Annotated in this window: 49 protein-coding genes and 1 pseudogene (1 of these 50 cut by a window edge); 29 read left to right on the top strand and 21 right to left on the bottom strand. The window is 70.9% G+C overall.

The features are described 5' to 3' along the window. Nucleotides 1–58 precede the first annotated feature (58 nt). The 5 genes from ACIPPM_RS21270 to ACIPPM_RS21250 form a co-directional block, all read right to left on the bottom strand. Entirely contained in the window at nt 59–1,111 is a 1,053-nt protein-coding gene (locus ACIPPM_RS21270) for a substrate-binding domain-containing protein (RefSeq protein ID WP_393592724.1), read from the bottom strand. Between the two features lie 17 nt (nt 1,112–1,128). Then, entirely contained in the window at nt 1,129–2,148 is a 1,020-nt protein-coding gene (locus ACIPPM_RS21265; protein ID WP_401450013.1) for an ABC transporter permease, read from the bottom strand. Next, nucleotides 2,145–3,662 carry a sugar ABC transporter ATP-binding protein gene (locus ACIPPM_RS21260; protein WP_401450011.1) on the bottom strand — a complete coding sequence of 506 codons (1,518 nt, stop codon included), beginning with the start codon at nt 3,660–3,662 and terminating at the stop codon, nt 2,145–2,147. The genes ACIPPM_RS21265 and ACIPPM_RS21260 overlap by 4 nt, the downstream gene beginning before the upstream one ends. Nucleotides 3,663–3,812: 150 nt before the next feature. Then, nucleotides 3,813–4,994, bottom strand: a complete 1,182-nt coding sequence (locus tag ACIPPM_RS21255; RefSeq protein ID WP_401450008.1) for an ROK family transcriptional regulator — start codon at nt 4,992–4,994, stop codon at nt 3,813–3,815. 145 nt (nt 4,995–5,139) lie between these two features. Then, a complete protein-coding gene (locus tag ACIPPM_RS21250) occupies nt 5,140–6,111 on the bottom strand; it encodes a multicopper oxidase domain-containing protein (RefSeq protein WP_401450160.1) in 972 nt (323 codons plus the stop codon). A 213-nt stretch (nt 6,112–6,324) separates the two neighbouring features. On the opposite strand from ACIPPM_RS21250, the gene ACIPPM_RS21245 reads away from it, so the two are divergent. From ACIPPM_RS21245 to ACIPPM_RS21235, 3 genes are all read left to right on the top strand, one after another. Further along, on the top strand, nt 6,325–8,802 hold the full coding sequence (locus ACIPPM_RS21245) for a ThuA domain-containing protein (RefSeq protein WP_401450006.1): 2,478 nt from the start codon (nt 6,325–6,327) through the stop codon (nt 8,800–8,802). Between the two features lie 50 nt (nt 8,803–8,852). Beyond that, nucleotides 8,853–11,000: an OmpL47-type beta-barrel domain-containing protein gene (locus tag ACIPPM_RS21240; protein ID WP_401450158.1), complete on the top strand. Its 2,148-nt coding sequence runs from the start codon at nt 8,853–8,855 to the stop codon at nt 10,998–11,000. Between the two features lie 273 nt (nt 11,001–11,273). After that, nucleotides 11,274–12,701, top strand: a complete 1,428-nt coding sequence (locus ACIPPM_RS21235) for an alkaline phosphatase family protein (protein WP_401450004.1) — start codon at nt 11,274–11,276, stop codon at nt 12,699–12,701. 36 nt (nt 12,702–12,737) lie between these two features. On the opposite strand, the gene ACIPPM_RS21230 is transcribed toward ACIPPM_RS21235, so the two are convergent. Together ACIPPM_RS21230 and ACIPPM_RS21225 are read right to left on the bottom strand one after the other, a co-directional pair. Further along, nucleotides 12,738–13,457, bottom strand: a complete 720-nt coding sequence (locus tag ACIPPM_RS21230; protein ID WP_401450002.1) for a hypothetical protein — start codon at nt 13,455–13,457, stop codon at nt 12,738–12,740. Nucleotides 13,458–13,504: 47 nt separating this feature from the next. Continuing rightward, nucleotides 13,505–14,758, bottom strand: coding sequence for an MFS transporter (locus ACIPPM_RS21225; protein WP_401449999.1), 1,254 nt, complete (start codon nt 14,756–14,758; stop codon nt 13,505–13,507). Nucleotides 14,759–14,831: 73 nt separating this feature from the next. Here ACIPPM_RS21225 and ACIPPM_RS21220 point away from each other — a divergent pair, with 73 nt between their 5' ends. Then, nucleotides 14,832–15,824: a GlxA family transcriptional regulator gene (locus ACIPPM_RS21220; RefSeq protein ID WP_401449997.1), complete on the top strand. Its 993-nt coding sequence runs from the start codon at nt 14,832–14,834 to the stop codon at nt 15,822–15,824. Here the strand turns inward: ACIPPM_RS21220 and ACIPPM_RS21215 are convergent. Then, on the bottom strand, nt 15,802–16,719 hold the full coding sequence (locus tag ACIPPM_RS21215; RefSeq protein ID WP_401449995.1) for an aminoglycoside phosphotransferase family protein: 918 nt from the start codon (nt 16,717–16,719) through the stop codon (nt 15,802–15,804). The genes ACIPPM_RS21220 and ACIPPM_RS21215 overlap by 23 nt on opposite strands. An 83-nt stretch (nt 16,720–16,802) precedes the next feature. On the opposite strand from ACIPPM_RS21215, the gene ACIPPM_RS21210 reads away from it, so the two are divergent. The 4 genes from ACIPPM_RS21210 (at nt 16,803) to ACIPPM_RS21195 (ending at nt 21,173) form a co-directional block, all read left to right on the top strand. Continuing rightward, on the top strand, nt 16,803–17,594 hold the full coding sequence (locus ACIPPM_RS21210; RefSeq protein WP_401449993.1) for a hypothetical protein: 792 nt from the start codon (nt 16,803–16,805) through the stop codon (nt 17,592–17,594). A 367-nt stretch (nt 17,595–17,961) separates the two neighbouring features. Further along, nucleotides 17,962–19,689 carry an ATP-binding cassette domain-containing protein gene (locus ACIPPM_RS21205; RefSeq protein ID WP_401450156.1) on the top strand — a complete coding sequence of 576 codons (1,728 nt, stop codon included), beginning with the start codon at nt 17,962–17,964 and terminating at the stop codon, nt 19,687–19,689. Between the two features lie 133 nt (nt 19,690–19,822). Beyond that, a complete protein-coding gene (locus ACIPPM_RS21200; RefSeq protein ID WP_401449991.1) occupies nt 19,823–20,839 on the top strand; it encodes a glutathione S-transferase family protein in 1,017 nt (338 codons plus the stop codon). 28 nt (nt 20,840–20,867) lie between these two features. Then, nucleotides 20,868–21,173, top strand: a complete 306-nt coding sequence (locus ACIPPM_RS21195; RefSeq protein ID WP_401449989.1) for a DUF4235 domain-containing protein — start codon at nt 20,868–20,870, stop codon at nt 21,171–21,173. A 63-nt stretch (nt 21,174–21,236) separates the two neighbouring features. Here the strand turns inward: ACIPPM_RS21195 and ACIPPM_RS21190 are convergent, their stop codons facing one another. Further along, nucleotides 21,237–21,629: a VOC family protein gene (locus ACIPPM_RS21190; protein ID WP_401449987.1), complete on the bottom strand. Its 393-nt coding sequence runs from the start codon at nt 21,627–21,629 to the stop codon at nt 21,237–21,239. A 75-nt stretch (nt 21,630–21,704) separates the two neighbouring features. Continuing rightward, entirely contained in the window at nt 21,705–22,664 is a 960-nt protein-coding gene (locus ACIPPM_RS21185; RefSeq protein WP_401449984.1) for a Dyp-type peroxidase, read from the bottom strand. Between the two features lie 343 nt (nt 22,665–23,007). Here ACIPPM_RS21185 and ACIPPM_RS21180 point away from each other — a divergent pair, with 343 nt between their 5' ends. The 7 genes from ACIPPM_RS21180 to ACIPPM_RS21150 all read left to right on the top strand — a co-directional run bounded on the left by ACIPPM_RS21180 (nt 23,008) and on the right by ACIPPM_RS21150 (nt 32,946). Next, nucleotides 23,008–25,602, top strand: coding sequence for a Pls/PosA family non-ribosomal peptide synthetase (locus ACIPPM_RS21180; protein WP_401449983.1), 2,595 nt, complete (start codon nt 23,008–23,010; stop codon nt 25,600–25,602). 11 nt (nt 25,603–25,613) lie between these two features. After that, nucleotides 25,614–28,841 carry an amino acid adenylation domain-containing protein gene (locus ACIPPM_RS21175; RefSeq protein WP_401449981.1) on the top strand — a complete coding sequence of 1,076 codons (3,228 nt, stop codon included), beginning with the start codon at nt 25,614–25,616 and terminating at the stop codon, nt 28,839–28,841. A 43-nt stretch (nt 28,842–28,884) separates the two neighbouring features. Next, nucleotides 28,885–29,889, top strand: a complete 1,005-nt coding sequence (locus tag ACIPPM_RS21170; protein ID WP_401449978.1) for a TauD/TfdA family dioxygenase — start codon at nt 28,885–28,887, stop codon at nt 29,887–29,889. Then, nucleotides 29,886–30,953 (top strand): 2,3-diaminopropionate biosynthesis protein SbnB, encoded by a 1,068-nt coding sequence (sbnB, locus tag ACIPPM_RS21165; protein ID WP_401449976.1) that lies wholly within the window; start codon nt 29,886–29,888, stop codon nt 30,951–30,953. Before ACIPPM_RS21170 ends, sbnB begins: the two co-directional genes overlap by 4 nt. 35 nt (nt 30,954–30,988) lie before the next feature. Beyond that, nucleotides 30,989–32,017, top strand: a complete 1,029-nt coding sequence (sbnA, locus tag ACIPPM_RS21160; protein ID WP_401449974.1) for a 2,3-diaminopropionate biosynthesis protein SbnA — start codon at nt 30,989–30,991, stop codon at nt 32,015–32,017. 132 nt (nt 32,018–32,149) lie between these two features. Continuing rightward, nucleotides 32,150–32,566 carry a phage holin family protein gene (locus ACIPPM_RS21155; protein WP_401449971.1) on the top strand — a complete coding sequence of 139 codons (417 nt, stop codon included), beginning with the start codon at nt 32,150–32,152 and terminating at the stop codon, nt 32,564–32,566. Further along, complete coding sequence (locus ACIPPM_RS21150) at nt 32,563–32,946, top strand: DUF3618 domain-containing protein (protein ID WP_401449969.1); 384 nt, start codon at nt 32,563–32,565, stop codon at nt 32,944–32,946. Before ACIPPM_RS21155 ends, ACIPPM_RS21150 begins: the two co-directional genes overlap by 4 nt. A 73-nt stretch (nt 32,947–33,019) precedes the next feature. Here the strand turns inward: ACIPPM_RS21150 and ACIPPM_RS21145 are convergent, their stop codons facing one another. Beyond that, the gene (locus tag ACIPPM_RS21145; protein ID WP_401449966.1) at nt 33,020–33,721 is read right to left on the bottom strand and encodes an SDR family oxidoreductase; all 702 of its coding nucleotides are present in this window, start codon (nt 33,719–33,721) and stop codon (nt 33,020–33,022) included. Nucleotides 33,722–33,852: 131 nt separating this feature from the next. Here ACIPPM_RS21145 and ACIPPM_RS21140 point away from each other — a divergent pair, with 131 nt between their 5' ends. Further along, the gene (locus tag ACIPPM_RS21140) at nt 33,853–34,257 is read left to right on the top strand and encodes an ATP-binding protein (RefSeq protein ID WP_401449964.1); all 405 of its coding nucleotides are present in this window, start codon (nt 33,853–33,855) and stop codon (nt 34,255–34,257) included. Nucleotides 34,258–34,264: 7 nt separating this feature from the next. Here the strand turns inward: ACIPPM_RS21140 and ACIPPM_RS21135 are convergent, their stop codons facing one another. Together ACIPPM_RS21135 and ACIPPM_RS21130 are read right to left on the bottom strand one after the other, a co-directional pair. Then, nucleotides 34,265–35,677, bottom strand: coding sequence for a sugar porter family MFS transporter (locus tag ACIPPM_RS21135; protein ID WP_401449962.1), 1,413 nt, complete (start codon nt 35,675–35,677; stop codon nt 34,265–34,267). 94 nt (nt 35,678–35,771) lie between these two features. Further along, nucleotides 35,772–36,386 (bottom strand): hypothetical protein, encoded by a 615-nt coding sequence (locus tag ACIPPM_RS21130; protein ID WP_401449960.1) that lies wholly within the window; start codon nt 36,384–36,386, stop codon nt 35,772–35,774. Nucleotides 36,387–36,760: 374 nt separating this feature from the next. Between ACIPPM_RS21130 and ACIPPM_RS21125 the strand changes: the two genes are divergently transcribed. Then, nucleotides 36,761–37,207 carry a hypothetical protein gene (locus ACIPPM_RS21125; protein WP_401449957.1) on the top strand — a complete coding sequence of 149 codons (447 nt, stop codon included), beginning with the start codon at nt 36,761–36,763 and terminating at the stop codon, nt 37,205–37,207. A gap of 68 nt (nt 37,208–37,275) precedes the next feature. Here the strand turns inward: ACIPPM_RS21125 and ACIPPM_RS21120 are convergent, their stop codons facing one another. The 3 genes and pseudogenes from ACIPPM_RS21120 to ACIPPM_RS21110 form a co-directional block, all read right to left on the bottom strand. Next, on the bottom strand, nt 37,276–38,487 hold the full coding sequence (locus tag ACIPPM_RS21120) for a beta-1,3-glucanase family protein (protein ID WP_401449954.1): 1,212 nt from the start codon (nt 38,485–38,487) through the stop codon (nt 37,276–37,278). 101 nt (nt 38,488–38,588) lie between these two features. Beyond that, a pseudogene (locus tag ACIPPM_RS21115) lies at nt 38,589–39,458 on the bottom strand (family 16 glycosylhydrolase); the annotation flags it as partial. Between the two features lie 440 nt (nt 39,459–39,898). After that, nucleotides 39,899–41,377 carry an MFS transporter gene (locus tag ACIPPM_RS21110; protein WP_401450153.1) on the bottom strand — a complete coding sequence of 493 codons (1,479 nt, stop codon included), beginning with the start codon at nt 41,375–41,377 and terminating at the stop codon, nt 39,899–39,901. A gap of 336 nt (nt 41,378–41,713) precedes the next feature. On the opposite strand from ACIPPM_RS21110, the gene mgrA reads away from it, so the two are divergent. The 6 genes from mgrA (at nt 41,714) to ACIPPM_RS21080 (ending at nt 46,243) form a co-directional block, all read left to right on the top strand. Further along, a complete protein-coding gene (mgrA, locus tag ACIPPM_RS21105) occupies nt 41,714–42,760 on the top strand; it encodes an L-glyceraldehyde 3-phosphate reductase (protein ID WP_401449951.1) in 1,047 nt (348 codons plus the stop codon). 123 nt (nt 42,761–42,883) lie between these two features. Beyond that, the gene (locus tag ACIPPM_RS21100) at nt 42,884–43,369 is read left to right on the top strand and encodes a cation:proton antiporter regulatory subunit (RefSeq protein WP_401449949.1); all 486 of its coding nucleotides are present in this window, start codon (nt 42,884–42,886) and stop codon (nt 43,367–43,369) included. A 5-nt stretch (nt 43,370–43,374) separates the two neighbouring features. Continuing rightward, a complete protein-coding gene (locus ACIPPM_RS21095) occupies nt 43,375–44,610 on the top strand; it encodes a cation:proton antiporter (protein WP_401449947.1) in 1,236 nt (411 codons plus the stop codon). Between the two features lie 60 nt (nt 44,611–44,670). Further along, nucleotides 44,671–45,309: a DedA family protein gene (locus ACIPPM_RS21090; RefSeq protein ID WP_401449945.1), complete on the top strand. Its 639-nt coding sequence runs from the start codon at nt 44,671–44,673 to the stop codon at nt 45,307–45,309. Nucleotides 45,310–45,394: 85 nt separating this feature from the next. Further along, nucleotides 45,395–45,568 carry a CsbD family protein gene (locus tag ACIPPM_RS21085; RefSeq protein WP_388997755.1) on the top strand — a complete coding sequence of 58 codons (174 nt, stop codon included), beginning with the start codon at nt 45,395–45,397 and terminating at the stop codon, nt 45,566–45,568. Nucleotides 45,569–45,823: 255 nt separating this feature from the next. Continuing rightward, on the top strand, nt 45,824–46,243 hold the full coding sequence (locus ACIPPM_RS21080; RefSeq protein WP_401449943.1) for an ATP-binding protein: 420 nt from the start codon (nt 45,824–45,826) through the stop codon (nt 46,241–46,243). Between the two features lie 10 nt (nt 46,244–46,253). On the opposite strand, the gene ACIPPM_RS21075 is transcribed toward ACIPPM_RS21080, so the two are convergent. The 4 genes from ACIPPM_RS21075 to ACIPPM_RS21060 form a co-directional block, all read right to left on the bottom strand. Beyond that, a complete protein-coding gene (locus ACIPPM_RS21075; protein ID WP_401449941.1) occupies nt 46,254–47,279 on the bottom strand; it encodes an MASE1 domain-containing protein in 1,026 nt (341 codons plus the stop codon). Between the two features lie 48 nt (nt 47,280–47,327). After that, nucleotides 47,328–48,185, bottom strand: a complete 858-nt coding sequence (locus ACIPPM_RS21070; RefSeq protein ID WP_401449936.1) for a PP2C family protein-serine/threonine phosphatase — start codon at nt 48,183–48,185, stop codon at nt 47,328–47,330. A 115-nt stretch (nt 48,186–48,300) separates the two neighbouring features. After that, nucleotides 48,301–48,621 carry a hypothetical protein gene (locus tag ACIPPM_RS21065; protein ID WP_393592783.1) on the bottom strand — a complete coding sequence of 107 codons (321 nt, stop codon included), beginning with the start codon at nt 48,619–48,621 and terminating at the stop codon, nt 48,301–48,303. 60 nt (nt 48,622–48,681) lie between these two features. Beyond that, a complete protein-coding gene (locus ACIPPM_RS21060) occupies nt 48,682–49,890 on the bottom strand; it encodes a hypothetical protein (RefSeq protein WP_401449933.1) in 1,209 nt (402 codons plus the stop codon). 173 nt (nt 49,891–50,063) lie between these two features. Between ACIPPM_RS21060 and ACIPPM_RS21055 the strand changes: the two genes are divergently transcribed. Both ACIPPM_RS21055 and ACIPPM_RS21050 read left to right on the top strand, forming a co-directional pair. Next, the gene (locus ACIPPM_RS21055) at nt 50,064–51,518 is read left to right on the top strand and encodes a glyceraldehyde-3-phosphate dehydrogenase (protein WP_401449931.1); all 1,455 of its coding nucleotides are present in this window, start codon (nt 50,064–50,066) and stop codon (nt 51,516–51,518) included. Nucleotides 51,519–51,672: 154 nt separating this feature from the next. After that, the gene (locus ACIPPM_RS21050) at nt 51,673–52,065 is read left to right on the top strand and encodes a hypothetical protein (protein ID WP_401449928.1); all 393 of its coding nucleotides are present in this window, start codon (nt 51,673–51,675) and stop codon (nt 52,063–52,065) included. Between the two features lie 352 nt (nt 52,066–52,417). On the opposite strand, the gene ACIPPM_RS21045 is transcribed toward ACIPPM_RS21050, so the two are convergent. Continuing rightward, nucleotides 52,418–53,353, bottom strand: a complete 936-nt coding sequence (locus tag ACIPPM_RS21045; protein WP_401449925.1) for a LysR family transcriptional regulator — start codon at nt 53,351–53,353, stop codon at nt 52,418–52,420. A gap of 140 nt (nt 53,354–53,493) precedes the next feature. Here ACIPPM_RS21045 and ACIPPM_RS21040 point away from each other — a divergent pair, with 140 nt between their 5' ends. From ACIPPM_RS21040 to ACIPPM_RS21025, 4 genes are all read left to right on the top strand, one after another. Continuing rightward, complete coding sequence (locus ACIPPM_RS21040) at nt 53,494–54,738, top strand: MFS transporter (protein WP_401449923.1); 1,245 nt, start codon at nt 53,494–53,496, stop codon at nt 54,736–54,738. Between the two features lie 42 nt (nt 54,739–54,780). Then, on the top strand, nt 54,781–55,173 hold the full coding sequence (locus tag ACIPPM_RS21035) for a cysteine hydrolase (RefSeq protein WP_401449920.1): 393 nt from the start codon (nt 54,781–54,783) through the stop codon (nt 55,171–55,173). Nucleotides 55,174–55,291: 118 nt separating this feature from the next. Beyond that, nucleotides 55,292–55,894 (top strand): TetR/AcrR family transcriptional regulator, encoded by a 603-nt coding sequence (locus ACIPPM_RS21030; protein ID WP_401449918.1) that lies wholly within the window; start codon nt 55,292–55,294, stop codon nt 55,892–55,894. Beyond that, nucleotides 55,891–56,665: the 5' portion of a GDSL-type esterase/lipase family protein gene (locus ACIPPM_RS21025; RefSeq protein WP_401449915.1), read on the top strand. Its footprint extends 404 nt past the window's final position; only the first 775 of its 1,179 coding nucleotides appear in the window; its start codon is at nt 55,891–55,893; its stop codon lies off the right edge, out of view. Before ACIPPM_RS21030 ends, ACIPPM_RS21025 begins: the two co-directional genes overlap by 4 nt.

The following is a 56,665-nucleotide window of genomic DNA, read 5'->3' as shown; positions in this document are numbered from 1 at the left end:
TGGGTCCTCTCCTCGTCCTCGTACGGGGTGGCGCCGTGCGGGTGGGGCGGAGGTCCGGTCACCGGAAGCCGGTGGGCATGTACCGGTCGACGTTGTCCTTGTCGACGACGGCGGAGTAGAGCGTGACGGACGCCGGGATCTCGTACTCGGCCATGCCGCCGACGCCCTTGCCCTGGCCGAGGGCGCGGGCGAGGTCGATGGCGGAGGCGGACATGGTCGGCGGGTAGAGGACGGTCGCCTTCAGCACGCCGTCGTCCCGCTTGATGGCCTGGAACGCGGAGAGCGCACCGGCGCCGCCGACCATGAGGAAGCCGTCCCGGCCCGCCTGCTCCACGGCGCGCAGCGCGCCCACGCCCTGGTCGTCGTCGTGGTTCCACAGGGCGTCGAACTTGCGCTGCGCCTGCAGGAGTTGGGCCATCTTGGCCTGGCCGGACTCGACGGTGAAGTCGGCCGCCTGGCGGGCCACCTTGCGGATGTTGGGGTAGTTCTTCAGGGCGTCGTCGAAGCCCTTGGTGCGCTGCTTGGTCAGCTCCAGGTTGTCCAGCCCGGCCAGTTCCACGACGCGGGCGTCCGGGGTGTCCTTGAGCTTCTCGCCGATGTAGTGCCCGGCGTTGAGGCCCATGCCGTAGTTGTCGCCGCCGATCCAGCAGCGGTACGCCTGGGGGGTGTTGAAGACCCGGTCGAGGTTGACGACCGGGATGCCGGCGCGCATCGCCTTCAGGCCGACCTGGGTGAGGGCCTTGCCGTCGGCGGGCAGCACGACCAGGACGTCGACCTTCTTGTTGATGAGGGTCTCGATCTGGCCGATCTGGGCGGCGGTGTCGTTGGAGCCCTCGGTGATCTCCAGGGTGACGTCGGAGTAGGTGCGGGCGCGCCGCTCGGCGTTGTCGTTGATGGCGTTGAGCCAGCCGTGGTCGGCCTGCGGGCCCGCGAAGCCGATGGTGACGTGCTTGCCGGGCTTGTCGTCGGCGGGCTTGTCCTCGGCTGCGGTCTTCTCGTCCTTGGGCTCGTTGCTGGTGCATCCGGCGAGGAAGGCCCCGGCGCCGACGGCGGCGGTGCCGAAGAGAAGCCCTCTGCGGCTGGTCAGGGGTGTCGGTGCGGTCGGTCGCATGGCGGTGAACCCTTTCCTCAGGTGGTGCTCGCGGTGCGGCGCTGGACCAGTACGGCGGCGACGATGATCGCGCCCTTGGCGATCTGCTGGACGTCGCTCTGCAGGTTGTTCAGGGCGAAGATGTCGGTGATCGTGGTGAAGATCAGCACGCCCAGCACGGAGCCGGTGATGGTGCCCCGGCCGCCGCTGAGCAGGGTGCCGCCGATGATGGCGGCGGCGATGGCGTCGAGTTCGTAGAGGTTGCCGTTGGTGTTCTGGCCCGATCCGGCCAGGATGATCAGCAGGAACGCCGCGATGCCGCAGCACAGTCCGGACAGCAGGTAGAGGTAGAGGCGCTGGCGGCGTACGTCGATCCCGGCGAGGCGGGCCGCCTCCGCGTTGCCGCCGACGGCGACGGTGCGGCGGCCGAAGGTGGTGCGGTTCAGGACGAGCCAGCCGATGACGGTGACCAGGCCGAAGACCAGGACCAGCGGCGGGACGCCGAGCACGTAGGCGTCGCGTTCGCCGAGGCTCAGCACCGAGTCGATGGTGACGATCTGGGTGCGTCCGTCGGTGATCTGGAGGGCGAGCCCGCGCGCCGAGGCGAGCATGGCGAGCGTGGCGATGAACGGGACCATGCCGCCGTAGGCGACGAGCAGGCCGTTGACGAGGCCGCAGCCCACGCCGACGGCGACCGCCGCGAAGAGGATGCCCGCGAACCCGTACTCCTGGGTCGCCACCGTGGTGGCCCAGACCGAGGCGAGGGCTACGATCGCGCCGACGGAGAGGTCGATGCCGCCGGAGGTGATGACGAAGGTCATGCCGACGGTGACGACACCGATCACGGACGCCTGGGTGAGGACGAGTTGGAGGTTGCGGGTGTCGAGGAACTCGTCCGGCTTGGTGATCCCGCCGATCAGGATCAGGACGGCGAGGACGCCGAGCAGGGAGAGGGTGCGAAGGTCGGCGCGGCCCGCGAGCGTGCGCCAGGCGTGGGGCGGGTCGGCCGCGGGTGCCTTGCCGCTGTCGTACCGGGGCGGGGAGACGGGCTGCGTCATGACGCCGGGCTTCCTTCCATGACGAGGTCGAGTACGCGGTGCTCGTCGAGTTCGCGGGCGGGTGCCTCGTGCACGACGTGGCCCTCCCGCAGCACCAGGACACGGTCGGCGAGGCCGAGGACCTCGGGCACCTCGCTGGAGACCAGCAGCACGGCGAGGCCCTCGTCGGCGAGGCGGCGGACCACGGCGTACAGCTCGGCGCGGGCGCCGACGTCGACGCCCCGGGTGGGTTCGTCGAGCAGCAGCACCCGGCAGCCGCGCAGCAGCCAGCGGGCCAGGACGGCCTTCTGCTGGTTGCCGCCGGAGAGGGTGCGGACGGGGACGGCGGGGTTGTCGGGGCGCAGCGACAGCTCGCGGGTCGCGGCGCGGGCGGCGCCCAGCTCGGCGCGCCGGTCGATCCAGCCGCCGCGTGAGAAGCGGGAGAGGGTGGACACCGAGACGTTGCGGGTGACGGACTCCAGCAGGAGCAGGGCCTGCGCCTTGCGTTCCTCGGGTGCCAGCCCGATCCCGGCGCGCACGGCGGCCCGTACGCTGCCGGTCCGGATCGGCCGACCGCCGACGAGCACGTGCCCGGCGTCGGGTTTACGGGCGCCGTAGACCGTCTCCAGGATCTCGGAGCGGCCGGAGCCCACGAGTCCTGCGATGCCGACGATCTCGCCCGGCCGCACCACGAGGTCGAGTGGGTCGAACTCACCGCTCCGGGCGAGGCCCCTGACCTCCAACACCGTTTCCTGGGGCGGGGGTTCGGCCGGGCGCGGCGGGAAGACGTACTCGACGTCGCGGCCTGTCATCAGGGTGACGACCTCGCGGGTCGGGGTGGTCTTCGCGGGCAGTCCGCGGGCCACCGCCCGGCCGTCCTTCAGTACGGTCACGCGGTCGCCGATGCGGCGGATCTCGTCCAGCCGGTGCGAGATGTAGACGACGGCGACGCCCTCGGCGGTGAGTGAGGTGACCACGCGGAAGAGGTTGTCGACCTCGTCGGGGTCGAGCGCGGCGGACGGCTCGTCCATCACGATGAGCCGTACGTCGTGCGACAACGCCCGTGCCATGGAGACGATCTGCTGCTGTGCGGCGGACAACTCCCCTACCAGGCGTCCTGGTTCGATCTCGGAGTGCCCGAGTCGGCGCAGCAGGGCGGCCGTCGTGGTGCGTGCCGTACGCCGCCGTACGACGAATCCGGCCCTGGTGGGCTCATGGCCCAGGTGGATGTTCTCGGCGACCGACAGGTGCTCCACCAGGTCGAGTTCCTGGTAGATGGTGGCGATGCCGAGGCGCATCGCGGCCATCGGTGAGCGGAGGGTGACGGGTTCGCCGCGCCAGTGGATGGTCCCGGTGTCGGGCTGGTGGGCACCGGCCAGGACCTTGATGAGGGTGGACTTGCCCGCGCCGTTCTGGCCGAGCAGGCAGTGGACCTCGCCCTGCTGGACGTCGAGGTCGACACCGTCGAGGGCCCGGACGCCGGGGAACGCCTTGGTGATGCCGGTCATGCTGAGCAGTGGTGGTTCTGGTGCCATGTGTTCCCCCTCGGCGGGCGTGCGGGCCTGTTTCAGGGCGGTTCGCCTGTGGGACGGGCGGACCGGGGCAGAGCAGAGTGGTGCGGGCGGTGCTGTTTCCGTCGCGCTGTTCCTACGGGCCGTCCGGCGGGATGCTGCCGGGCGGCGCGGTCAGGCCGGGGAGAACAGGTGGTCGCTGATGAGGCGGGCGCCGCCGATGACTCCGGCCGTCTGGCCCAGCTCGCCGAGCACGATGGGCAGGTTGCCGGTCGCGAGCGGCAGCGACTGGCGGTAGACCTGGGTGCGGATCGCGGCGAGCAGGGTGTGGCCGAGGCCGGTCACCCCGCCGCCGATCACCACGAGTCCGGGGTTGAAGAAGCTGACCAGGCCCGCGATGACCTGGCCGGTGCGGGTGCCGCCCTCCCGGATGAGGTCGAGCGCGACGGTGTCGCCCGCGGCGGCCGCGGCGGCGATGTCGACGGCGCTCAGGGTGCCGTGCGTCTCCAGTCGGGAGGCGAGTTCGGCGGAGAGTCCCTGGGTGGCCGCCTCCAAGGCGTCGCGGGCGAGCGCGGCGCCGCTGAAGTGGGCCTCCAGGCAGCCGCGGTTGCCGCAGGCGCAGGCACGGCCGTCGGGTACGGCCTGAATATGCCCGATGTCGCCCGCGCTGCCCGTGGCCCCCCGGTACACCTCGCCGCCCACGACGATGCCGCAGCCGATGCCGGTGCCGATCTTGACGCAGAGGAAGTCGCCGACGGAGCGGGCGACCCCGGCGTGCTGCTCCCCCATCGCCATCAGGTTGACGTCGTTGTCGGCCATGACGGGGCAGCCGAGTTCCTGGCTGAGCGCCTCCCGCACGGGGAAGCCGTCCCAGCCCGGCATGATCGGCGGCGCGACCGGCACCCCCTCCGGGAAGCGGACGGGGCCCGGTACGCCGATCCCGGCGCCGTCGAACCCCTCCGCGAGCCCGGAGGAGCGGAGCTTGGCCGCCATGGCCAGGACGTGCTCGAAGACCGCGACCGGTCCCTCGCGGACGTCCAGGGGTTGGTTGAGGTGGCCCAGCACTTCCAGTTCGGCGTTGGTGACGGCGACGTCGACCGAGGTCGCGCCGATGTCGATGCCGAGAAAGCGCAGGTTGGGGGCGAGCCGGAGGTTGTGGGAGCGGCGCCCGCCGCGCGAGGCGGCGAGTCCGTCGGCCACGATCAGCCCGGTCTGCAGGAGCCGGTCCACCTCCACGGCCAGCTTGGACCGGGACAGTTCGACCTGGTCGCCCAGCTGAGCTCGGGAGTTGGGGCCCTCGTCGCGCAACAGGCGGAGCAGCCGGGCCTGGTGGGCGTTGGCGGGTCGTGCCGTCATGCGTCTCACGCATCCCTCCTCGCCTCGGTACCGGACGTCCGTCGCGCTCTTTCGGGGGGAACGTAGCAGCGGCTGCCGGGAGTGGGAAGAAGTAGCGCGGGAATTCGTACCCACTTTCTCCACTCACAGGACAAAGACCCGGGCCTCAGTGGGCGTGGTGCGCGGCGGTGTGGTGGCCCGTGTGGCCGGGAACGGTGCCGTCGGGCTTGGCCACCAGGAACAGACCGGCCATGCCCATGTCGGAGTGGCTCTGGACATGACAGTGGTACATCCAGGCGCCCGCGCCGACGTGCTCGCCCGCGATGACCTGGAAACCGAAGGAGTCGGCCGGGCCGGTGATCTTGTTGTCGACGACACGGCTGGGGTCGTCGGGGCCGGTCAGCAGCCCGGTGCGGTTGTCGGCCCAGCGATGACCGTGCATATGGAAGGTGTGGTAGTACTCGCCGTGCGTGATCATGATGATCTCGACGCGGTCGCCCACCGTGGCCTCGAAGTCGGGAGTCTCCCCCGCTGTCCTGTTGTTGATCGTCATGTCGTTGAAGACGATCGTGAACTGCTTGTCCGGCAGGATGTCGCCCTTGCGGCGCACGACGACCGGCCCGTACAGGCCCTTGCGGATGCCGCCGGTTCCGTGGTCGGTGCCCACGACGTGGTCGTGGTAGTGCCAATAACCGGCGCTGCCCGCCTGCCAGGTGCCGTCCTTGCGGCGGCCCGGTGCGTGGGTGCGCCAGGTGTAGGTGCGGGTGCCGCCCGGCTCCACGTGACTGTTCGTCATCCGGGTGCCGTCGTTGGCGATGTCGTAGTCGACGCCGTGGACGTGGAGGCTGGCGTCGGCGTCGGTGAGGTTCTCGAACTCGATGTGCAGGGTGTCGCCCTCGACCAGCTCGATGAGCGGTCCCGGCACGGTCGCCTTGCCCTTCTCCAGGCCGTAGCCGAGCTGGCCGCCCGGCAGTTTCTCGGCGTAGAGCTTGAGATGGCGCACCTGCCCGCCGGCCGGAGCCGTGGGCGGGGAGGGGTCCGCCGCGGAGGGGGCGGAGGCGACCGACAGCGTTGCCGTGCCGGTGGCGGCGACCACACCGCCGGCCAGCAGTCGTCGTCCGAAGGTCCTTCTGTCCAGAGCCATACCGGTCTCTCCAGTGCTGTGAGGAGTGCTGTGAGGAGACGGGCGGGGAGCGGGAGTCCCCGTGGGGACGGCCACGGTAGAGCCGCGATCCCCGTTTATCCACACCCAGGACAAAGTTGGTGAGATTCCGTCCGTTGCTATTGGCGGGTCATTGAAAGGCGTCTAGCTTCTGGCGCTGTTGCTGAGACCACGGAGGGTGGGTGACCCATGAAGAGCGCACCACATCACCGGTCGAGATCCCGGCGGGCAGCGGCGTCGGCCCTGGCGGCCGGAGCCCTGGCGGCATCCCTGCTGAGCGGCGGCACCGCCGCCACGGCCAGTCCGTACCCGGAGCCGAAGGCGTCGGCGCTGCCGTCACCGCCGGGTGGCAAGAACGTGAAAGTGCTCGTCTTCCACGCCTCGGCGACCGAGGAGTCACCGACCGTCGACGCGGGCATCGAGGCCGTCGAGTCCATCGGTCTGACCGGTCCCGCCGATCAGCGCTTCAAGACCGTGGCGACGGACGACGCCTCGGTCTTCACCGACGACAAGCGGCTGGGCACCTTCAACGCCGTGGTCTTCCTGACCGGCGGCGGGGACGTCCTCGATCCCGAGCAGGAGGCCGGTCTCGAGGCGTATCTGAAGGCCGGCGGCGGCTTCCTCGGCATCCATGACGCGGCCCGCACGGAGCCGTACTCCGACTGGTTCACCGGCCTGATCGGCGCCCGTCCGGCGAGCTCCAGCCCGGCCGCCGTGCAGCGGGCCACCGTCGAGATCCCCGACCGGAGTCATCCGGCCACGAAGGACCTGCCGCTGGAGTGGAAGCGGCCCGACCAGTGGTTCAACTGGGCGAGCAACCCGACCGGCAAGGTGCACACCGTCGCCAAGGTCCGCGAGAGCAGCTACCGGCCGGGGACCGGCGCCAACGGGGTGGACCACCCGGTGTCCTGGTGCCGGGACTACTCCGGCGGCCGGTCGTTCTACACCGGGATGGGCGGCACGGTCGAGTCGTTCGCGGAGACCGACTTCCGCGACCATCTGCGGGGCGCCCTGCTGTGGACCACCCGGCTGTCGCGCGCCGACTGCAAGGCGACCATCGACGCCAACTACTCGGCGGTGCGCGTCACCCAGCCGAACCAGCCCGGTCAGCAGGACCAGATCGGCGAGCCGCACGGCATGGTCGTGGCGCCCGACGGACGGGTGCTGTACATCGGCCGGGGCGGCGGGGTGAACGGCGCCCCGGTCGTCACCGACTGGAACAACCCCGACATCGGCAAGGGTGTCGGCCAGATCCACATCTACGACCCCGCGACGAAGAAGGTGACCCTCGCGGGCGCCCTGACCGTCTTCGGCAACAAGGGCGGCGGCGACGAACTCATCAAGGTCGAGGAAGGGTTGCTCGGCATCGAGCTGGACCCCGGCTTCGAGTCCAACGGCTGGGTGTACCTGCACTACACCCCGCACTCCGGCCTGGACCGCGACAAGCAGGTGGCCGAACGCCGCGTCTCCCGCTTCACGCTGGACCGCGCCACGAACAAGCTCGACCTGGCCTCGGAGAAGGTCCTGCTGAAGTGGCCGGTCCAGGTGCACAGTTGCTGCCACGCGGGCGGCGGGATGGCCTGGGACTCCAAGGGCAACCTGTACATCGCCACCGGTGACAACAACTCGTCCGGGTTCAGCGACGGTTACTCCGGCAACAACCCGCAGCCCAACTACGAGGGTTTGTCGTTCGCCGACGCGCGCCGCACCGCGGGCAACACCCACAACCTCAACGGCAAGATCCTGCGCGTCCACCCGGAGCCGGACGGCACGTACACCCTGCCCGAGGGCAACCTCTTCACCGGCAAGGAGCAGGACGAGGGCGGCGGCAAGACGCGTGGCGAGATCTATGTGATGGGCGTACGGAACCCGGCGCGGATCTCCGTCGACAAGCAGACCGACATCCTCTACGCGGGCTGGGTCGGCCCCGACGCGGGCGCGCCGAGCACCACCTGGGGACCGGCGAAGTACGACACGTTCGCCGCGATCACCAAGGCGGGCAACCACGGCTGGCCGTTCTGCATGGGCAACAAGCAGCCCTACCGCGACCGCAACCTGCCGGACCCGACGAAGCCGCTGGGCTGGTACGACTGCAACGCGCCGAAGAACGAGTCCCCCAACAACGACGGCCTGGTGAACCTGCCGCCCGTCACCGGCAACACCATCTGGTACTCCCCGCAAGGAGGCGCCCCCGACTTCCCGCGCGACGCGGCGGGCGTGCCCAGCTACAAGAACGAGGAGGCCACCTACCTGCTGCCGTGGCTCAAGGGCGGCGGCCAGGCCACCATGGACGGCCCGGTCTACCGCTACGACGCGGCGACGGCGGGCCCGAACGCCTGGCCGAGGTACTGGGACGGCAAGTGGTTCGTCGGTGACTTCTACGACGCGGACAACCCGCGCCACGCGGTGCTCACCGACCCGAAGACGGTCGGCAAGGGCGGCCTGCCGGTCACGGCGGAGTCGCTGAAGAAGATCATCCCGGTCGGGCAGGGCGGTATCCGCAACCTGATGGACTGGAAGTTCGCGCCGGACGGTTCGCTCTACGTCCTCGACTACGGCCGCGGCTTCTTCACCTCCGACTCCCAGTCCGCGCTGTGGCGCGTGACGTACACCGGCGGCGAGGCGACTCCCGCCGCGAAGGATCTGGCCAGGAAGGCGGCACAGTGAGACATCGACCTCTCCGCCTGTACACCGCGCTGCTGGGCGCGCTGCTGCTGATGCTGGGGCTCACCTCGACGACCGCGTACGGACGCGACCGTGACCGGGCGGCGGCGGCCGCGCAGACGCTGACGTGGACGACGAGTTCGCGCACCGATCAGTACGCGAGTTTCCCGACGACGGCGGTGGCCGGTGCGGCGACCCTCGTCTTCGAGAACAGCACCGCGACCGGCAATGACATCGGCATGCCGCACACGCTGACCTTCGACGTGTCGGACCCCGAGTACAACCACGACGTACCGGTGAACATCCTGGCCAACCCCGGCGACGACAGCGGCGGCAAGCACTCGGTCAACGTGACGCTGACGCCCGGCCGGTACCGCTACTTCTGCAGCATTCCCGGTCACAGCCAGATGCAGGGCATCCTGACGGTGACCGAGCCCGGCGGCGAGGACACCACGGCGCCGACGGCCTCGGCGAAGGTCGACGGGCAGCGGAACGCCGACGGCGCCTACGTCGGCTCGGCCAAGGTCACGGTGTCCGCGACGGACGACGCGTCCGGCGTGAAGTCGATCGAGTACGCGGTCGGCGCGGACGGCCCGTGGCAGGCGTACACCGCGCCGGTGGTCGTCGACCAGGTCGGCTCGCACACCGTGCGCTACCGCGCGACCGACCAGGCGGGCAACGTGGCCGCCGAGAAGTCCGTGACCTTCAGCGTGGTCGCCCCGCCGACGGACGACACCACCGCCCCGGAGACCTCCGCGACAGTGAGCGGCGAGAAGGACGCCAACGGCGACTACCTGACGATGGCCACGGTCACCGTGACCGCCTCCGACACCGGGTCGGGCGTCAACACCATCGAGTACGCGGTCGGCGCGGACGGTGCCTGGAAGGCGTACACCGCTCCGGTGATGGTGCACGAGGTCGGGTCGCACACCGTGCGCTACCGGGCCACCGACAAGGCGGGGAACGCGGCCGCCGAGAAGTCCGTGGCCTTCAAGGTCGTCGCCCCGCCCGCCGAGGACACGACCCCGCCCGAGACCTCGGCGACCCTCGACGGCACCAGGAACGCGAACGGCGCGTACGTCACGAGCGCCAAGGTCACCGTCAACGCCTCGGACTCCGCGTCCGGGGTGGCCCGGGTCGAGTACTCCCTCGACGGCGGCCCGTACCTGGCGTACTCGGCCGCCGTGGTCGTGGACCGGCTCGGCTTCCACACGGTGGCGTACCGGGCGACGGACAAGGCGGGGAACACCTCCGCGGCCAAGAGCGTCACCTTCACCGTCGCGCAGGGCGGCGGCGTCCCGGCGCCGAACTGCCCCGAGTACGACGAGCGGCTCACCGTCATCGTGGGCACCGTCGACACCGGTGTGCCGAACCGGCTGACCCGCAGCCGGTGTACGATCAACGAGCTGATCGAGGACGAGAAGGACTGGTCGTCGCAGGCGCTGTTCCTCAAGCACGTCGACGGCGTGCTGGACCGGCTCCTCGCGGACTCGGTCATCGATCAGCGCGAGTTCGACAAGATCACCAAGGCCGCCAAGCAGTCGAAGATCGGCAAGCCCGGCCAGACCACCGGGTACCGCGACCTGTTCGACGGCACCCCGGCGTCTTTGGCCAAGTGGGAGCAGGTCGGTGGCGGCAAGTTCGCGCTGACCGGCGACGGCGCCATCACCAGCAGCACGACCGTGCCGGGCATGGGCATGCTGTGGTTCCCGGAGCGGAAGTACGGCGACTTCTCGCTGAAGCTCCGGTTCCGCGACGACGCGCCGGGCACGGGCAACGCCAACGGCGGTGTCTTCATCCGGTTCCCGAACGTCCACAACCACCCCGAGGAGTCCCGCCCCGAGTGGGTCGCCATCAACTACGGGCACGAGATCCAGATCCTCGACAGCCCCACCGGCGACATGTACAAGACGGGCTCGGTCTACGGCTTCGACCGGGTGGGCCTGGGCGGCGCGGGGGTCACCCCGAAGGGCACCTGGAACGACTACGAGATCCGCGCGGAGGGCCAGCACTTCACGATCCTGCGCAACGGTGTCGTCATCAACGAGTTCGACAACGTCGGCGGCCAGGTCTTCACCCCGCCCCGCGCGGGTGACCCCGGCACCGATGGCCGACGCTACGCGACGGGCTACATCGGGCTCCAGGTGCACAGCACGTCGGACGTGATCTCGTACCGCGACATCCGGATCAAGGAGTTGTAGGCGACGGGACCGTGGGGCTCTCACCGCTTCGGCGGTGGGGGCCCTTCCCGTCTCCCCGCCCCTCTCCCCTGAACGCGCGGCAACCCCCGTGCAACGTACAGGCATTGAGGGTCATGGACTGTTCAAGCCGTTCCCGCGCGTTGGCCACTTGTTCACCGCCCACCCCTGACGCGTCCTGCCGGGAGGGGCGGAGAGTGAGCGGCGGCCCGGCTTCCGCCGGGTGGAACCGACACTCCACCGGAGCGCGTTCCGCGCGCTCGAGAAGGGACGACCATGGCCGAGTTGACCCGTCGTAGAGTCCTGGGATCGACCGCCGGCGTGATGGGTGGCGCCGCGGCCCTGTCCCTGCTTCCACCGAGCGTCCAGAAAGCCGTCGCCGCCGAGCCGCCCAAGGGCGGTTCGCTGCGCGACATCGAGCATGTCGTCCTGCTGATGCAGGAGAACCGGTCGTTCGACCACTACTTCGGCACGCTCTCCGGAGTACGCGGCTTCGCCGACCCGCACGCGCTGAAGCTGGACACCGGGCGCAGCGTCTTCTACCAGCCCGACGCGGTGAACCCCAAGGGCTATCTGCTGCCCTTCCACCTCGACACTCACTCCTCCAGCGCCCAGGCCATCCCCTCCACCAGCCACGCCTGGTCCGTGCAGCACCAGGCGTGGAACAACGGCAGGATGGACCAGTGGCTGCCCGCCCACCGCGCGGCCGACGGCGTAAACGGCCCCTATGTGATGGGCTATTACACGCGCGAGGACATCCCGTTCCAGTTCGCGCTCGCGGAGACGTTCACGATCTGCGACAACTACTTCTGCTCGGTGTTCGGGCCGACCTGGCCCAACCGGCTGATGTGGATGACCGGTTCGATCGACCCCGGCGGCACGAAGGGCGGCCCGGTCATCAAGAACGCGGCGCCCAAGCCGTACCAGTGGACCACCTACGCCGAGCGGCTCCAGGCGGCCGGGGTCAGCTGGAAGGTGTACCAGCAGGACGACGACTACGGCTGCAACATGCTGGAGCAGTTCGCCGCGTTCAAGAACGCCGCCCCCGGCTCCGAGCTGTACGAGCGCGGGGTGCGTCCGCAGCCCGAGGGCACCTTCGAGGACGACGCCCGCAACGACCGGCTCCCGGCCGTGTCCTGGATCATGCCGACCAGCTTCCAGTCGGAGCACCCGGACTATCTCCCGGCGGCGGGCGCGGACTTCGTCGCGTCGAAGATCGAGGCGATCGCGTCCAACCCGAAGGTGTGGCGCAAGACCGCGTTCATCCTCAACTACGACGAGAACGACGGCCTGTTCGACCATGTGCCGCCGCCGGTGCCGGCCGCGGGGACGCCGGACGAGTTCGTGCAGGGGTTGCCCATCGGGGGTGGCTTCCGGGTTCCGGCGATCGTCATCTCGCCCTGGACCGTCGGTGGTTGGGTCGCTTCGGAAGCCTTCGACCACACCTCGGCGCTGCGGTTCCTGGAGCAGTTCACCGGGGTGGCGGAGCCCAACATCAGCGACTGGCGCCGCGACACCTTCGGTGACCTCACCAGCGCCTTCCGGTTCCGCTCCGGCCGCCCGCGCCCGCCGCGCCTGCCGGACGACACGGCGGAGCAGCTGGAGAAGGCGAAGGAGGAGGTGGCCACGCTGCCGAAGCCGACGCTGCCCGGAGCGGACCAGACCTTCCCGCGCCAGGAGCACGGGCGCCGACCGCACGTGTGAGCCGTCCGGGCCGGTGCCGTTCGCGGCACCGGCCCGTCAGTGCACCGGGTCGCCCGCCGCCACGCGGTGCGTCTCCAGCTCGCCGTCGGCCAGCAACTCCTCGATCAGCGCCTCGCCGCCGCCCACATAGGTGCTGACCAGGTCCACGTCCCCGCCCAGACACCAGGCGCGGTCCCGCGGCCACCACAGGTCGGGCAGCTCGGCGAACTCGTCCCACGCCACCGGCGACACGGCGTAGGAGAGGGGCCCTTCGAGGAGCACCTCGTCCCGGTACGGGGTCTCGAAGGTGGGGAAGCGGGAGAAGTCCCACCGCCCGTACCCGTCCCACAGGCCGAACCAGCACTGGTCGGCGGTACGGGTGTGCCGGGCCAGGACGGGGATCAGCGCCTCGGCGATGTCGGGCGGAGTCGGCCCCTCCGCCGGGTACTCGTCCCAGACTCCGGGCAATCCGTACTCCGCGCCGTACCGGTCCCGACCGGTCACCTCACGCCAGTCGGCGTTCGGCGTCATCGTCCGCCCATGTGCGGCGGCCACGTCCCGCCACCGCACCGGCCGCTCGTCCAGCCAGGCCGGATGCAGGACCCTGACGTACGCGTCGAACCCGGGCGCCACGACACCGGCCACCGTGCGGGAGTGGTCACGGCCCTCGAAGCGCTCGCCGAGCCAGCGGGCGGGCGCCAGGTCGGTGGACCGTACGCGCAGACGTCCGTACAGGTCCGGGGCGGGGTTCTGGCGCATCGTGGGGTAGTCGTCCATCGGCGGCAGTCTGCCCCACCGGGGCGGTCAGTGCCCCACCGAGGCGGTCATTGCTCGACCGCCAGGGACAGCAGGGCCGCTGCCGCGCAGGCCGCCGCGAGGGCGAGCCACACCGGGTCGTACGTGCCGAACGCGTCGCGGGCCGCCCCGGCGAGGAAAGCGGCCAGGGCGGCGCCGAGTTGGTGGGCGGCGTTGGTCCAGCCGAAGACGATGGCGCTGTCCTCGCCCCAGTGCAGGCGGCACAGGGCGGTGGTCGGAGGGACGGTGGCCAGGTCCAGGAGACCGAAGAGGACCACGAAGGCCAGCATCGGCGCCCGCACGGTGGCCGTCATGATCAGGGGGAGGACGAGCAGCAGCAGCCCGCGCAGGGTGAAGAAGACGGCGAGGAGCCTGCGGGCGTCCCCGCGGTCGGTGAGCCGACCGGAGGCGACCGTCCCGGCCACGTTGAACACCCCGATGCCCGCGAGCAGCGTCGACGCGGTGGTCACGGGCATGCCGTGGTCGTGGGCGGCCGGGGCGAAGTGGCTCCACATGATGCCGTTGGTGGACGCCCCGCAGACGGCGAACGCCCCCGCCAGCAGCCAGAACGGTGCCGTCCGCGCGGCATCCCTCAGCACCGTCAGCGTGCGCCGGGCCGCACCGGGCACCGGCGCGGGCCTGGCCACGAACACCGCACTTCCGTAGGGGCGTTGGCCGAGGTCGGCGGGGTGGTCGCGCAGCACGAGCGCCACCAGCGGGACCACCGCGAGCGCGGCGAGCGTGAGGGTGCCGAGCGCGGGGCGCCAGCGGTGGTGGTCGATGATCCAGGACAGTCCGGGCAGGAACACCATCTGGCCCAGCACGCTCGCCGAGGACAGCAGGCCCGTGACCAGGCCCTGGTGCCGGGCGAACCAGCGGTCGGTCACCGCCGCGCCGAGCGTCATCGACAGCGCCCCCGTACCCGCCCCGACCAGGAGCCCCCAGAGCAGGGTGAACTGCCACGCGGCCGTCATCATGGTCGTCAGCCCCGCCCCCGCGGCGACCGTCAGCAGGGCGGCCGCAACCACGCGCCGTACCCCGAACCGGTCCGACAGCGCCGCCGCGTAGGGGGCGGTGAGGCCGTAGAGGACCATGTTCACCGACACCGCCCACCCGATGGAGCCGCGTGACCAGCCGAAGTCGTGGCGCAGCGGGCCCTGGAGGATGCCGGGCAGCGTGGAACAGGCGCCCGCGACGACGATCGCGGTGCCGGTGACGGCCGCGACCCACCAGGCGCGGTGACCGGTGACGGACTGACGGGGAACTCGGATCGCCTCGCTCATGGTGATCCATGCTTCGTCGTGCGCGACCGCCCTCACCACTGGCCGCCTGGACAGCGAGTGAAAGAATCCGGTCATGGAGGGTGCGAAGCGACACCATGTGGTCGTCCTGGTGCGTGCGGGACTGATTCCGATGGAACTCGGCATCGTGCACCGGCTGTTCACCACCGCCACCGATCCCGAGGGGCGGCCGTTGTACACGGTGCGTACGTGTGCGACCGTGCCGGGCGTGGTGGCGACCGACACGGACATCGGCGTCCACGTCCCGCACGGCCCGGAGATCCTCCGGGACGCGGACACCGTCGTCGTCCCGGCCGCCGTCGAGGACTACCGGCCGCAGCGGCGGGGGCGGCTCGACCCCGAGGTACGGCGGGCGCTCGCCCTCGTGCCCGGCGGGGCGCGGCTCGCGTCGATCTGCACCGGGGCGTTCGTGCTGGCCGCCGCCGGGCATCTCGACGGTCGGCGGGCCACCACGCACTGGAAGTCCTGCGCCGAGCTGGCCGCCCTGTATCCGGACACCGACGTCGACCCCGACGTGCTGTACACCGACGACGACGGGGTGCTGACCTCCGCCGGGGTGGCCGCCGGGGTCGACCTGTGCCTGCACATGATCCGCGCCGACCACGGGGTGGAGGTGGCCAACGCGGTCGCCCGCGACACCGTCGTCCCGCCGCACCGGGAGGGCGGGCAGGCGCAGTACATCGAACGGCCGGTGCCCCGGGAGTCCGGCCCCTCCCCCACCGCGGCCGCCCGCGCCTACGCCCTGGAGCACCTCGGCGAGCCGCTCACCCTGGACGACCTCGCCCGGCGGGCCGGTGTCAGCGTGCGCACGCTCAGCCGCCGCTTCCGGCAGGAGACCGGTGCGACGCCGATGCGCTGGCTGGCCGAGCGGCGTCTCGACCATGCGCGGCGCCTCCTCGAACGCACCGACCACCCGGTGGACCGGGTCGCGGCCGACGCGGGGTACGGCACCGGCACGGCGATGCGGCTGCACTTCCGGGAGGCGCTCGGCGTGTCACCCCGCGCCTACCGGAACACCTTCCGCGTCAGGACCGGACCGACGCCGTGAGCCGCCGCAGTGCCGCCTGCCCCGGCGGCCCCCACGTCGGCTTGCCGCCGGGGCGGCCCTGGTCGCCCGCGTGGCCGATGTGGATGCCGGAGAGGGCGCGGAGCACCGCCCAGCCGCGGGCACGGCGCAGCGTCGCGGGGTCCGGGGCCGGGTGGTAGGCGGCGTGGAAGCGGTCGATGGCGCCGTCCGGGAGGAGCAGCCAGGCGGAGGCCAGGTCGAAGGCGGGGTCTCCGGCGAAGAGGTCGCCGAAGTCGATGACACCGCAGAAGGTGCCGTCGGTGGTGAGGATGTTGGCGGGGTGCAGGTCGCCGTGGAGCCAAAGCCGGGGGCCGGTCCGGCCGGGCGCGGCCGCCGCGTCCTCCCAGACCGCGCGGACGGCGTCCGGGTCGTGGACGAGGCCCAGTTCGGCGGCCCGGGCGAGCGCGCCGGTGAAGCCTTCGGCGGTGTCGGCCAGGCGGCCCCCTCGGTCCCGGCCCACCGGTGCCTCGTCGGGGGCGCGGCGGTGAAAGGCGGTCAGGAAGGCGGCCAGGGTGTCGGCCGCCTCCTCTGGGCGGGTCGCGGGGGCGCGGTCGGCGGGCTCGCCCGGTACCCAGGTGGTGACGAGCCAGGGGCGCGGGAAGCGTGCGGAGGGTTCACCGAGGCGCTGCGGGACGGGGATCGGCAGGGGCAGCCCCTCCGCGAGGAGCGGCAGCCAGGTGTGCTCCTTGCGCAGCAGCGCGTCCGCCGACTCCGTCGCCCAGGGCATGCGGACGGCGAGGTCGTCGCCGAGCCGCCACACCTGGTTGTCCCAGCCGAGCGCGCCCAGCTTCAGGGGGCGGTCCGCCAGGTCGGGGTACTGCTCGCGCAGCAGATCCCGGATCAGGTCCGCCGTGATGTCCGTCCCGGTGACTGTCATGGGGAGCAACGTAGCGGCAACGGCTTAGGCCGGATGCCGGTCCGGGATGCGTGCCCTGCCGGTCGCGCCGGAAGATTCTGATCATGCGGAACTCCTCTGACACTCCGTCCTGTCCCCGATACGCGCGGCGCGGTGGTGCCCGGCACGCCATATCCGCGGCCGTCGTCTGCGGTGCCCTGCTGGCGGTGACCACGGCCTGCGCGGACACCGGCGGCAAGGCCCGCTCCGGTGGCGCGGCGGGCAACGGCAACCCGGCCGTGTCCGGCTCCTCCCGCCCGGCGACCGGGACCGGCGTCCCCGGCGTCGGGGAGCGGATGGGCCGGCAGATCCCGGCCGACACCCGGCAGCTGGTGGTCGTGTACGGCGACGACCGGGACTCCGCCGAGGGCCTGGCCGTGCTGTACGAGAAGCAGGGCGCCCAGTGGAAGCAGTCCGCGAGCTGGCCCTCGCACAACGGCCGCCGGGGCTGGACGACGGACCATCAGCTCGACGACGAGCGCAGTCCCGTCGGCGTCTTCTCCCTCACCGACGCCGGAGGCACCCTGCGCAGTCCGGGCACCAAGCTGCCGTACTGGTACGACGACAACGCCTACGCGGCCTCGGTGGCGGACCCGGACGACGAGGCGCACGCGCACGACTTCGACTACGTCATCGCCATCAACTACAACCGGCTCAAGGGCGCCCCGCCCTACGACTGGAACCGCCCCGAGGGCGTGGAGAAGGGCGGCGGCATCTGGCTGCACCTGGACCACGGTGACGGCACGTCGGCCTGCGTGACCGTCCCGGAGGCAGGCATCAAGACCCTCCTGGGCACGCTCGACCCCGCCGACCACCCCATGGTGGTGATGGGCGACCGCGCACGCCTCAAGGGCTGAGCGGAACCCATCCGTCACACGCGTATCGGCCGTGGCGATTCGGCCAGGGCCGGGCCGAGGCCCGGCGCGGTGAGTCCTACGACGTGTTTCCGGGGCTCCCGGAACGACGCCCCTCGATGCGGACTCCGCTGCGGCCGAAACACGTGTGTTCGATAAAGGTCTCCCTCTCGTTGACTCCGGTGCCGCACCTTCACCGGCTTCCACGACCTGAGGAGACGCGCAGTTGAGCACCTCCACCCGTACCGTCCCACCGCCCGCACCGGCGGAGATCAACTACTCCGGGCACTACTCCGTCAACCCGCTGGGCGAGGCGAGCTTCCGCAGCCTGTGCGCCCAACTCCCGCGTGTGCTGGGCCGGATCACGGCCATGGCCTGGGCGATCGACCGCCGCGCCGTCCTGCTGCTCCTCGCCTGCCAGGTGGCGACCGGTGTGTCGGCCGCCGTCCTGCTCACCGCCACGGCCCGGGCGATGACCCCGCTGCTCGGTGCGGGCGCGATGGCGGACCGGCTGCGCGCGGCCCTCCCCGCCCTGGTCGTCGTCGCCTGCGCGAGCGCCGTCGCCCGGACCGCGCTGGCCGTCGCCCGCTACGCCGAGCGCCGGATCACTCCCCGGCTGATGACCGCCACGGACACCACCCTGGTCGAGGCCGTCTGCCGGGTGGAGGCGGCCGCCTGCGCGGTGGACGGCTTCTCGGACCGGCAGGAAGCCGCCGAGATGGGCGTGACGCGGACGCAGGTCATGGTGATGGACGCCCAGCGCTTCACGTCGGCCCTGATCAGGATGGTCACCGCGGGCACCGTCGTCACCGTGCTCAACCCGCTGGTGCTGCCGCTGCTCCTGCTGGCCGTCGCCCCGGCCGCCGTCGGCGCCGTCCTCACCGCGCGGGTGGACTACGACATCCACTACGCCAACATCGCGGACCGCAACGTCCGGGGCATGACCCGCTGGTGGGCGACGACCCCGAAGTACGGCGACGAGGTCCGCGCCAACGGCATGACCGACTACCTCCTGTACTGGTACCGGGCCCTGTCCGAGCGGGTCGACCGGCGCACCCTCGCCGCCGCTCCGAGGACGCTGCGGATCGCGCTGTCCTCCTCCTTCGCCGGGGGCGTGTTCCTCACCGCGACCTGGGGGATGCTCGCCTGGCTGGCCGTCACCGGCCGGGTCGCGCCGGCCGTCGCCGCCACCGCCGTGGTCGCGGTGCAGACCACGCTGTCCGCGCTGTCCCAGCTGGTCATGGAGGGCGCGGCGGTCTTCCACACCAGCCTCTACCTCGGTGACATGCAGGCGTTCTTCGACCACGCCGCCGAGCGGGCCCCGAGGCGCGGAGGGGCGGTCGTCGAGGAACCGGTGGCGGAGATCCGGCTGGAGGAGGTCAGCTACCGGTATCCGGGCAAGGACCGGGCCGCCGTGGACGGGGTCTCCCTGGCGCTGCGGCGCGGCGACATCCTGGCGGTCGTGGGGGTGAACGGCTCCGGCAAGAGCACCCTGACCCGGCTGATCACCGGCATCTACCTGGCGGACAAGGGCCGGGTGGTGTGGAACGGCACCGATCTCGCGACCGCCGATCCGGCGACCGTCTGGGACAACACCGGTCTGGTGCCGCAGATCTTCGCGCAGTGGCCGCTCCGGGTCCGGGAGAACGTCACCCTCGGCCAGCCCCGCAGCCATGACGACGGCCCGGTGTGGGACGCGGTGGAGGCCGTCGGTATGCGGGACTCGGTGGCGGAGCTGCCCGCCGGGCTGGACACGCTGCTCGCCCGTGAGATCTTCGGCGGCACCGAGCTGTCCGGGGGCCAGTGGCAGCGGCTCGCGTGTTCCCGCGCGCTGTACCGCCGTCCGCCGCTGCTGATCCTGGACGAGCCCACGTCCCAGATGGACCCGCACGGCGAGCACGCCATCTTCGAGCACATCAAGGCGATCTCCGCCGACCGGATCACCATCGTCATCACCCACCGCCTGGAGAACACCCGGATCGCGGACCGGATCGTCGTCATGGACCAGGGCCGGATCACCGAGCAGGGCACGTACGACGATCTCGTGCACGCGGGCGGCACCTTCGCCGACCTGCTGCGGGTGTCCCAGGACCGCTGAGCGCTCCGGCGCGGGTCCCCGCCCGAAAAGGGGGAACGCGTCAGGCGGAACGGAACGGGCCCGTCGCGCCGGAGCGGGCGGCGGGCCCGGCAGGGAACAGCGCGCGGTGCCAGCCGTGCGACGAGGAGGCGACATGGGTGGCGACGGCAACAGCGCCTTGGGCCACAAGAAGTTCAAGCGGTCCCGGAGCCATTTCGCGGACCGGATCACCGCCGACGGACGGGACGGCTGGCCGGTGGAGTCCGGGCGGTACCGGCTGGTGGTCTCTCGGGCCTGCCCGTGGGCCAGCCGGGCGGTGATCTCGCGCCGTCTGCTCGGGCTGGAGCGGGCGCTGCCCATGGCGGTCACCGACCCGGTCCAGGACGACCGGAGCTGGCGGTTCACCCTGGACCCCGGCGGCCGGGACCCGGTGCTCGGCATCCGGTACCTGGCCGAGGCGTACGAGAAGCGGGAGCCGGGGGCGCCCGGCGGGGTGAGCGTGCCCGCGATCGTGGACGTGCCCAGCGGCGAACTGGTCACCAACGACTACCAGCAGCTCACCCTCGACCTCGCGACGGAGTGGACCGAATTCCACCGCGAGGGCGCCCCGGACCTCTACCCCGAGCACCTCCGGGACGAGATCGACGAGGTGATGGCGGAGGTCTACGAGGACGTCAACAACGGGGTGTACCGGGCCGGGTTCGCCTCGGACCAGGAGGAGTACGAGCAGGCGTGCGCCGGGGTGTTCCGGCGGCTGGAGTCGCTGGCCGAACGGCTGGCGGGACAGCGCTATCTGGTCGGGGACACCATCACCGAGGCGGACATCCGGCTGTTCACCACGCTGGTCCGCTTCGACCCGGTCTACCACGGGCACTTCAAGTGCAATCTGTGGAAGCTGACGGAGAACCCGGTGCTGTGGGCGTACGCGCGGGACCTGTTCCAGACGCCGGGGTTCGGGGACACGGTCGACTTCGACCACATCAAGCGGCACTACTACCAGGTGCACTCCGGTATCAATCCGACCGGGATCGTGCCGCTCGGCCCCGACCTCTCCGGCTGGCTGAGCCCGCACCACCGCGAGGAGTTGGGCGGCCAGCCGTTCGGCGACGGCACCCCGCCGGGGCCCGTGGCGCCGCACGAGCGGGTGGGACCACGAGGTCTGCCTGCATGAGGACGGCCTGACGAGGAAGAAGCACGACATGGCGAAGAACAAGACCAAGAAAAAACTCGCGCTCACCTACAAGCCGGTCGGCTTCGCGATGAGCTGGGCAGGCGGCGCGCTGGCCGGACTGGCCTTCCGCAAGGCGTGGATGGCCATACGGCACGAGGAGGACGCCCCCGACGCCCTGGACCGCGACCGCGGCTGGGGCGAGGTGCTGCTCGCGGCGGCCGTGCAGGGCGCGATCTTCGCGGTCGTGCGCAGCGCCGTGGACCGTACCGGGGCCAAGGCCATCGAGCGGACGACGGGCGTGTGGCCGGTGGCCGACAAGGGCGGCCGGGACTGAGCACACGAAGACCGGGGGTGGCGGGCCGATTCGATGCCCGCCACCCCCGGTCTTCGTGCGTGGTCAGCCCTGCTTGGGTGAGGTCGGCGGGGCCAGCCGCACGGTGAAGGAGTGGCCCGACGGGTCGGAGTAGCCGCGCTCCTCGTCCGGGCCCACCGCGTCCCGGGTCTCGATGGGACGGCCGCCGAGCGAGATGATGCGCCGCTCGACCGCGTCCAGGTCGTCCACCATGAACTCGACATGGGCCTGGAGGGAGTTCTCCGGGCGGGGCCAGCTCGGGGGCGTGGCGTTCACATCGCGGCGGAAGGCGATGCGGAAGCCGTCCGCACCCCGGATCTGCACCAGGTTGGCGGAGGCGAGGGTCTGTTCGCCGTCCAGCAACTCCTGGTAGAACGCGGCCAGTTTCTCCGGTTCGGCACAGTCGAGCACCACCACGCCCGCTTTGACCAGCGTCATGCTTCCTCCCAGAAAGTCGCCTCACCCCTGCGACTGTCCAGGCCCACCGGATTCAGTCCGTGGACCTCGCGCGGCTCAGTCCGCGAGGTCGACGAGGAACTTCCGGGCGGGGCAGAAGAAGGTGACTCCGGTGACCGCCCTTGAGTAGTCGAGGATGCGGTCGTGCAGGGGCGGCGGGTCGCCGATGAACATGCGCTCCAGCATCTTCTCGGTGACCCACAGGTGCCGGGAGTAGCCGATGAAGTAGGTGCCGTACTCGCCCTTTCCCGGGGTGGCGAAGGGCATGTTGTCGCGGAGGATGTCGTGCTCGCCCTCGGCGTCCTGGATGGTGCACAGGGTCTTGTGGGACTTCTGGCCCTCGGTCGCGTCGGGGAGTTCGATGTTGTCGAACTTGGTGCGTCCCATGATCTGTTCCTGCGTCTCGGTGGTCTGGGCGCGCCAGTCCTTGAGGTCGTGCAGGTACTTCTGGATGACGACGTAGCTGCCGCCCGCGTACGCCGGGTCCTCCTCGCCGACCAGAGTGGCCGCCGGCAGGGAGAGGCCGATCGGGTTGGCGGTGCCGTCCACGAATTCCAGGAGGTCGCGGCCGTTGTAGTAACGGAATCCGGTGACATCGTCCACGGCGGTCACGGAATCACCGAATGCCTCAAGGAGGATCTTCTCGAATTCGACGACCAGGTCCACCGAATCGGCGCGGATATGGTAAAGGAGATCACCTTCGGTCGCGACCGCGGTGTGCTGGGCGCCGCGGATCTCCTGGAAGGGCTTGAGTTCCTTCGGCATCGGTTTCCGGGTCAGCGGTTCCCAGGCGTGGTGCGAGATTCCGAGATTGCAGGTGAAGATCCCGGTGTTCACCTGGATCTTGATGTCCTTGACCAGGTCCTCGATGCTCGCCACCACCGACCGCGCCTTGTCCATGGCCTCTTCGCCGTCATTGATGGTCAGCACCAGGAACGCGGCCGCGGCGGTCATCGGCGCGTCGATGTACTGCGGCTCGGTCTTCAGATCGTGCTTGGCGACGGCGGTGTAATCCATGGCCTCTCCCGGTGAGCGGCCTGCGGCGTACGCAGGCAGGGCAATGCGTGACGACGGAATCCGGCCAGTCCAGCATCCGACACCGCGAGGCGCTCCGCCACCGGCGCCGGGGACACAGAGGTCCGCCAAACAGGTGATCCCGGATGTGCCGCTCACCTGCGGCTGCCCAGAAACCACGGGCCTGCCGGGGTCTTTCCGGCTCGCGGGTTGATCGATTCGAAGTGGCAGCCTGACGGCGGCGGGCCGAAACTGAAGCGGCAGTTCGTGATCAGAGAAGAGCACGTGGCCGAAAAGCGATCCAGACGTTCTCAGCGATCGATCCAGACGTTCTCCAGGAGATCACATGGTGGAACAGTCCTCGGACGTCCATATAGAAGGAACGGACGAGCACACCCTCGTCGAGCCGCGCGGTGCGGGCCCGGCGGTGGGGCAGACCGAAGCGCGGCTGGCTGATGCGCTGGCCGATGTCATGGGTGTGGAGAACGTTCCGGCCGACGCGCACTTCTTCGACGGCCTCGGTGCCAATTCCCTGGTCATGGCGCAGTTCTGCGCACGGGTCCGGAAGCGGGAGGATCTCCCGTCCCCGTCCATGAAGGACATCTACCGGTATCCCACGATCAGCGCCCTGGCGGCGGCTCTCGCGGAGTCCGCCCCGGCTCCGGCCGATTCCCCGGCCTCTCTCTCCCCCGCCGCGCTCGTGCTGCCGCCGGAACCGGTGACCCGCGCGAGCACGCTTTCCCACACGCTGTGCGGCACGGCCCAGTTGCTGATCTTCCTGGGATATTCACTGGTCGCCGGTTTCGCCACGGCGGGCGGATACGAATGGGTCGCCGACGGTTCCGGTGTGGTGGACGTCTATCTGCGGTCCCTGCTGTTCGGCGGCATCGGATTCGTGGTCCTGTGCGCTTTTCCCGTCGTCGCCAAATGGCTGCTCGTCGGGCGCTGGAAACCCGGTGAATTCCCTGTGTGGGGCCTCTCCTACCTGCGCTTCTGGGTCGTCAAGGCGCTGCTGCACGCGAACCCGATGATCCTCTTCATCGGCAACCCCCTGTACGTGTTCTATCTGCGGGCGCTGGGCGCGCGGATCGGCAAGGGGGTGACGATCCTCTCCCACTCCGTACCGGTCTGCACGGACCTGCTGACGATCGGTTCCGGCACGGTCATCCGCAAGGACTCGTTCTTCCTCGGCTACCGGGCGCACGCCGGGCGTATCCAGACCGGCCGGATCAGCCTCGGCCGGGACGTGTACATCGGGGAGAAGACCGTCCTGGACATCGACACCTCGATGGGGGACGGCGCCCAGCTCGGCCACTCCTCGTCGCTGCACACCGGCCAGGCCGTCCCGGACGGCGAGCACCGGCACGGCTCCCCCGCGCAGCCGACCGACGTGGACTATCTGCGGGTCGCGCCCGCCCGGTGCGGCACCGCCCGCCGGATCTGGTTCGGACTCGGCTCGCTGCTCCAGTTGTTCCTGCTGTACATCCCGCTGGGCGTGGGCGGCCTGTACATCCTGTTCAACGCGGTGCCCGCGGTCCGCAGACGGCTCGACCCCGAGACGGCGCTGCCCCTGACGGAGCTGACGACCGACGCGGTGGTCCTCTCCCTGATCCTGTTCACCGGCTTCGTGGTCCTGGGCCTCGCCCTGCTGTGCACCCTGCCCCGCCTGCTGGACCTGGTGGTCCCGCCGGACCGGGTGTTCCCGCTCTACGGATTCCGGTACGCGGTCCACCGGGCGACGGCACGGATGACGAACATCAAGTTCTTCGCCTGGCTCTTCGGGGACAGCTCGTACATCGTCAACTACCTGCGCGGCATCGGGTACGACCTCTCCCACGTCGAGCAGACCGGGTCGAACTTCGGCACCGAGGTGCAGCACGAGAGCCCGCTGCACGTCACGGTGGGCAGCGGGACGATGGTGGCCGACGGGCTCTCCGTGATCAACGCGGACTACTCGGCCACGTCGTTCCGGGTGTCCCGGGCGACGATCGGGGCGCGCAACTTCCTGGGCAACAACATCGCCTACCCCATCGGCGGCCGGACCGGCGACAACTGCCTGCTGGCGACGAAGGTGATGGTGCCGCTCGACGGGGAGATCCGCGAGGGCGTCGGGCTGCTCGGCTCGCCGTGCTTCGAGATCCCCAGGTCGGTGGAGCGGGACGCCCGGTTCGACGACCTCAGGACCGGGGAGACGCTGCACCGGCGGCTCTCCGCGAAGAATCGTTTCAACCTGCGCTCGATGGCCTTCATGCTCTTCGTGCGCTGGCTGCACGTCCTCGTGCTCACCATGCTGGCGCTGGCCACGGTGGAGCTGTACGGCGTGCTCGGGCACGTGGTGATCGCGACCTACATGGCGCTGACGCTGGCTCTGTCGACGCTCTACTACGTGCTGCTGGAGCGCTGCCTCACCCGCTTCCGCCGCCTGCGCCCCATGCTGTGCTCCATCTACGACCCGGCGTTCTGGGCGCAGGAGCGCCTGTGGAAGGTGCCGGACCGGCATCTGAACATCTACAACGGCACCCCCTTCAAGGCCCTCGTCTGGCGCCTGATGGGTGTCCGCGTCGGCCGCAGGGTGTTCGACGACGGCTGCTACATGACGGACCGCACGCTCGCCGTCATCGGTGACGACTGCACCCTGAACGCCGGGAGCAAGGTCCAGTGCCACTCGCAGGAGGACGGCACCTTCAAGTCCGACACCAGCACGCTCGGTGCGGGCTGCACCCTGGGCGTCGGCTCGCACGTGCACTACGGCGTGACGATGGGCGACGGCGCGCGGCTGGCGCCGGACTCATTCCTCATGAAGGGCGAGGAGGTCCCCGCGCACGCGCGCTGGGGCGGCAACCCCGCCGTGGAGATGCCGGAGGCCGCGGTCCTGCCCGCCGGTACCGGCCGCAGGACCCCACCGTCCGTCGACAGCGCCGCCGCGGCGTCCGTGAATTGAGGGAGCATCCGATGGGAACGCGTGTGCAGGCGGACCGGGAGTTCTGGAGCGGCGTGCTGACCGCCGGCGGATTCACCGCGGTACCGCGCTGGGCCGAGGTGCCGGTCGCCGGTACCGCCGAGCACGAGGTGCCGGTGCCCGGGTCCGTGGGCGAGTCGGTACGACGGCTCGGGGTTCCGGCGGACGCGCTGCTGCTGGCCGCCCACGCCAAGGTGCTGTCCGTCCTCTCCGGCGAGCAGGACGTGGTGACGGGGTACGCGGCGGACGCGGACGGCGAGCCCCTGCCCTGCCGCCTCACCGTCTCCCCCGGCACCTGGCGCGAACTGCTCGCGGAGGCCCGGCGCGCGCACGAACAGGTGCTGGAGCACCGGGACTTCCCCCTGGCGGACCTGCGGCGCGAACTGGGCGTGACGGAACCGTCGTACGAGGTGGTGTGCGGTCCCCCGGAGCCGCTGGCCGGTGACCACGTCCTGCGGGTGCACTGGTCCGAGGACGAAGGGCGCCTGGTGCTGAGTTACCGGACGGACGTCCTGGACACCGCGAGCGCGGACCGGATCGCCGGGTACCACCTGCGGGCGTTGGAGCTGATGGCGGCCGACCCCGCCGCGGAGCACATGGCTCGGAGCCTGCTGTCGGACCAGGAGCGGCAGGAGCAGCTGGAGGGCCTGGCCGGTCCCGCGCGGGAGCTGCCGGACGCGAGGGCGCACGAACTGTTCGAACAGCGCGTACGGCAGCACCCGGACGCGGTGGCGGCGGTGCACGGCGGCCGGGAGTGGACGTACGGCGAGCTGAACAGCCGGGCCAACCGGCTGGCGCGGGCGCTGGTGGCGCGCGGGGTGGGCCGCGAGGACGTGGTGGCCGTGGTCACCGAGCGAAATCTCGACTGGCCGGCCGCGACGCTGGCCGTGTTCAAGGCGGGCGGCGTCTACCTGCCGATCGAGCCGCACTTCCCGCCCGGCCGTATCGCCGCGACCCTCTCCCGGGCCGGGTGCCGACTGGTGCTGACCGAGTCGGGCAGCACCGGCACGCTCGACCAGGCGCTGGCCGACGTGCCCGGCACCGAGCGGCTGCTGATCGGGGACGCGTACGCGGAGGGCCACGCCGACGACGACCTCGGGGTCGCGGTGGACGCCGGGCAGTTGGCCTACATCTACTTCACCTCCGGCTCCACCGGCGAGCCGAAGGGGGCGATGTGCGAGCACGCGGGGATGCTCAACCATCTCTTCGCCAAGATCGACGACCTGGGGGTCGGCGAGGGCGGGGTGGTGGCGCAGACGGCACCGCAGTGCTTCGACATCTCGCTGTGGCAGCTGATCTCCGGGCTGCTGGTGGGCGGGCGGACGCTGCTGGTGGAGCAGGACGTGCTGATGGACGTGGAGCGGTTCGCCGACACGCTGGTGGGCGGCCGGGTCGGCGTCGCCCAGCTCGTGCCCTCCTATCTGGAGGTCCTGGTCTCCTACCTGGAGCGGCATCCGCGCGACTTCCCGGACCTGCGCTTCGTGTCCGTGACCGGTGAGGCGCTCAAACCGGAGCTGACGCAGCGCTGGTTCGCCGTGCAGCCCGGCATCAGGCTGGTCAACGCCTATGGCCTGACCGAGACGTCGGACGACACCAACCACGAGATCATCGACGGGGCGTGCGAGCGCGTCCTGCTGGGGCGTGCGGTGAACAACGTGCGCGTCCTGGTCGTGGACGAGCGCCTCGAACTGGTGCCGCTGGGCGCGCCGGGGCTGATCGCCTTCTCCGGGGTCTGTGTGGGCCGGGGGTACGTCAATGATCCCGAGCGGACGCGTGAGGCGTACCGGGAGGACCCGTTCCGGCCGGGTGAGCGGCTGTACCTGGGCGGTGACTGGGGGCGCTGGCATCCCGGCGGCAAGCTGGAGTTCCTGGGGCGCCGGGACAACCAGGTCAAGATCCGGGGCTTCCGCATCGAGATCGGCGAGATCGAGAACACCCTGCTGCGGGTCCCCGGGGTGCGGGACGGCGCGGTCGTCGTGGCCGAACGGGGCGGACAGGGCAAGCAGTTGGCCGCCTTCTACGCGGGGCGCGAGCTGCCCGTGGAGGTGCTGCGCGAGGCGCTCGGTGCCGGACTGCCGGAGTACATGGTGCCCGCCCACTTCCACTGGCGGTCGGCGCTGCCGCTGACGGCCAACGGCAAGATCGACCGGAAGGCGCTCACCGCGCTGACCGAGCGGGCCACCCCCGCGGCGGCGGACGGCGCCGGGGACCGGGCGCCGCGTACTCCGGCCGAGCGGAGGCTCGCGGCCGCCTGGGCGGTGCTGCTCGGCGTGCCCGAGGAGCGGATCGGCCGCGACGACCACTTCTTCGACTCCGGCGGCACCTCCCTGACGGCGGTGAAGCTGACCATCGCGCTGGACCGCGCGGTGTCCCTGAAGGACATCACCCGCAACCCGGTCCTCGCCGACCTGGCCGCCCTGCTGGACGGCGCGGCCGGGCAGAGCGCGGAGCTGCTCCAGCCGCTGGCGGAGGCCGCCGGGAGGCCGGAGTGCGCGCTCGTGTGCTTCCCGTACGCGGGCGGCAACGCGGTCAACTTCCAGCCGATGGCCAGCGCGCTGGCGGGCGGCGGGATGTCGGTGCTCGCGGTGGACCTGCCGGGGCACGACCTGGCCGGGCGGCAGGAGCCGTTCGGCTCCATCACCGAGGTGGCGGAACGGGTCGCGGCGGAGATCACGGCCCGCGGTCTGACGCGGGTCATGCTGTGGGGCCACTCGTCGGGCGCCGCACCGGCCGTGGAGACGGCCCGCAGGCTCCAGGAGCGCGGGGTGGAGGTGGCGCGGCTGTTCCTCGGCGCGCAGCTGATCGGCACCGCCGCCGAGCGGCACGCCGCCGTGGAGGCGCTGTCGGTCCGCAGCGACGCCGAGATCGCCGCGCGGCTGGCCGACGAAGGTGGTTATGTCGAGCTGGCGGAGCTGACCGCGCGGCACGCGGAGCGGGTCGGCGCCGCGTACCGGCACGACTGCCTCTCCGCGCACCGGTACTTCTGCGACGCGCTGGAGAACCCACCGGCGCCGCGGCTGTCGGCCCCGGTGTCGGTGGTGGTGGCCGCCGACGACCCGTACACGGCCGGGTACACCGGGGCCCACCGGGACTGGCTGCTGCTGGCCCATCGCGTGGACCTGCACGAACTCCCCGACGGCGGGCACTACTTCCCGCGCCTGCGCCCCACCGAGGCGGCGAAGGCCGTACTGGCCGCCGCCGAACCGCTGGCCTCCTCCTGACCCTCTCCCAGCCCCGTGACGGGCGACCGAAAGGAAATCCGAGATGTCGACCTCATCCCTGTCGGCCCAGCTCGATGTGGAGCTGCGGCCGGGCAGACCGCCGGTGGCCCGCATCGACACCCCGGCCGACGTGCCCGCCTGGGCGGCGCGGTACCGCGAGACGCTGCGCGCCCAGGTCGCCGAGCACGGGTCCCTGCTGGTCCGGGGCCTGGGACTGCGGGACCCTGAGCAGGTCGGTGCCGTGTTCACCGCGCTGACCGGTGGCCTGATGACCGAGCGGGAGTCCTTCGCACCGCGCGAGACCTACGGCTCCGGGGTCTACGAGTCCACGACGTGGCCCGCCAACCAGCCCATGTGCATGCACCACGAGCTGAGTTACACGCAGGAGCCGCCCGGTCTGATGCTGTTCGCCTGCGTGACCGCGCCCGAGGACGGCGGGGCGACTGCGGTCGCGGACGCGACGGAGGTGCTGCGGGAGCTGCCCCCCGAGGTGCGGGAGCGCTTCGAGCGGGCGGGCTGGCTGCTCACCCGGTCGTACAACGACGAGATCGGGGCGTCCCTGGAGGAGTCGTTCGGGACCGCCGACCGCGCCGGGGTGGAGAGCTACTGCCGGGCGCACGGCATCGACTTCATCTGGCAGCCGGACGGTTCCCTGCGGACGGCGCAGCGGCGTCCGGCCGTGGTCCGGCACCCGGTGACGGGTGAGGCGTGCTGGTTCAACCAGATCGCCTTCCTGAACGAGTGGACGCTCGCCCCCGAGGTGCGCGAGTACCTGGTGGACATCTACGGCGCGGACGGCCTGCCGTTCAACACCTGCTTCGGGGACGGCACTCCGATCGGCGAGGACATCGTCGAGCTGCTCAACGCGACGTACGAGAAGCACACCCGGCGCGAGCCGTGGCAGGCCGGTGACCTGCTGCTGGTCGACAACGTGCGCACCGCGCACAGCAGGGAGCCCTACACCGGGGACAGGCAGGTGCTGGTCGGCATGGCCGAGCCGCGCCGACTGGAAGCCGGTGCCACGAACCCGGAGGCGAGCGAGCGATGACCGATCTGTTGCCCAGCACCACGCGGCCCACCGCACCCGACCCGGCTTCGCCGACGTTCGCGGTGATCTCCGGTGAGCAGGTGCAGAAGGCCCTCACCGGGCGCGAGAAGGAGATCGTGGACCTGGTCGAGGCGACCTACCGGTTGCACGGGGCCGGGGACTCGGTGAACCCGCCGTCCTACTTCCTGCGGTTCCCCGACCGGCCCAGCTCGCGGATCATCGCGCTGCCCGCCTCGGTCGGCGGGTCCGTGGCGGTCGACGGCATGAAGTGGATCTCCAGCTTCCCGGACAACGTCCGGTCGGGGCTCCCCCGCGCGTCGGCGGTGCTGATCCTCAACGACCCCACGACGGGCTACCCGTTCGCCTGTCTGGAGAGCTCCATCATCAGCGCGACCCGGACGGCCGCGTCCGCCGCGCTGGCCGCCGACTGGTTCAGCCGCAACCGGCCGCGCCCGACCCGCGTCGGGTTCTTCGGCACCGGTCTGATCGCCCGCTACATCCACACCTTCCTCGCGGGCACCGGCTGGGAGTTCGAGACGGTCGGGGTGCACGACCTGGCCGCCGACAGCGCCGCCGGGTTCTGCGACTACCTGCGGCAGAGCGGGACGGACGCCGAGGTCACCGTCCACGACAACGCGGCGGACCTGATCCGCTCCAGCGACCTGGTCGTCTTCGCCACGGTCGCGGGCCGGCCGCACGTGACCGACGCGTCGCTGTTCGCCCACAACCCCCTGGTCCTGCACGTCTCGTTGCGCGACCTCGCCCCGGAAGTCCTGCTGGCTTCGGCGAACTTCGTCGACGACGTCGAGCACTGCCTGAAGGCGGACACCTCCCCGCACCTGGTCGAACAGCGCACCGGGAACCGGGACTTCCTGAACGGCACACTGAACGACGTGATGCTCGGCCGGGCCGCCCCGCCGCCCGACCGGCCGATCGTCTTCTCGCCGTTCGGCCTCGGCGTCCTGGACCTCGCCGTCGGCAAGTACGTCTACGACGGGACGGCCGCCGCGGGAAACCTCGGCCTCATCGACAACTTCTTCCACGACCTGCGCCGGTACGGCTGAGAGCGCTGCCCTTCCCCGGTACCAGGAGGCCCATCGTGCCCGTCATATCCGCTCCCCATGACTTCAACGAAGGCCATCTCTTCGTCGACCTCAAGTCGATCTTCGGATGTCCCCTCTACCTGAAGTGCGAGGGCTTCAACTTCGCCGGCTCCATCAAGCTGAAGGCCGCGAACGAGATGGTGGAGAGCGCCGAGCGGGAGGGCATTCTCAAGCCGGACTCCGTCATCGTCGAGTCCTCGTCCGGGAACCTCGGCGTGGCGCTCAGCATGATCGCCGCCAGCAAGGGCTACAAGTTCCTGTGCGTGACCGACTCGCGTTGCAACCTGTCGACCCGGCTGCTGATGGAGGCGCTCGGCAGCAAGGTGCACATCGTGGCCGACCTGGACGAGAACGGCGGGTTCCTCGGCACCCGGATCGAGTACGTCCGCTCGCTGTGCGCCTCCGACGACCGGTACGTGTGGCTCAGCCAGTACACCAACCCCGGCAACTGGCAGTCGCACTACCGGACCACCGCGCCCCAGATAGCACGTCACTTCCCGCGCCTGGACGTGCTGTTCGTCGGCACGGGCACCGCCGGGACGCTGATGGGGTGCGCCCGCTACTTCCGGCAGTGGCACCGGCCGGTGCGCATCATCGCGGTGGACAGCGTGGGCTCGGTCGCGTTCGGCGGGGAGCCCGGCCGCCGGATGATCCCCGGCCTCGGGATGAGCATGCGCCCGCCGCTGCTGGACGAGTCGTACGTCAACGAGGTGATCCGGGTGGAGGAGGCGGACACCATCCGGGCCTGCCACCAGATGGCCCGGCGCGGCTTCCTGTTCGGTGGGTCCACCGGCACGGTGGTCAGCGGCGCGACCGACTGGCTGGCCCGCCACGACACCCGCGACATGACGGCGGTGGCCATCGCGCCGGACCTCGGCGAGCGCTACCTCGACACCGTCTACCAGACCAACTGGCTCCAGGACCTGTTCGGTGACGAGATCCTCGCCCCGAGCGGCCCGGCCACCACCACCTTCCCGACGGACGAGCCGTCGCCCCGCGAACCGGACCGCTGGCCCCAGCCGTAACACGTCACCCCCCCCTGCCTCGTCCATGTCGGTGCCTTCGATGTGTGGGCCTTGTGGATCAAGGTCCGGACAGGCGTCCTCTCGCGTATGCGGGGCATCCGGTTCTCCGGATACGCAAGAGGGGTGATGGTCATGTTCGAGCCCGACCGTGAGCAAGCGGTGGCCCGGGACGAGCCGGTCGGTGAACTGGTGCAACGCGCCTCGCAGCAGCTCACCGAGCTGGTGCGCGGCGAACTCCGCCTCGCTCAGGCGGAGATGAAGGAGAAGGGCAAGCGTTACGGCAAGGGCGGCGGGCTCTTCGGAGGCGCCGGCCTGGTCGGTTTCCTCACGCTCCAGGCCCTGGTGGCCACGGCGATCGCCGCGTTGGCCGTACCGCTGCCGGTGTGGGCCGCCGCGCTCATCGTGACCGGCGTCCTCGGCGTGGTCACGGCGGTGCTCGCCCTGACCGGCAAGAAGGAGGTCGGCATGGCCGCCCCGCCCGCGCCGGAGCAGACCATCGACAGTGTGAAGGCCGATGTGGCCGAGATCAAGGAGAGTGCCAAGCGATGACACAGCAGCCGTTCGAGGAGTCCTCGTCCGCGAGCCCGCAGGAGCTGCGGGAGCAGGTCGAGCGGACTCGCCACGAGCTCGGGGAGACCGTGGAGGCGCTGACCGACAAGGCCGACGTCAAGGCCCGCGCGCAGGAGAAGGCGGCCGCGCTGAAGGTGCAGACCGCCGAGACGGCGCAGAAGCTGGCCGACAAGGTGCCGGACCCGGTCAAGGAGAAGGCGGCCACGGCGGCGACCCAGGTCCGGGTCAAGGCCGTCCAGGCCGAGCAGCTCTGGCAGGACCGGGCTCCTGAGCAGGTCCGCGACAAGCGCAAGCTGCTGATCGCCGGTGCGGTCGCGGTGGTCGCGCTGACCCTGCTCAGCCGTCGGAAGCGCCGCTAGCGCGTGTGCGGTGTGGAACGGGCCCCGGCCGGGCAAAAAGCCCGGCCGGGGCCCGTTCCGCTGTCCCGGCGGCTCAGTTGGGCTGGCCGACCGGCCGTACGACGACGGTGTTGACGTCGACCCCGGCCGGTTGCCGGATCGCCCAGACCACCGAGTCGGCGATCTGGTCCGCGGTCAGGAGCTGACCCGGCGGCAGGCTGCCGTAGCCGTCCCAGAACGGGGTCTCCACCCGGCCCGGCGCGACCAGCGTGACGCCGATGCCGTACTCGGTGACCTGGCGCCGGGTGTTCTCGGCGAGTCCGGTGACCGCCCACTTGGTCGCCCCGTAGAGATTGCCGGGGGTGTTCACGAACCCGGCGACGCTGCCGATGAGGACGATCCGGCCGCGGGACTCCTTGAGCGCGTCGACGGCGGCGCGGATGAGCAGCGCCGGGCCGAGGACGTTCGTCAGCACCATCTCGCTCCAGCCCGCCGGGTCGCCGTCGGCGACCGAGTCGTGCGTGGCGACACCGGCGTTGGCGATGACCGTGTCCAGCCGGCCGTAGGTCTCGATCGTGCGGTCCACGGCGTCCCGCACGTCGTCGTACGACGAGGCGCTGCCGGGTACGGTCAGCAGCTCGCCGGGGTCGCCCGCGCTCTCGGCGAACTCCCGCAGCCGGTCCTCGCCGCGCCCGGTGACGGTGACCCGGTGACCGGTGTCGAGCAGTTGCCGGGCCACGGCCGCGCCGATGCCGCTGCCGCCGCCCGTGATGAGCGCGACGGGTGAGTCGTTCATGGTCATCCCCCTCGGTGTTCCGTGGACACCGCGGAGCCCATCACTTGGAGTGCTCACGAAGTCAAGGGTTCGGGCGGGGTGCGGGGGCGATCGCGGGGAAGGCGGGTGTCATGAGTGTGGACGAATCTTCTGTGAGCGAGTCTTCCCTGCGGGCCGTGGGATGGGCGCGGTCGTTGCCCGTCAGCAGTGGGGTGAAGGTGGCGCGGGACTGGACCCGGGAGCATCTGGAGACCCTGGAGTGGGCGCGGAGCGCGCCGGAGACGGTGGACGCGGTGCTGCTGACCGTGTCCGAGCTGGTCACCAACGCGCATGTGCACGCCCAGGCGACCGCGCAGCTCGTGCTGACCTGGGACAGCGAGTGCCTGCATGTCACCGTGCACGACGCCTCGCCGCAGCTGCCCGAGCAGCGCAGGCCGAGCAGCGTGGCCACCGGCGGCCGGGGCATGCTGCTGGTGGACGCGCTGGCCGACAGCTGGGGTGCCCACACGTGCCCGCGCGGCAAGGAGGTCACGGCCTGCTTCCGTCCCGCGAGCTGAGGGCCGTTCAGGAGCGGGCGAAGTCGTCGGGCTGGAACTCGTGGTTCTTCAGGTGCCGTTCGATGTCCTCGAGGCTGTGCCCGGTGAGTTCCGGCATCTTCCACCACACGAACAGCCACGCGGCGACGTTGAAGAAGGCGTAGATCCAGAAGACCTGGCCCACACCGAAGGCGCTGATCATGGTGAGCAGGGTCAGGGTGATCAGCAGGTTGGTGCTCCACAGGGTGGCCGACTGGACGCTGGTGGCGGCGGCTCGCACGGAGAGCGGGTAGATCTCGGAGCCGGTGAGCCAGCCCATCAGCTGGAGGCCGCCCGCGTTGAAGAACATGAACGCCAGCAGGCAGGCCACGATGGCCGGGACGTAGGCGCGGGTGCCGTGGCCGGTGATGTAGAAGCCGCCCAGGACGAACAGGCTCAGCGCGGCGCCGGGCACCATGACCAGGGTGAGCCTGCGGCGGCCGACCTTGTCCACGATCCACAGGCCGACGATCATCATCACCAGGTAGACGACGCCGAGCGCCACGCTGACCCGGAGCGCGTCGGCGCGGGGGAAGCCGTTGTCGGTGAGGATGGTCGGCGCGTAGTAGATGATCATCTCGATGCCGGAGAGCTGCGTGAAGACGGCGATGCCGCAGCCGACGACGAGCGCCGGACGCACCCACGCCTGCCGCAGCCCGCGCCACCCCTGATGGCTCCGGTCGGTGCGCTGCTGACGCCGGGCCAGGGCGGTGATCTCGTCCAGCTCGGTGCGGATGTCGTACCCCTTCGGGCGTACCTCCTTCAGCACCTCCTCCGCGCCGTCCACGTCGCCCTTGCGCAGGATGAGCCACCGGGGGCTCTCGGGCAGCCGCAGCTGGCCGATCAGCATCAGCAGGGCCGGTGCGGCGGCCGCGCCGATCGACACCCGCCAGGACACGGCCTCGCTGGCGCCGACGATGGTGGCGATGACGATGCCGACGCCGATGGCGAGCTGGAAGCAGAGCACCAGCCGCCCGCGGATCGACTTGGGGGCCAGCTCGGCCACGTACATCGGCACGGTCTGGGTGGCGCCGCCGACGGCGAAGCCCAGCAGGACGCGGGCCAGGGCCAGGCCGACGGCGGAGGGAGCGACCGCGCAGGTCAGGCTGCCCGCGATGAACACACAGCAGATCAGCAGGATCGTGCGGTGCCGCCCGAAGCGCTCGCACAGCAGGCTGCAGCTCAGGGAACCGATGACGGCACCCAGCAGGATTCCGGCGGCGATCATCTCCTTCATGGTGTTCCCGATGTGGAACTCCTCGGAGATCTGGAGCAGCGCGCCGGAGATGATGCCGGTGTCGTAGCCGTACAGCAGGCCGCTGATCGCGGACACCACGGCCGCCATCAGCATGTGCCCGTTCAGGCCGTTGGTGCGGGGCGCCTGGCCCGCGGCTTGCGTCATGGTTCCTCCGAGGCGACGTCGACCGTTCCCGCCGCTCGAAACCGTACGTGGCGGGGGCCCCGGAGCCCGGACGGCTCGCTTCAGGACGATCCGGTCAGCCGCACACCAGCCTTTCGGCCTCGGCACTCGCCGGGGACAGCTTCTCGTCGATCCCGCACCTGACGAGGTCTCCGTACGTGACGGGCGACCAGGTGACCAGGGTGCCGCGTACCGGAGCGGTGCCCGGAGCATCGCAGTGGTACGCGAAGGACGCCTCGTAGGTGGTGACCCCGACGTCGTAGAACAGGGCGCCCGAGGACTTTCCGAAGGAGGTCTCCTGCACCTTGTCCGCGCCGAGGGTGAAGTCCGTTCCCGCTTCGGCCAGTTCCGCACCGGTCTTCTTCTCGAGCGCCGCCACGGCGGCCCGCGGGCTCAGGGTCCCCTCGGGCGGTGCCGGTGTCACCCCCGCGTGGAGCGAGCGAACGGGCACCGCCTCGAAGGACACGTGAACGCGGGCCCCGTCCCCTGCGTCGTAGCGCCGGGCGTCCGACACCCCGGCCAGCACCTCCCTCTTCACCACGGTCCCCCACCGGAACGTTCCGTGCGGGCAGGCCCGGCCGGACGGTGCGGCCGTGCCGCTCGGGGAACGCTCCGGCGCGGTGTCGGCCGCACAGCCGCCCCCGGCCAGCACGACGGCGACCGCGACCACCCCTCGCAACCCACGCTTCATCCTCGACAGTCCCTCCCCTTGATTCAGAGGCGACAGTCTTCACGCCCCTCTCCCCCGCCCTCGCACCGGGCTGCCCTACAGCGGCAACTGGTCACCCGGGTCAGGTGGTTGCGGGGCACGGAAGGTGCCGACGGTGCGGGAGTCGTTCACCCGGCTTCGCGGAGCGGTCTTCCGGTGGCGTCTGCTGAAACGGTTCTTGGTGCGAAGACCGGTTCGCCGCTGTACAGGTGCGCCCCCGGTGCGCCCCGCAGCGCGCCGAATGACCGGATTCGCCCTTCAAGCGCAGCTCATCCCCTCGGGACGATGGGTCGAGCCTCCGGGACTGCCGCCGTCCAGGGCGACAGCCGGAGTGCGGGACCAGGGGGAATTCCAGCATGAGCGTGCGCAAAGTCCTCGCCGTGGCGGCGGCCGCCGTGGCGCTGGCGGGAAGCCAGTTACTGACCGGCAGCGCGTCGGCGGCGGGCGGTGCCCAGGGCCGGATCGACAGCTATCTGGCCGCCCATCCCGGTGAGAGGCAGCTCGCCGCGGACAAGGCGACCATGCCCGGCGGCACGGTGACCTTCGCCGCCTCCGGCACCGCCGCGATCAGTTGCGGCTCCGGGCACCTGTGCATCCAGGACGGCAACGGCAAGCGCTACGACTACTACTACTGCGGCTACTACGACTTCTACGGGATCGGGGACGGCTACTTCAACAACAGCCAGACGGGCGGCACCGTCGCCCGGTTCTACAACGAGAACGGCACCGAGCGCTGGAGCAGCCGCGCGCCGCAGAGCGGTACGGCGTCCTGGACGCCGGTCTGGCACATCCGTCCCTGCTGACCGACCGGGGCAGCACACCGCTCCCCGCCTTGAGCCGAGGCGGGGAGCGGTGCTGTCACGGGGGTGGATCAGAACGCCGTCAGCGTGAGCGTGAAGCCGGAGGGCGCCGTGTCCTGGATGAAGGAGGCGAAGTCCGCGACGTCGTCGAAGGCGAAGCCGTACGCCTTGCCGTCCTGGGTGGCCGCGTGGATGGCCTTGGAGTAGTGGTTGGTCAGCTCGCCCTGGTAGAAGGCGGCCGGGTCGGTGCTGGGCTGCGCGGTGTCGGTGAGCAGCGTCGAGCGGTTGAAGCCCGCGCCGAGGACCGCGGCGACGGGGCCGGTGGTGCCGTCGTTCGGGGCGGCGAGGTTGCCGTCGCAGAAGAGGACGTCACGGGTGGAGGGCTTGGCGAAGGACACCGAGGCCGGGCCGTCGAAGGTGAAGCGGTCGCCGCGGACCCGGCCGGTGAAGGTACCGGCGTTCGTGGTGATCTTCAGGTCCTTGCCGGTGAAGGTGGACCAGACCTCGTCGATGTACGGCGCGAAGTAGTCCTTGGCGAACAGCCCGGCGTCCAGGCCGTGGCCCGGCGCGATGATGCGCTTGTCGTCGACGACCAGCTTGGCGAAGTCCGCGACCTCCTTGACCGCGGCGAACGCTGCGGCGCGGCCCCCGTCGCGGATGCTGCCGGTCGTCTGGTCCTTCTCCCCGGTGAGCCGGATGCTCATCGGCACGCTGAACATGTCGACCATCGTGGTGTTGCAGAACATGCCCGCGGCGTTGTACGTGAACTCCGCGCAGTCGTGCAGCACACCGAAGTTGGGGTCGGACTCGACCCACCCGGCCGGGAACTGCAGGGCCGCGTTGCCGTTGCCGTCGGTGACGGCCTTCATCTTCAGCTTGTCGCCGAGCGAGACGTAGATGCGGCCGGACATGAACGGCAGGGACAGCTTGGTCTCGCCGCTGCCCGCGAGCGGTATCGCGTAGTCGGTGAAGCCGTCGGCGCCGTTGTCGGAGGCGGCGATGGGCGCGAGGGTGCCGTCCTGCTTGAGGCGGACCTGCTTGCCGTCGACGTTGCCGACGACGTAGACGTTCACGGAGCCGTTGTCGAACGAGCCGCTGTTGTTGACGACGGTCACCGGCAGCGGACCCGACGCCGCGCGGGTCTTGTTGCCGCCGCTGTCGCCCGGCTGGTCGGCGAGCGCGAAGGGCGCGATGGCGGCGCCCGCGGGGATGGCCACGGCCGCGCCGCCCAGGGCGAACATCAGCTTGCGGCGGGTCAGGTTGCGCTGGTGACGAGGCGACATGCGGGGAAACTCCTTGCAGTGGGGGACGCACCCGGCCGGAGCCGGGACAACACGGGGACGGTCAGCGGGCCGGGCTGGTAACTCCCGGCCCCGGGACCTCAGTTCTGGGCGGAGACGTGGACGTAGTCCACGGTCATCGTCTGCGGGAAGGACGTACCGGCGTCGGGGCTGCCGGGCCAGTCACCGCCGACCGCGAGGTTGAGGATGACGAAGAAGGGGTGGTCGTAGACCCACTTGTTGCCGTTCACGTCGGCCGGGGTGCGGGTCTGGTAGTTCTGGCCGTCGACGGACCAGGTGATGCCGGACGGGCTCCAGTCCACCGCGAAGGTGTGGAAGTCGTCGGCGAACGGCTTGCCGTCGGGCAGGTTGTACGCGGCGCCGATACCGCCCGCGCCGGAGTAGCCGGGGCCGTGGATGGTGCCGTGGACCGTGCCGGGCTCCTTGCCGACGTTCTCCATGATGTCGATCTCGCCGCTGCCCGGCCAGCCCGTACTGCCGAGGTCGTCGCCCAGCATCCAGAAGGCCGGCCAGATGCCCTGGCCGCGCGGGATCTTGATGCGGGCCTCGAAGTGGCCGTACTTCTGCGTGAAGGTCTGCGCCGTGTTCAGCCGGGCGGAGGTGAACTGACAGGGCCCGTTCCAGCAGTTCAGGTTCGGGTCGGTGTTCTTGCGGGCGGTGATGACCAGGTTGCCGTTGCCGTCGAGGGCGGCGTTGTCGGTGCTGTTCGTGTAGTACTGCAGCTCGTGGTTGCCGTTGCCGCCGCCGCCCGTCTCCAGGGTCCAGCGGGAGCTGTCCGGCGCGCTGCCCGCGGCGCCGTCGAAGTCGTCGGACCAGCTGAACGCCGCCGGGGCCGCGTCGGCGCGGTGGGCGCCGGGACCCGTGGTGTTGAGCAGCACACCGGCGGCGAGCGCGGCGGCGCTTCCGCAGATCAGCCCGCGGTAGGACCAACGGCGTAAACGATGACCAGCCATGAGGGGAACACACCCTGTTCTCTGTGGGGGGACGTACAGGCACGTCCTCGACCGTGGGGGACGGGACGAACGCCGGAAGAGCACACCGCACACACCGGACCCTGGGTCTGAGAGCGCTCTCACACGCGGCGAGCACCTCCGGCAAGGCCCGACCATACGCCCCGCCCCCACCGGCTCCAACCACCCCGGCAGACTCCCAAATCGCCCATGAGGCACGGGTATCCGACCAAACGACAGCCTCTCCCGGTGACGTTTAATGCTCGATTAACCTCCCCTTAAGTCCCGTCCGGGGAGCGTGAGTCGGCGTCCTGACCTGCGGCGGTGCCGTCGTCACGGAGCGGGCGTGTGCCGGTACGCACCGTCGGCGCACCCGGTGTCCGGACACGCGAAGACCCCCCGTCGCCGGGTGGGCGACGAGGGGTCTCGCGGAGTCGGCGGGTCTACCCCCGGTCGCCCGCCGAGGGTTCCTTCGCCAGGGCGTACAGCTCCTTGGACGTCGTGATCAGTTCATGCCGTTCCTCGTTGGAGCCGACCATCGGCTGGGAGCCGCGCAGCGGGACCTGGGCGCTCTCGGGGAGGAACTTCACCGTGATCAGACCGATGACTCCGGCCAGCATCAGGTAGTACGCGGGCATCAGGTCGTCGCCGGTCGCGTCGACCAGCGCGGCCGTCACCAGCGGGGTGGTGCCGCCGAAGGCGGCGACGGCGAAGTTGAAGCCGATGCCCATGGCCGCGTAGCGGACGGCGGTCGGGAACAGGGCGGGCAGCGTGGCCGCGCTCGGCGCGGCGAAGAAGGCCAGCAGGGTGGCCAGGATCAGCACGCCGAGGATGGGTGCCCAGGTGCCCTCCGCCTTGATCAGCAGGAACGCGGGGATCGCGAGCACGATCATCGCGGCGGCGGCCCAGCCGTACAGCGGGCGCCTGCCTACCCGGTCGCTGAGGCGTCCCAGGAAGGTGATCAGGATGACGATCCACACCATGCCGATGAGCACCAGCACATCGGCCGAACTACTGGACCGGTGCAATGTCTCGGTCTGGTACGTCGGCAGATAGCCGGTGACCATGTAGTTGGTGACGTTGTACAGCAGCACCAGGCCCATGCAGATGAGCAGCGCCGCCCAGTGGTTCTTGATGATGTCCTTGAACTCACTGCCCGCCGACTCCTGGGCGAGGCTCTTCTCGTGCTCGTCCATCTGCTGCTGGAACGCCGGGGACTCCTCCAGCTTCAGCCGCATGTAGAGGCCGATCACGCCGAGCGGGCCCGCGACCAGGAACGGGATGCGCCAGCCCCAGGAGAGCATCTCGGCGTCCGACAGCAGCAGGTTCAGGACGGTGACCAGGGCGGAGCCCAGGGCGTAGCCGACGAAGGTGCCGAAGTCGAGCCAGCTGGAAAGGAAGCCGCGCCGCCGGTCGGGTGAGTACTCGGCGACGAAGGTGGTCGCGCCGCCGTACTCGCCTCCGGTGGAGAAGCCCTGCACCATGCGGGCGACCAGCAGCAGGATGGGTGCCGCGATGCCGATGGTGGCGTAGCTGGGGATGACGCCGATGGCGAAGGTACCGATCGCCATCATGATCATCGTGGTGGCCAGTACCTTCTGCCTGCCGAGGCGGTCGCCGAGCGGTCCGAAGACCAGTCCGCCGAGCGGGCGCACCACGAAGGCGGCGGCGAAGGTGGCGAAGGAGGAGACGACCTGGGCGGCCGGGGAGGCGCCGGGGAAGAACACCTTGCCGAGGGTGGCCGCGAGATAGCTGTAGACGCCGAAGTCGAACCACTCCATGCAGTTGCCGAGCGCCGAGGCGCCGACGGCCCGCTTGAGCAGCGGGGGTTCGACGACCTGGACGTCGTCCTTGCGGAAGGCGCCCCGATTGCGCCTGAGTCTGCGCGTCAGCTCCTCGCGCACCTGATGCGGGAGGTCCATCACGGCCTTCGAGGACTTCCTCTTTATGCCTGAGGGCCGCTCTCCGTCGGACAGAGCATCGCTCACTGCCGCTCCTTTCTCCGTCGGTGTCACCGGATGCGCTCTTTCCGGCCGCACCGGGCATCAGCCCCGTGTCCCATCCTGCTGCCCAACGCCTCAGACGTCACACCGGCCACGTGCACATGGGCGAATGCCGAGGTCAGCGGCGGGTGGATTAAGAAACAAGGCAGCTCAATCCGATGCCGTACGACGGTTGGACTTCGCGGGGCGGAGGGCGCAGGGTGGATCAGCCCCGATTCCGGGGGCACCCCTACGGCATCACCCGGAGATCACCCGATGAACCACGTCGCGGACCCCGCTCGTTACGACGGCACCATGCGCTACCGGCGCACCGGCCGCTCGGGGCTCGACCTGCCCCTGCTGTCGCTGGGCTACTGGCACAACTTCGGCGACGACCGGCCCTTCGAGACCCAGCGCGAGATCGCGCTGCGCGCCTTCGACCTGGGGATCACGCACCACGACCTGGCGAACAACTACGGTCCGCCCTACGGCTCGGCGGAGATCAACTTCGGCCGGCTGATGAAGCAGGACCTCGCGTCTTACCGGGACGAGCTGGTGGTCTCCACCAAGGCGGGCTGGGACATGTGGCCCGGCCCCTACGGTCAGGGCGGTGGCTCGCGCAAATATGTGCTGGCCTCCCTGGACCAGTCGCTGAAGCGTATGGGCCTGGACTATGTCGACATCTTCTACTCCCACCGGCTGGACGCGAGCACGCCGCTGGAGGAGACGATGGGCGCGCTCGACACCGCCGTACGCCAGGGCAAGGCGCTCTATGTCGGCATCTCCTCCTACGACGCCGAGCGCACCCGGCAGGCTGCGGCCATCCTGCGCGAGCTGGGCACGCCGATGCTGATCCACCAGCCGTCGTACAGCATGCTCAACCGCTGGATCGAGACCGAGGGCCTGCTGGACGTGGCCGAGGAGGAGGGCTTCGGCGTCATCGGCTTCACCGCGCTGGCGCAGGGCCTGCTGACGGGCCGCTACCTGGACGGCGTGCCGCAGGACTCGCGGGCGGCCGCGGGCAAGTCGTTCGACCAGTCCTGGCTGACCGAGGACATGCGGGACCGGCTGCGCGCGCTGAACGACATCGCGGCCGGGCGCGGGCAGAGCCTGGCCCAGATGGCGCTGGCCTGGGCGCTGCGCGACGAGCGGGTGACCTCGCTGGTGATCGGCGCCTCGCGCACCGAGCAGCTGGAGCAGAACGTGGCGGCCCTGCAGAACCTGGAGTTCAGCGCCGAGGAGCTGGCCGAGATCGACAAGTACGCCACGGACGGCGGGGTCGACCTGTGGGCCGACGCCCGGCAGGGCAACCTCGGCGGCTGAAGGGCGTACCGCGCATGACGTGACCCCCCTGAACGACTGCTTTCCGTGTGGCCATGCACCGTCAAGCTAGGGTGTCGGTAATGGTTGCACCAAGAAACAGTCAAAAGAATCAGGGGGGTTGCCATGGGCACCGCACGCACGAGTAGGACGCCGTTGCCGGGCATCGGCGTCCGGTACGACCTCACCACCCGCGAACACCGCCTGCTCTCGGTGGTGGCCCACCGGGACGGGTCACGGACGCTGAGCGCCTACCGCGAGGACGATCCCGACGCGTGCGCGTCGTCGGTGCAGTTGACCGGCGGGGAGGCGGAGGCGGTCGCCGGGGCGCTCATGCCGACGCACCAGAGCCCCAGCCTGCTCTGGACGACCGAGCTGGGCCTGGTGGCCGAGCGCATCTCGCTGTCCTCCGTCTCGCACTGGAACGGACGCGTGCTCGGCGACACCCGGATGCGCACCGAGACCGGCGTGTCGATCGTGGCGGTGCTCCGCCGCGCCGACGCCATCCCCTCCCCCGGTCCGGGCTTCCGGCTCGCGGGCGGTGACACGCTCATCGTGATCGGCACCCGCGAGGGCGTCGACGCGGCCGCCGCCATCCTCGGCCGGGAGTGATCCGGATGCATTCCTCCGCGGTCTTCCTCATCGAGTTCGGCGCGATCATCCTGGCCCTCGGCCTGCTCGGCAGGCTCGCCGCCCGGCTCCGGTTCTCCCCCATCCCGCTGTATCTGCTCGCCGGTCTGGCCTTCGGCGAGGGCGGGCTGCTGCCGCTGGGCGCCAGCGAGGAGTTCGTGGCGATCGGCGCCGAGATCGGCGTGATCCTGCTGCTGCTCATGCTGGGCCTGGAGTACACCGCCGGTGACCTGGTCTCCAACCTCAAGACGCAGTACCCGGCCGGTCTGGTCGACTTCGCGCTCAACGCGGTGCCGGGCGCCGTGATGGCGCTGCTGCTGGGCTGGGGTCCCATCGCCGCCGTCGTGCTGGCGGGCATCACCTGGATCTCGTCCTCCGGCGTCATCGCCAAGGTCCTCGGCGACCTGGGCCGGATCGGCAACCGGGAGACCCCGGTGATCCTCAGCATCCTGGTGCTGGAGGACCTGTCGATGGCGGTCTACCTCCCGCTGGTCACCGCGCTGCTGGCCGGTACGGGCTTCGTGGCGGGCGGCATCACGCTCGCCATCGCCCTCGGTGTGGCCGGTCTGGTGCTGCTGCTGGCGGTGCGCTTCGGCCGGGTCATCTCCCGCTTCGTCTCCAGCGACGACCCGGAGAAGCTGCTGCTGGTCGTGCTGGGCCTCACCCTGCTGGTGGCCGGACTCGCCCAGCAGCTCCAGGTCTCGGCGGCGGTCGGCGCCTTCCTGGTGGGCATCGCGCTGTCCGGCGAGGTCGCCGAGGGCGCGCACAATCTGCTGGCGCCGTTGCGGGACCTGTTCGCGGCGGTGTTCTTCGTGTTCTTCGGGCTGCACACCGACCCGGCGAGCATCCCGCCGGTGCTGCTGCCCGCGCTCGCCCTGGCGGTCGTCACCGCGCTCACCAAGATCGCCACGGGTTACTGGGCGGCCCGGCGGGCCGGTGTCTCGGTGCGGGGCCGCTGGCGGGCGGGCGGCACGCTGGTGGCGCGCGGGGAGTTCTCGGTGGTCATCGCCGGTCTCGCGGTCACCTCGGGCATCGACTCCCGGCTCGGCCCGCTGGCCACGGCGTACGTGCTGATCCTGGTGGTCGTCGGCCCGCTGACCGCGCGCTACACCGACCAGATCGCCCTGGCGGTCGGCAAGTGGCGCCGGGCCCGTACGACGCCCGCCGAGGAGCCGGTCACGGCTCCGGCGGTGCGCGACCAGGACGCGGTCGGCCGTCCCTGAGAGGGCCCTTCCCGCAGGTCACGACGGGGTGGGGAGTGCGGCGCGGCGTACGGTGATGCCATGCCGCCTCCCCTCCCCGGCCCGTTGGCTCCCCTGGCCCCGCTGCTCGGCCAGTACGGCTACTGGGCCGTCGGCGCGATCATCTTCCTGGAGGACTTCGGGGTGCCCGCGCCGGGCGAGACGATCCTGCTGGCCGCCGGGGTCTACGCCGGTGCGGGCGAGCTGAACATCGTCGCGGTGGCGGGCATCGCCTTCGCGGCGGCGGTGATCGGCGACAACGTGGGTTACGTGATCGGCCGTACCGGTGGCCGGGCGTTCGTGGAGCGCTGGGGCAAGTACATCCTGCTGACCCCGAAGCGCTTCGAGGCCGCGGAGGCGTTCTTCCAGCGCCACGGCGGCAAGATCGTCACGGTGGCCCGGTTCGTGGAGGGCCTCCGTCAGGCCAACGGGATCATCGCGGGCACCACCGGGATGGCCTGGCCCCGTTTCCTGGCCTTCAACGCGCTCGGCGCGGTCCTCTGGGTGGGCCTGTGGTCCACGCTGGCCTATGTGGCGGGCAGCCACATCACGGCCGTGTACGACGAGATCGTCCGCTACCAGCGTTACGTGCTCATCGCCGCCGGAATTCTAGTGGCGGCCCTGGTCGTCCGGCATCTGGTGCGGCGCAGACGGGTACGAAGGCCCGACGAGGGGTCATGAATTTCGGCATTTCTGGTTTGGGTGACGGCGGTGGGGATATCCGGATGTCGACCACGCACCGAAAACGTTGGGATGTGAATACCCCATGGCTGGTGACCAGAAGGGCAAGGCCAAGGCGGAGCAGCTCAAGGGCAAGGTCAAGGAGACCATGGGCAAGGCCGTCGGGAACGAGCGCATGGAAGCCGAAGGCCGCGTCGAAGGCGCGAAGGGCGACGCCCGCCAGGCCAAGGAAAAGGCGAAGGACACGTTCAAACACTGAGTCGGTGCGAAGCCGTACCCAGGGCGGGCCCGGAAATCCCAGGTGGATTTCCGGGCCCGCCGTTCTGTGCGCGGCCCTCGCGCACCCGTCCCCGGATATCCGTCTCACACATCCGGGGGATTCACGGATCAGCTCCCCTTGATCGGCGGTACAGGGGGTAGCCGGGTCAGAGAAGGGACGATCCTCCGTGATCGCACGAAGGGGCCTGAACCGGCCACCACGGGAGAAGGGCGATTCCGCATGGACCTCCCCCTCATGGCAGACACGATGACCCGGACCGCGCCGGACCTGCCGCGCTACTGCCGCGGCTGGGACGCCGACACCGCGTCCCTCCCGGAGGCCAGGAACGCGGTCGCCGACCTGCTCGCGCGGGTCCGCCCCACGCCGTCGGCGCGTACGGTGCAGGACGCGCAGCTGGTCGCCAGCGAGCTGGTCACCAACGCCCTCAAGCACGCGCCGGGGCCGTTCACGCTGCGGCTGGAGGTGGTGCCGGACCCGGCCGCGCTGCGGATCAGCGTCACGGACGCCTCCCCCGAACCGCCCCGGCACCGGCCGCCGGACCCGGAGCGGGTGGGCGGGCACGGGCTGCGGCTGGTGGGCCTGCTCTGCGGCGCCCTGGAGGTCGTCCCGCTGGGCCGCGGCAAGCGGGTCACGGCAACCGTCGCCCTCGACTGACACCGGCCGCTCAACGGCCGGGCGGGGGCCGCGCGTCGTCGCCGGGCCGCAGCAGGGGTTCGTCGGCCTCGGGAGCCGGACGAGGCGGCGGTGCCTCGCCCGCGGTGAGGTGCTCCAGCACCTCGACCAGCTCCTCGCACGCCCGCTCCACGGAGCGCCGGGTGTGCCGCTGCTCGGTGATCACCGCGGACAGCAGCAGCGCGGTCAGCGCCATGGTTCCGTTGAATCCCTGCAGCTTGGCCATGATCTCGACCCGGCTCAGCCCCTGGAAGGCGCCGTCCTGGTCGTTGGCGGCGACGGCGGCCAGCACGGAGGTGCCCAGCGCGCAGAGCATGGAGCCGACCAGCTCGAAGCGCAGCGCACCCCAGATGATCAGCGGATAGACCAGGAACAACAGGCTGAAGTGGCTGAACACGGCGGGCGGTACGACGCAGGCGGCGACCACGGCCAGCGCGGCGGCCTCCCGCCAGCGGGCCCGGGGCAGCGGCCCCGCGGCGTGGCTCAGCAGGAGCAGGAACGGGGTGACGAGCAGGACGCCCATGGCGTCGCCCACCCACCAGGCGAGCCACACCGTCCAGAAGGTGTGCGCGGGCATCCGGTCGGTGACGACCAGCAGGGCGACCCCCAGCGTCGAGCTGATCAGCATGGCGCCCAGCGCGCCCAGGAACACCAGGGCGAGCCCGTCGCGCAGCCGTCGCAGGTCGGTGCGGAACCCGGCCCGGCGCAGCAGCATCACCGCCACGACCGGGGCCAGGGTGTTGCCGACGAGGTAGCCGAGCGAGTAGAGCACCGGCGTGTCCAGTGACAGGACGATGAGGTACGCGCCGAGGGTGACGCCGGGCCAGTACCGCACCCCGAGGATGAGCAGGGCGGCGACGGCCACGCCGGTCGGCGGCCAGATGGGGGTGACGACGGCGCCGTCGACGGTGAGTTTGCAGAGCAGGCCGAGCCGGCCGGCCGCGAAGTAGCAGACCGCGACGGCCAGGACCAGGGCGGCATGGCCGCCCGGCCGACGCGCTTCTGGGAAGGCCACCACCCGGCAACTCTCACACCGGTTCGGCGGCCGGGGCGAGGCGAGTGGCGCCTATGGCCTAACGCGGGGCCCGGCGGGCGGTGGCGGGGTGCTCGGGCCGTCGTGTCCGACGACGAGTACGGCCGCGTCGTCGTCGTGGCCCACGCTGTCGGCGCCCTTGATCACGGCCGCGGCGAGCGCGTGCACCTTCAGACCGGCGACGGCGGCGATGCCCGCGAGGCGGACCACCTGGGCGAGCCCGTCCTCGACGTGCAGCGAGGGGCCTTCCACCACCCCGTCCGTGAGCAGCACGAAGACGCCGCCGGTGGAGAGCCGGTGCCGGGTGACGCGGTAGTCCATGCCGGGCTGGATGCCCAGCGGCGGGCCGCCCATGTCGTGGACGACGCCGGACTTGCCGTCGGCCGTGGCCCAGACGAAGGGGATGTGACCGGCCCGCGCGCTCTCCAGGACGCCCGTGACGGGGTCCAGCCGGAGGAAGGTGCAGGTGGCGAAGAGGTCGCTGCCGAGGGTGAGCAGCAGGTCGTTGGTGCGGGCGAGGAGTTCGCCGGGTTCGCTGGTCACGGAGGCCAGCGCGCGCAGCGCGGCCCGGACCTGGCCCATGAAGGCGGCGGCCTCGATGTTGTGGCCCTGCACGTCGCCGATGGTGAGGCCGATCTTGCCGTCCGGCATGGCGAAGGCGTCGTACCAGTCCCCGCCCACGTTGAGGCCCTGGTTGGCGGGTGCGTAGCGCACCGCGAGGTGGAGTCCGGGCCTGCTGGGCAGGTCGCGCGGGAGCATGCCGCGCTGGAGGGCGATGGCCAGTTCGACCTGGCTGCGCTGCTGTTCCGCGCGCTCACGCGCCTGGGCGGTGAGCGAGCCGAGTCTGGCCAGCAACTCATCGCTGTCGTCCGTGGAGCGCTTGCGGAACATCGTTCACTTCCGGTGGGCGGTGATCCTGGCGGGCCGTTGTCTGGATTTTACCCATTCGGCCGCTTTCGGCGTCCGGGGCGGCCCGCCAGGAACCGTCAGTGCCCGTCAGTGCCCGTCAGTGCACCTGGGAGTCGATGCCGGTGATCACGGCGGGCCCGAGCGGCGCGGAGTTCTCGTCCAGCCCTACGGTCCGCAGGGCCTCGTCCGCGAGACGGCGGGCCTCCTGCTCGGCGTGCTTGTTGTTGTCGGCCTCGACGGTGAGGTGCAGGGTGAAGGTGCCGTCCTCGTTGACGTTGACGGTGTCGAGGTCCTCCGCGCTGCCCAGGTCGGTGCCGTGCGGGTCGACGGGCCGCAGCGCCCGCCCGAGCCGTGCGCGGGTGTCGGCCTCGATGTCCGCGGTGAAGGTGCCGGGCACGGTGATCACGTAGGTCGTCATGGTCGTCCTTTCCTCGAAGCCCCCGTCTACCCGCTTTCCCGGCCTTCGCACCGGGGTGTGTCACAGGGGCGAGTGGACGAGCACCGTCACGTAGGCGCCGTACAGCACGGAGACGGCGGCGAGCGCGCCGCCGATCAGGTAGGCCGCGGCGGGGCGGTCGCGCCAGGTGCGGGCGAGGGCGCGGGCGGCCGGGACGAGGAGCGGGAAGGCGGGGAGCAGGAAGCGGGGTTTGGAGGAGAAGGAGCCGGAGCCGAGGACCACCAGCAGCACCAGGACGCCCGCGAAGACGACGAGGGCCAGCGGGGCGCGCTCCAGGCAGAGCAGGGCGAAGAGGACGAGGCTGATCAGGACGAGGGCGAGGGCGACGGGATAGATGACCTGGCCGCCGTGCGCGAGGAGCGCGCCGACGAAGCGGGCGGCCCCGGCGCCGAAGTCGACGCGGGAGCCCCAGGCGCCCTGGACGGCGAAGTAGCCGCCCGTCAGATCGCCGGTGCACCGGCCGACCCAGAGGACGTAGCCGAGCCAGCCGAGCGGGGCGAGCAGGGCGCCCGCCCACAGGCGGGGGGTGACCTGCCCGCGCCGCAGCCAGAGCTGCTGCGCGGCGGCGGCGATGACGGCGACCGCCACGGCGAAGCCGGTGGGCCGGGCGAGGCCCGCCGCCAGGGCGAGCGTGCCCGCCCAGAGCCAGCGGCCCCTGAGCACGCAGTACAGGGACCAGGCGGCCAGGGCGGCGAAGAGGGACTCGGTGTAGGCGACGGTCAGCTCCACCGCGTGCGGCAGCACGGCCCACAGCGCGACGAGGGCGGTGGCGGTGGCCCGCCCGTACAGCCGGTGTCCGATGAGGTAGACGCCGTACGCCGCGACGACGGCCGCGGTCCAGGCGATCAGCAGGGCCGCGGCGGCCTGGGTGAGCGGGAGGACGGTGGTGGTGGCCCGGATCAGGGCGGGGTAGAGCGGGAAGAACGCCCAGTCGCTCTGCACTCCCCCGGTGGGCGTGATCCAGATGAGGCGGCCGTAGCCGTGGGCGGCGATGTGGAGGTACCAGCGGGAGTCCCAGGAGTGGCCGAGGCTGCGCACCAGTGGGCGGCCGGTCAGCGCGTTGGTGGCGATCACGGCGGCGATCCCCGCCGTGCGGACCGCGGCGAACAGCGCGAGGGCGAGGAGAGCGCCGGACGGTGCGCGGTGGCGGACGATCCGGGGCAGCGCGCGGCGGCGCGGCGGGCCGGGGGCGGTGGCCGCTCCGGGCCGGGGTGCGGAAGACGTGATCACGCTCCGACCATGGTCACGGGGTGCGGGCGGTGCAATGCGGGGCCAGGGTGTCGCGCGCTCTTCCACCCTGATTCAGGAACGGCGGCTTCGGTGGACCCCCTGACAGGGGGCTCTGGTGATCAAAGTAGGGTGTGTCTACCATATGAGCGCCGCCTAGCTCGAAAGATAGATCTGTGACTGTCAATGACGACTCGTTCACGAACTGGAAGCACCGCGAGGAGATCGCGGAGTCGATGATCCCGATCATCGGGAAGCTGCACCGCGAGCAGGACGTGACCGTCCTGCTGCACAGCCGCTCCCTGGTGAACAAGTCGGTGGTCAGCATCCTCAAGACCCACCGCTTCGCCCGGCAGATCGCGGGCGCGGAGCTGTCGGTCACCGAGACGATGCCGTTCCTCCAGGCGCTGACCGCCCTCGACCTCGGCCCTTCCCAGATCGACCTCGGCATGCTGGCCGCCACCTACAAGGCGGACGACCGGGGGCTGAGCGTCGCGGAGTTCACCGCGGAGGCGGTCGCCGGGGCCACCGGCGCCGAGAAGATCGAGCGCCGCGCGCCGCGCGACGTCGTGCTGTACGGCTTCGGCCGCATCGGTCGGCTGGTCGCGCGGCTGCTGATCGAGAAGGCCGGTTCGGGCAACGGCCTGCGGCTGCGCGCCGTCGTCGTCCGGGGTGGTGGCCCCAAGGCCGCCGGGGACCTGGTCAAGCGGGCCTCGCTGCTGCGCCGCGACTCGATCCACGGCCAGTTCCAGGGCACCATCACGGTGGACGAGGACGCCAGCACGATCATCGCCAACGGCAACGAGATCAAGGTGATCTACGCCGCCGACCCGTCGGCCGTGGACTACACCGAGTACGGCATCCGCGACGCCATCCTCATCGACAACACCGGCAACTGGCGTGACCGCGAGGGCCTGTCGAAGCATCTGCGGCCCGGCATCGACAAGGTCGTGCTGACCGCGCCCGCCAAGGGTGACGTGCCGAACATCGTGCACGGCGTCAACCACGACACGATCAAGCCGGACGAGCGCATCCTGTCCTGCGCGTCCTGCACCACCAACGCGATCGCCCCGCCGCTGAAGGCCATGGACGAGGAGTACGGGGTGCTCCGCGGCCACGTGGAGACGGTCCACTCCTTCACCAACGACCAGAACCTGCTGGACAATTACCACAAGGCCGAGCGCCGGGGCCGGTCCGCGCCGCTCAACATGGTGATCACCGAGACCGGTGCCGCCTCCGCCGTCGCCAAGGCGCTGCCGGAGCTGAAGGCGCCGATCACCGGCAGCTCGATCCGGGTGCCGGTGCCGGACGTGTCGATCGCCATCCTCAACCTGCGGCTCGGCCGCGAGACCACCCGCGAGGAGGTCCACGACTACCTGCGCGAGGTGTCGCTGACCTCCCCGCTGAAGCGCCAGATCGACTTCACCACGGCGCCCGACGCGGTCTCCAGCGACTTCATCGGCTCCCGCAACGCCTCCATCGTCGACGGCGGCGCCCTGAAGGTCGACGGCGACAACGCGATCCTCTACCTCTGGTACGACAACGAGTTCGGCTACTCCTGCCAGGTCGTCCGGGTCGTCCAGCACGTCTCGGGCGTGGAGTACCCGACGTACCCGGCGCCGGAGGTCTGAGCGACCCCGCAGTTGGAGTACACCGAGGGCCGCCCACCCCGAGTCGGTCGGCGGCCCTCGGGTCTCACCATCGGGCGCGGGAAATGGACGTTCTCCTGAGCCGGGCGGTCGGCCCGCCGATCAGGCTGATCGTGCCCCTGAATACACTCACGGCGTGATGATCAAGAGAACAGGCAGACAGTTGCTTGCCGCCGCACTGTCTGTTTCCGCCGTCACCGTCGGGTGCGCTCACACCGTCGACACCGATGAACTGCCCGGCGAGTACCGCAACGAGAAGACCGGCGGTCAGATCCGCCTCGCGCCGGACGGAGCGTTCACCGCGAGGCACGTGTCGATCGACTCCTTCTCCGGCCCTGCCGACTTCCACGGCCAATGGGAGTTCGTCGACAGCAGCACGACCAGCGACTTCATCTACCTGGACGTCAAGGACCGCGGCCTCGGTACGTCGAGCGGCATCCAGCTGTACACGAGCGGCGACGGAACGGTGCAGTTCAGCACCCCGGACGACTCATGGTCCTTGGTACTCACCAAGGTGCCCGCCTCGTAGAAGTCCCACCTGGCACGGCTTTGAGCACCCGCTCCCCGACCTCTCTTGATCCCGTGGAAGACGCTGTGGCGGATGCTCCGCGAGACCGCCGGGCGGGCGAAGTCCAGGTCCTCGGCGTGAACGTCGAGGCCCTGGACTTCGCCGGGCGCAGCTGCCCGGTCGAGGCGAAGAGCGCGCGGAGCAAGGCCCGCCGCCGGGGCCGGACGCGCGAGGACTTCGTGCCGGCGACCGGGTACGGGCTGGGACCTGCACGAGTACCGCCACTCCGCCCTGACCAGCCTGCTCGCCTCCGGCGACGCCCGCCGTTGAACGTCTGCGCTCAACAGGGCCGGTCGCGTGAGTGGTGGGCCGTTCAGCGCGGGATCACCCAGCCCGGCCTCCAGGTGCCGGTGGCGTCGTGGTCGGCCGTCGTGGCGGCGAGGTGGGTGCGGAGGGTGGCCAGCGCCGGGTGGGGGTTGTCGCGGTGCCAGAGGAGCGAGTGCGGGTAGACCGGGGTCGGGTCGATGACCGGGATGCGGCGCAGGTCGTGGTCGGCGGGCCAGATGAGGCGGGTGGGTTCGCCCATGAACGTGGCCAGGGCCGGGGTGTCGGCGATGGTGTCGAGGAGTACGTCGGAGCCGAAGTTGGGGCCCGTCGCCTCGATGGTGAGGCCGAACTCGGCGACGAGGTCGTCGTAGTAGGCGGCCCATTCGGTGCCGGGGGCGATTCCGGGCATCCAGATCCGGTGCCCGGTGAGCTGGGCGAGGGTGACCGAGCGGGCGCCTGCCAGGGCGTGGCGGGGGCCGGTGAGGAGTTGGAGCGGCTCGTCGAGGACCCGGATGGACTCGATGTCCTCGGGGAGGGGCCGGCCCGGCGCGGCGACGGCGCGGAAGGACGCGTCGATGGTGCCGGAGCGGATGGCGGTGACGGCGGTCTCGATGTCGAACAGCATCATCACGTCGAAGTCGATCTCGGGGTGTGCGCGGTGGAAGCCCCGCATCAGGCCCGACTGCGCGCCGCGCGAGTTGATCACGTCGATGCGCAGCGAACGGTGACCGGGGCGCACGGAGGCTGTCGCGCGCTCCTCGACGCGCAGCAGCTCGCGTGCGTGGGGCAGGAACGCCTGCCCGTCGATGGTGAGCTCGGCGCCGCGTGGGACACGGGTGAACAATCGCACGCCGAGGGTGCGCTCCAGCGCGGCGATGCGTTTGGAGACGGCCTGCTGGGTGATCGACAGGTCGGCGGCGGCTTTCTGGAACTGGCCCGCTTCCGCGACGGCGACGAAGGTACGTACTGCTTCGAGATCCACGCCGACCCACCTTAGTGAACAACTGATTGTTGTGGATCGCTGGCAGGTCGGTTGTTTGACCTGTGGTTGTCCTGCCCGCTTGTCTCTCCATGGTCAACGTCGGTTTGTTCAGGTGGGACGTCAAGGGGAGGGCGCCGAGCATGGTGGGCAGAAGCCGGTTGGGTCGGCAGTTCGGCTGGCTGTGGGCGTCATATGCGGTGAGCGCATATGGGTCCGGGCTGGGGTTCGGGGCGTTGCCGCTGATCGCCGTGCTGGCGTTGCACGCCGGCCCCGCCGAGGTGTCCGCGCTGTCGGCGGTGGGACCTGCAGTGGGTGCGCTGATCGCGGTGCCGCTCGCACCGTGGGTGGAGTTCCGGCGCAAGCGCCCGGTCATGATCATGATGGACCTGGCCCGGTTCGCGGCCATGGCGACGATCCCGGTCGCCTACGCCTTCGGGTGGCTCGGCTTCGTCCAGCTGCTCGTCGTCTCGGCCGTGGTCGCCGCAGCCAAGATCGCCTTCAACGCGGCCGGCGGCGCCTACCTCAAGGTCCTTGTGCGGCCGGACGACCTGCTCGTCGCCAACGCGCGGTTCGAGTCCACGAACTGGAGCTCCATCGCGGTGGGGCCCCCGCTGGGCGGGGCGGCGATCGGCCTGTTCGGGCCGGTCACGACCGTGGCGGCCGACGCGATCAGCTACCTGCTCTCCGCGCTGGGCATCACCGCGATCCGCGGCCGGGAGGAAGTGCCGAGGACGACCGACAGGAGCCCCGTCCGGGCGGGCGCATTGCTCGACGGCTGGCGACACATCATGGGCCACCCCGGTCTGCGGGCGCTCTACCTCAACAACATGCTCGTCGGCGGGCTGATCATGGCCACCGAGCCGCTGCTGGCGGTGCTCCTGCTTCGCCAGCTCGGGTTCCCGCCCTGGCAGTACGGCCTGGCCTTCGCCGTCCCCTGCCTCGGCGGGCTCATCGGCTCGCGGCTGGCCCGCCGTGTCGTGGCCCGCTTCGGCCGGCACTGGGTCTTCCGGACCGTCGGGACCCTGCGCGCCGTCTGGCTGATCGGCCTGGCCTTCGTTCGTCCCGGCATCGTCGGCCTCGTGACGGTGATGGCTGTCGAGCTGGCCATCATCATCAACATGAGCCTGTACAGCCCGGTGCTCGCCACCTACCGGCTCGAACACACCCCCAGGCATCTCGTCGCCCGCACCCTGTCGGCCTGGTCGATCGGCCAGCAGGCGTCCATCGCCGTCCTCACCGCACTCGCCGGGCTGCTCGCCGACGTCACCAGCCCACGCACCGCTCTCACGGTCGCGGGACTGCTCATCCTGACCACACCGCTCCTGCTTCCCCGACGGGACCAGACGCCGCGACACGAGCCGGAACTGTCCCCCAGCCACTCATGAGGCACCACGACCTGTCACCCGCGGGCCGCGACCGGTCCGCCGGTGCGTGTCCGCGTCGACCTGGCACACCAGGCCCAACACCGCGTCATGCACCACGAGAACCTTGCCACTGCCATCCACGAGCGCCTGGCTCCCCGGGACAGCGACATCGTCGTGCGCAAGATCCGCTACGGCGGCATGTCCACCACCGACCTCGACCGGCAGCTACGCGAGCGCGGCATCACCACCCTGGTCGTCTCCGGCATCAGCACCAGTGGCGCCGTCCTGTCCACCGTCATCGACGCCGCCGACCGCGACTACCAGCTCTACATCCTGTCTGACTGCGTCGCCGACCCGGACACCGAAGTCCACGACACCCTGCTCCACCGCGTCTTCCCCGCACGGGCCCACATCATCGACACCACCGAGCTGCGCGCCCTGCTCCGGGCCGACTGACTCGAACCAGGAGCCGATCCCACTCCAGAACACCCTCTTGCCACCTACACGTGATCCTCATTTGCCTAAAGCCTTTAGGTAAATACATAATCGGTCAGGTTCTTCGAGAGGTGGGGTCATGGTGCGTGCGGGGCTGAGTACGGAGCGGCTGGTGCGGGCCGGGGCGGAGCTGGCCGATGAGGCCGGGTTCGAGCAGGTGACGGTGTCCGCGCTGGCCCGGCGGTTCGACGTGAAGACGGCGAGCCTGTACTCGCATCTGCGCAACTCCCACGATCTGCGCACCCGGATCGCGCTGCTCGCCCTGGAGGAGCTGGCCGACCGCGCCGCCGAGGCGCTCGCGGGACGGGCCGGGAAGGACGCCCTGACCGCGTTCGCCGACGCCTACCGCGACTACGCCCGTGCGCACCCCGGCCGCTTCGAGGCGGCCCGCTACCGGCTGGACCCGGAGACCGCCGCCGCGAGCGCGGGCGTCCGGCACGCGGCGATGACGCGGGCGATCCTGCGCGGCTACGACCTCGACGAACCCGACCAGACACATGCCGTACGCCTGCTGGGCAGTGTGTTCAGCGGCTATGTGGGCCTGGAGTCGGCGGGCGGTTTCGACCACAGCGCCCCCGACTCGCAGGAGTCCTGGGAACGCGTGCTCGACGCCCTGGACGCCCTCCTGCGCAACTGGCCCTCCACTCCCCCGCCCGCCCCTCTCCCGACAGGCCCCCGATGACCACCGCCTGGACCACCACGCCCCTCACCGCCGACCTCGTCCGGGGCGCCCTCGAACTGGAGCGCACCGAACGCGGCCTGCTCCCGCACCGGCTGCCCGCCCGGGCCCGTGCCCAGTGCGCCGACCCGCAGCTGGACCTGGCCGAGTCCCAGCCCTCCGGCGTACGACTGGTGTTCCGCACCCGCGCCACGGCGATCGAGCTGGACACCCTGCCGACCAAGCGGGCCTACCTCGGCGCACCACCCCGCCCGGACGGCGTCTACGACCTGCTGGTCGACGGGCAGTTGGCGGGCAGCGCCACGGTCACCGGTGGCGACACGCTGACGATCGACATGGCGACCGGTGCCGCCGAGCGCACCTCCGGCCCGGTGGGCACCGCCCGCTTCGCCGGACTGTCCGCCGAGGACAAGACCGTGGAGATCTGGCTGCCGCACAACGAGACCACCGAGCTGGTCACCCTGCGCACCGACGCCCCCGTGGAACCCGTACCCGCCTCGGGCCGTCCGGTGTGGCTGCACCACGGCAGCTCCATCAGCCATGGCTCGGACGCCGCGAGCCCGACCGGTGTGTGGCCCGCCGTCGCCGCCTCGCTGGGCGGGGTCGAGCTGGTCAACCTGGGGCTGGGCGGGAGCGCGCTGCTGGACCCGTTCACCGCCCGCGCGCTGCGTGACACCCCGGCCGACGTGATCAGCGTCAAGATCGGCATCAACCTGGTCAACACCGACCTCATGCGGCTGCGCGCGTTCGGGCCCGCCGTGCACGGGTTCCTCG

Origin of the sequence: Streptomyces sp. NPDC090119, assembly GCF_044747085.1 — a bacterium.
In the GTDB taxonomy this organism is placed as follows: Bacteria; Actinomycetota; Actinomycetes; order Streptomycetales; family Streptomycetaceae; genus Streptomyces.
The sequence above is the reverse complement of the archived record's forward strand: the minus strand, read 5'-3'. Positions and strand labels throughout refer to the sequence as shown.

Excerpts from the sequence above, each read along its gene's own strand:
- ACIPPM_RS21270 (WP_393592724.1), bottom strand. The coding sequence starts at position 1,111 with ATGCGACCGACCGCACCGACACCCCTGACCAGCCGCAGAGGGCTTCTC.
- ACIPPM_RS21265 (WP_401450013.1), bottom strand. The coding sequence starts at position 2,148 with ATGACGCAGCCCGTCTCCCCGCCCCGGTACGACAGCGGCAAGGCACCC.
- ACIPPM_RS21260 (WP_401450011.1), bottom strand. The coding sequence starts at position 3,662 with ATGGCACCAGAACCACCACTGCTCAGCATGACCGGCATCACCAAGGCG.
- ACIPPM_RS21255 (WP_401450008.1), bottom strand. The coding sequence starts at position 4,994 with ATGACGGCACGACCCGCCAACGCCCACCAGGCCCGGCTGCTCCGCCTG.
- ACIPPM_RS21245 (WP_401450006.1), top strand. The coding sequence starts at position 6,325 with ATGAAGAGCGCACCACATCACCGGTCGAGATCCCGGCGGGCAGCGGCG.
- ACIPPM_RS21240 (WP_401450158.1), top strand. The coding sequence starts at position 8,853 with ATGCTGGGGCTCACCTCGACGACCGCGTACGGACGCGACCGTGACCGG.
- ACIPPM_RS21235 (WP_401450004.1), top strand. The coding sequence starts at position 11,274 with ATGGCCGAGTTGACCCGTCGTAGAGTCCTGGGATCGACCGCCGGCGTG.
- ACIPPM_RS21230 (WP_401450002.1), bottom strand. The coding sequence starts at position 13,457 with ATGGACGACTACCCCACGATGCGCCAGAACCCCGCCCCGGACCTGTAC.
- ACIPPM_RS21225 (WP_401449999.1), bottom strand. The coding sequence starts at position 14,758 with ATGAGCGAGGCGATCCGAGTTCCCCGTCAGTCCGTCACCGGTCACCGC.
- ACIPPM_RS21220 (WP_401449997.1), top strand. The coding sequence starts at position 14,832 with ATGGAGGGTGCGAAGCGACACCATGTGGTCGTCCTGGTGCGTGCGGGA.
- ACIPPM_RS21215 (WP_401449995.1), bottom strand. The coding sequence starts at position 16,719 with ATGACAGTCACCGGGACGGACATCACGGCGGACCTGATCCGGGATCTG.
- ACIPPM_RS21210 (WP_401449993.1), top strand. The coding sequence starts at position 16,803 with ATGCGGAACTCCTCTGACACTCCGTCCTGTCCCCGATACGCGCGGCGC.
- ACIPPM_RS21205 (WP_401450156.1), top strand. The coding sequence starts at position 17,962 with ATGGCCTGGGCGATCGACCGCCGCGCCGTCCTGCTGCTCCTCGCCTGC.
- ACIPPM_RS21200 (WP_401449991.1), top strand. The coding sequence starts at position 19,823 with ATGGGTGGCGACGGCAACAGCGCCTTGGGCCACAAGAAGTTCAAGCGG.
- ACIPPM_RS21195 (WP_401449989.1), top strand. The coding sequence starts at position 20,868 with ATGGCGAAGAACAAGACCAAGAAAAAACTCGCGCTCACCTACAAGCCG.
- ACIPPM_RS21190 (WP_401449987.1), bottom strand. The coding sequence starts at position 21,629 with ATGACGCTGGTCAAAGCGGGCGTGGTGGTGCTCGACTGTGCCGAACCG.
- ACIPPM_RS21185 (WP_401449984.1), bottom strand. The coding sequence starts at position 22,664 with ATGGATTACACCGCCGTCGCCAAGCACGATCTGAAGACCGAGCCGCAG.
- ACIPPM_RS21180 (WP_401449983.1), top strand. The coding sequence starts at position 23,008 with ATGGTGGAACAGTCCTCGGACGTCCATATAGAAGGAACGGACGAGCAC.
- ACIPPM_RS21175 (WP_401449981.1), top strand. The coding sequence starts at position 25,614 with ATGGGAACGCGTGTGCAGGCGGACCGGGAGTTCTGGAGCGGCGTGCTG.
- ACIPPM_RS21170 (WP_401449978.1), top strand. The coding sequence starts at position 28,885 with ATGTCGACCTCATCCCTGTCGGCCCAGCTCGATGTGGAGCTGCGGCCG.
- sbnB (WP_401449976.1), top strand. The coding sequence starts at position 29,886 with ATGACCGATCTGTTGCCCAGCACCACGCGGCCCACCGCACCCGACCCG.
- ACIPPM_RS21155 (WP_401449971.1), top strand. The coding sequence starts at position 32,150 with ATGTTCGAGCCCGACCGTGAGCAAGCGGTGGCCCGGGACGAGCCGGTC.
- ACIPPM_RS21150 (WP_401449969.1), top strand. The coding sequence starts at position 32,563 with ATGACACAGCAGCCGTTCGAGGAGTCCTCGTCCGCGAGCCCGCAGGAG.
- ACIPPM_RS21145 (WP_401449966.1), bottom strand. The coding sequence starts at position 33,721 with ATGAACGACTCACCCGTCGCGCTCATCACGGGCGGCGGCAGCGGCATC.
- ACIPPM_RS21135 (WP_401449962.1), bottom strand. The coding sequence starts at position 35,677 with ATGACGCAAGCCGCGGGCCAGGCGCCCCGCACCAACGGCCTGAACGGG.
- ACIPPM_RS21130 (WP_401449960.1), bottom strand. The coding sequence starts at position 36,386 with ATGAAGCGTGGGTTGCGAGGGGTGGTCGCGGTCGCCGTCGTGCTGGCC.
- ACIPPM_RS21125 (WP_401449957.1), top strand. The coding sequence starts at position 36,761 with ATGAGCGTGCGCAAAGTCCTCGCCGTGGCGGCGGCCGCCGTGGCGCTG.
- ACIPPM_RS21120 (WP_401449954.1), bottom strand. The coding sequence starts at position 38,487 with ATGTCGCCTCGTCACCAGCGCAACCTGACCCGCCGCAAGCTGATGTTC.
- ACIPPM_RS21110 (WP_401450153.1), bottom strand. The coding sequence starts at position 41,377 with ATGGACCTCCCGCATCAGGTGCGCGAGGAGCTGACGCGCAGACTCAGG.
- mgrA (WP_401449951.1), top strand. The coding sequence starts at position 41,714 with ATGAACCACGTCGCGGACCCCGCTCGTTACGACGGCACCATGCGCTAC.
- ACIPPM_RS21100 (WP_401449949.1), top strand. The coding sequence starts at position 42,884 with ATGGGCACCGCACGCACGAGTAGGACGCCGTTGCCGGGCATCGGCGTC.
- ACIPPM_RS21095 (WP_401449947.1), top strand. The coding sequence starts at position 43,375 with ATGCATTCCTCCGCGGTCTTCCTCATCGAGTTCGGCGCGATCATCCTG.
- ACIPPM_RS21090 (WP_401449945.1), top strand. The coding sequence starts at position 44,671 with ATGCCGCCTCCCCTCCCCGGCCCGTTGGCTCCCCTGGCCCCGCTGCTC.
- ACIPPM_RS21085 (WP_388997755.1), top strand. The coding sequence starts at position 45,395 with ATGGCTGGTGACCAGAAGGGCAAGGCCAAGGCGGAGCAGCTCAAGGGC.
- ACIPPM_RS21080 (WP_401449943.1), top strand. The coding sequence starts at position 45,824 with ATGGCAGACACGATGACCCGGACCGCGCCGGACCTGCCGCGCTACTGC.
- ACIPPM_RS21070 (WP_401449936.1), bottom strand. The coding sequence starts at position 48,185 with ATGTTCCGCAAGCGCTCCACGGACGACAGCGATGAGTTGCTGGCCAGA.
- ACIPPM_RS21065 (WP_393592783.1), bottom strand. The coding sequence starts at position 48,621 with ATGACGACCTACGTGATCACCGTGCCCGGCACCTTCACCGCGGACATC.
- ACIPPM_RS21040 (WP_401449923.1), top strand. The coding sequence starts at position 53,494 with ATGGTGGGCAGAAGCCGGTTGGGTCGGCAGTTCGGCTGGCTGTGGGCG.
- ACIPPM_RS21030 (WP_401449918.1), top strand. The coding sequence starts at position 55,292 with ATGGTGCGTGCGGGGCTGAGTACGGAGCGGCTGGTGCGGGCCGGGGCG.